The organism is Photobacterium japonica (assembly GCF_050337005.1).
In the GTDB taxonomy this organism is placed as follows: Bacteria; Pseudomonadota; Gammaproteobacteria; order Enterobacterales; family Vibrionaceae; genus Photobacterium; species Photobacterium japonica.
Genome location: NZ_JAKJSN010000034.1, coordinates 1 through 57,671, shown reverse-complemented (window position 1 = coordinate 57,671; position 57,671 = coordinate 1). Strand labels below are relative to the sequence as shown.

General features: G+C 51.1%; 38 protein-coding genes (1 of these 38 running past the window's edge). 24 read left to right on the top strand and 14 right to left on the bottom strand.

What is annotated here, in order from left to right:
- The 6 genes from L4C36_RS14330 to L4C36_RS14305 form a co-directional block, all read left to right on the top strand.
- On the top strand, positions 1-2,028 hold the 3' portion of the coding sequence (locus L4C36_RS14330) for an FUSC family protein (RefSeq protein ID WP_428478479.1). The gene continues 210 nt to the left of window position 1, outside the view; the window shows 2,028 of its 2,238 coding nt (coding positions 211-2,238); its start codon lies off the left edge, out of view; it ends in the stop codon at positions 2,026-2,028.
- Between the two features lie 176 nt (positions 2,029-2,204).
- Positions 2,205-3,029 (top strand): sugar-phosphatase, encoded by an 825-nt coding sequence (gene yidA / locus L4C36_RS14325; RefSeq protein ID WP_428478478.1) that lies wholly within the window; start codon positions 2,205-2,207, stop codon positions 3,027-3,029.
- 194 nt (positions 3,030-3,223) lie between these two features.
- Positions 3,224-3,421 carry a hypothetical protein gene (locus tag L4C36_RS14320; protein WP_428478477.1) on the top strand — a complete coding sequence of 66 codons (198 nt, stop codon included), beginning with the start codon at positions 3,224-3,226 and terminating at the stop codon, positions 3,419-3,421.
- 304 nt (positions 3,422-3,725) lie between these two features.
- On the top strand, positions 3,726-5,600 hold the full coding sequence (locus L4C36_RS14315; RefSeq protein WP_428478476.1) for a hypothetical protein: 1,875 nt from the start codon (positions 3,726-3,728) through the stop codon (positions 5,598-5,600).
- 341 nt (positions 5,601-5,941) lie between these two features.
- Positions 5,942-7,174: an anaerobic sulfatase maturase gene (locus L4C36_RS14310; RefSeq protein WP_428478475.1), complete on the top strand. Its 1,233-nt coding sequence runs from the start codon at positions 5,942-5,944 to the stop codon at positions 7,172-7,174.
- A 34-nt stretch (positions 7,175-7,208) separates the two neighbouring features.
- Positions 7,209-8,816 (top strand): sulfatase family protein, encoded by a 1,608-nt coding sequence (locus L4C36_RS14305; protein WP_428478474.1) that lies wholly within the window; start codon positions 7,209-7,211, stop codon positions 8,814-8,816.
- Between the two features lie 47 nt (positions 8,817-8,863).
- Here the strand turns inward: L4C36_RS14305 and sigZ are convergent, their stop codons facing one another.
- Positions 8,864-9,406 (bottom strand): RNA polymerase sigma factor SigZ, encoded by a 543-nt coding sequence (gene sigZ, locus L4C36_RS14300; RefSeq protein WP_428478486.1) that lies wholly within the window; start codon positions 9,404-9,406, stop codon positions 8,864-8,866.
- 53 nt (positions 9,407-9,459) lie between these two features.
- Complete coding sequence (locus L4C36_RS14295; protein ID WP_428478473.1) at positions 9,460-10,434, bottom strand: LysR family transcriptional regulator; 975 nt, start codon at positions 10,432-10,434, stop codon at positions 9,460-9,462.
- A gap of 291 nt (positions 10,435-10,725) precedes the next feature.
- Between L4C36_RS14295 and iadA the strand changes: the two genes are divergently transcribed.
- Positions 10,726-11,862 (top strand): beta-aspartyl-peptidase, encoded by a 1,137-nt coding sequence (iadA, locus tag L4C36_RS14290; protein WP_428478472.1) that lies wholly within the window; start codon positions 10,726-10,728, stop codon positions 11,860-11,862.
- Between the two features lie 181 nt (positions 11,863-12,043).
- Here the strand turns inward: iadA and L4C36_RS14285 are convergent, their stop codons facing one another.
- From L4C36_RS14285 to L4C36_RS14265, 5 genes are all read right to left on the bottom strand, one after another.
- Entirely contained in the window at positions 12,044-13,546 is a 1,503-nt protein-coding gene (locus L4C36_RS14285; protein ID WP_428478485.1) for a glutathione synthase, read from the bottom strand.
- Between the two features lie 37 nt (positions 13,547-13,583).
- Complete coding sequence (locus L4C36_RS14280; RefSeq protein WP_428478484.1) at positions 13,584-15,419, bottom strand: ABC transporter ATP-binding protein; 1,836 nt, start codon at positions 15,417-15,419, stop codon at positions 13,584-13,586.
- Positions 15,420-15,504: 85 nt separating this feature from the next.
- Positions 15,505-17,310, bottom strand: a complete 1,806-nt coding sequence (locus tag L4C36_RS14275) for an ABC transporter ATP-binding protein (RefSeq protein WP_428478471.1) — start codon at positions 17,308-17,310, stop codon at positions 15,505-15,507.
- 8 nt (positions 17,311-17,318) lie between these two features.
- Entirely contained in the window at positions 17,319-18,941 is a 1,623-nt protein-coding gene (gshA, locus tag L4C36_RS14270) for a glutamate--cysteine ligase (protein ID WP_428478470.1), read from the bottom strand.
- A 523-nt stretch (positions 18,942-19,464) separates the two neighbouring features.
- Positions 19,465-19,971 carry a GNAT family N-acetyltransferase gene (locus tag L4C36_RS14265; RefSeq protein ID WP_428478469.1) on the bottom strand — a complete coding sequence of 169 codons (507 nt, stop codon included), beginning with the start codon at positions 19,969-19,971 and terminating at the stop codon, positions 19,465-19,467.
- Positions 19,972-20,283: 312 nt separating this feature from the next.
- On the opposite strand from L4C36_RS14265, the gene L4C36_RS14260 reads away from it, so the two are divergent.
- The gene (locus tag L4C36_RS14260) at positions 20,284-20,850 is read left to right on the top strand and encodes a TetR/AcrR family transcriptional regulator (protein WP_428478468.1); all 567 of its coding nucleotides are present in this window, start codon (positions 20,284-20,286) and stop codon (positions 20,848-20,850) included.
- A 379-nt stretch (positions 20,851-21,229) separates the two neighbouring features.
- Complete coding sequence (locus L4C36_RS14255; RefSeq protein ID WP_428478467.1) at positions 21,230-21,568, top strand: cytosolic protein; 339 nt, start codon at positions 21,230-21,232, stop codon at positions 21,566-21,568.
- Positions 21,569-21,693: 125 nt separating this feature from the next.
- Here the strand turns inward: L4C36_RS14255 and L4C36_RS14250 are convergent, their stop codons facing one another.
- On the bottom strand, positions 21,694-22,635 hold the full coding sequence (locus L4C36_RS14250) for a sugar-binding transcriptional regulator (RefSeq protein ID WP_428478466.1): 942 nt from the start codon (positions 22,633-22,635) through the stop codon (positions 21,694-21,696).
- 275 nt (positions 22,636-22,910) lie between these two features.
- On the opposite strand from L4C36_RS14250, the gene dalD reads away from it, so the two are divergent.
- The 3 genes from dalD to L4C36_RS14235 all read left to right on the top strand — a co-directional run bounded on the left by dalD (position 22,911) and on the right by L4C36_RS14235 (position 27,110).
- On the top strand, positions 22,911-24,278 hold the full coding sequence (gene dalD / locus L4C36_RS14245; protein ID WP_428478465.1) for a D-arabinitol 4-dehydrogenase: 1,368 nt from the start codon (positions 22,911-22,913) through the stop codon (positions 24,276-24,278).
- A gap of 9 nt (positions 24,279-24,287) precedes the next feature.
- The gene (gene xylB / locus L4C36_RS14240; RefSeq protein ID WP_428478464.1) at positions 24,288-25,751 is read left to right on the top strand and encodes a xylulokinase; all 1,464 of its coding nucleotides are present in this window, start codon (positions 24,288-24,290) and stop codon (positions 25,749-25,751) included.
- Positions 25,752-25,835: 84 nt separating this feature from the next.
- Positions 25,836-27,110 carry an MFS transporter gene (locus tag L4C36_RS14235; protein ID WP_428478463.1) on the top strand — a complete coding sequence of 425 codons (1,275 nt, stop codon included), beginning with the start codon at positions 25,836-25,838 and terminating at the stop codon, positions 27,108-27,110.
- 89 nt (positions 27,111-27,199) lie between these two features.
- On the opposite strand, the gene L4C36_RS14230 is transcribed toward L4C36_RS14235, so the two are convergent.
- Positions 27,200-27,718 carry a lipocalin family protein gene (locus L4C36_RS14230; RefSeq protein ID WP_428478462.1) on the bottom strand — a complete coding sequence of 173 codons (519 nt, stop codon included), beginning with the start codon at positions 27,716-27,718 and terminating at the stop codon, positions 27,200-27,202.
- A 203-nt stretch (positions 27,719-27,921) separates the two neighbouring features.
- Here L4C36_RS14230 and L4C36_RS14225 point away from each other — a divergent pair, with 203 nt between their 5' ends.
- Positions 27,922-28,302: a hypothetical protein gene (locus L4C36_RS14225; RefSeq protein ID WP_428478461.1), complete on the top strand. Its 381-nt coding sequence runs from the start codon at positions 27,922-27,924 to the stop codon at positions 28,300-28,302.
- A gap of 25 nt (positions 28,303-28,327) precedes the next feature.
- Here L4C36_RS14225 and L4C36_RS14220 read toward each other — a convergent pair whose 3' ends face one another.
- Positions 28,328-29,284, bottom strand: coding sequence for a SphA family protein (locus L4C36_RS14220; RefSeq protein ID WP_428478460.1), 957 nt, complete (start codon positions 29,282-29,284; stop codon positions 28,328-28,330).
- Between the two features lie 65 nt (positions 29,285-29,349).
- Complete coding sequence (locus L4C36_RS14215; protein ID WP_428478459.1) at positions 29,350-41,397, bottom strand: retention module-containing protein; 12,048 nt, start codon at positions 41,395-41,397, stop codon at positions 29,350-29,352.
- A 233-nt stretch (positions 41,398-41,630) separates the two neighbouring features.
- Here L4C36_RS14215 and L4C36_RS14210 point away from each other — a divergent pair, with 233 nt between their 5' ends.
- The 7 genes from L4C36_RS14210 to L4C36_RS14180 all read left to right on the top strand — a co-directional run bounded on the left by L4C36_RS14210 (position 41,631) and on the right by L4C36_RS14180 (position 51,594).
- Complete coding sequence (locus L4C36_RS14210) at positions 41,631-43,109, top strand: HlyD family type I secretion periplasmic adaptor subunit (RefSeq protein ID WP_428478458.1); 1,479 nt, start codon at positions 41,631-41,633, stop codon at positions 43,107-43,109.
- 5 nt (positions 43,110-43,114) lie between these two features.
- Positions 43,115-44,476: a TolC family outer membrane protein gene (locus L4C36_RS14205; RefSeq protein ID WP_428478457.1), complete on the top strand. Its 1,362-nt coding sequence runs from the start codon at positions 43,115-43,117 to the stop codon at positions 44,474-44,476.
- A 10-nt stretch (positions 44,477-44,486) separates the two neighbouring features.
- Positions 44,487-45,137, top strand: a complete 651-nt coding sequence (locus tag L4C36_RS14200) for an OmpA family protein (protein ID WP_428478456.1) — start codon at positions 44,487-44,489, stop codon at positions 45,135-45,137.
- A 2-nt stretch (positions 45,138-45,139) separates the two neighbouring features.
- The gene (locus tag L4C36_RS14195; protein WP_428478455.1) at positions 45,140-45,904 is read left to right on the top strand and encodes a transglutaminase-like cysteine peptidase; all 765 of its coding nucleotides are present in this window, start codon (positions 45,140-45,142) and stop codon (positions 45,902-45,904) included.
- Positions 45,901-47,928, top strand: a complete 2,028-nt coding sequence (locus tag L4C36_RS14190; RefSeq protein WP_428478454.1) for a bifunctional diguanylate cyclase/phosphodiesterase — start codon at positions 45,901-45,903, stop codon at positions 47,926-47,928. The genes L4C36_RS14195 and L4C36_RS14190 overlap by 4 nt, the downstream gene beginning before the upstream one ends.
- A complete protein-coding gene (locus L4C36_RS14185) occupies positions 47,921-50,134 on the top strand; it encodes a type I secretion system permease/ATPase (RefSeq protein ID WP_428478453.1) in 2,214 nt (737 codons plus the stop codon). The genes L4C36_RS14190 and L4C36_RS14185 overlap by 8 nt, the downstream gene beginning before the upstream one ends.
- A gap of 236 nt (positions 50,135-50,370) precedes the next feature.
- Positions 50,371-51,594, top strand: coding sequence for a GGDEF domain-containing protein (locus tag L4C36_RS14180; RefSeq protein WP_428478452.1), 1,224 nt, complete (start codon positions 50,371-50,373; stop codon positions 51,592-51,594).
- 51 nt (positions 51,595-51,645) lie between these two features.
- Here L4C36_RS14180 and L4C36_RS14175 read toward each other — a convergent pair whose 3' ends face one another.
- Positions 51,646-52,287: a YdcF family protein gene (locus tag L4C36_RS14175; protein ID WP_428478451.1), complete on the bottom strand. Its 642-nt coding sequence runs from the start codon at positions 52,285-52,287 to the stop codon at positions 51,646-51,648.
- A gap of 11 nt (positions 52,288-52,298) precedes the next feature.
- Positions 52,299-52,820: a M23 family metallopeptidase gene (locus L4C36_RS14170; RefSeq protein WP_428478450.1), complete on the bottom strand. Its 522-nt coding sequence runs from the start codon at positions 52,818-52,820 to the stop codon at positions 52,299-52,301.
- Positions 52,821-53,034: 214 nt separating this feature from the next.
- Here L4C36_RS14170 and L4C36_RS14165 point away from each other — a divergent pair, with 214 nt between their 5' ends.
- Together L4C36_RS14165 and L4C36_RS14160 are read left to right on the top strand one after the other, a co-directional pair.
- Positions 53,035-53,292, top strand: a complete 258-nt coding sequence (locus tag L4C36_RS14165; protein WP_428478449.1) for a hypothetical protein — start codon at positions 53,035-53,037, stop codon at positions 53,290-53,292.
- 167 nt (positions 53,293-53,459) lie between these two features.
- On the top strand, positions 53,460-54,254 hold the full coding sequence (locus L4C36_RS14160; protein WP_428478448.1) for a hypothetical protein: 795 nt from the start codon (positions 53,460-53,462) through the stop codon (positions 54,252-54,254).
- 277 nt (positions 54,255-54,531) lie between these two features.
- Here L4C36_RS14160 and L4C36_RS14155 read toward each other — a convergent pair whose 3' ends face one another.
- Positions 54,532-55,215 carry a DUF6933 domain-containing protein gene (locus L4C36_RS14155; protein ID WP_428478447.1) on the bottom strand — a complete coding sequence of 228 codons (684 nt, stop codon included), beginning with the start codon at positions 55,213-55,215 and terminating at the stop codon, positions 54,532-54,534.
- Positions 55,216-55,435: 220 nt separating this feature from the next.
- On the opposite strand from L4C36_RS14155, the gene L4C36_RS14150 reads away from it, so the two are divergent.
- Positions 55,436-56,194, top strand: coding sequence for an RluA family pseudouridine synthase (locus L4C36_RS14150; protein WP_428478446.1), 759 nt, complete (start codon positions 55,436-55,438; stop codon positions 56,192-56,194).
- Between the two features lie 95 nt (positions 56,195-56,289).
- A complete protein-coding gene (locus tag L4C36_RS14145) occupies positions 56,290-57,216 on the top strand; it encodes an IS5 family transposase (protein ID WP_428478445.1) in 927 nt (308 codons plus the stop codon).
- Positions 57,217-57,671 lie beyond the last annotated feature (455 nt).

The following is a 57,671-nucleotide window of genomic DNA, read 5'->3' as shown; positions in this document are numbered from 1 at the left end:
TTAGCCGGGTTGTTTCCGCAACAGCCTCTCTTACTGCTGCTCAGTTACACTGTGTTTGCGGCATTTTGTGTGTATCACCAAACCCACCCTCACCATGGTTATGTGTGGAGCATCAGCCTGATGGTGTGTTCTTTGATTTTGGTGATGGGGAAACTGCAACCGGATCTGACCTTTTCGGTAGCAGTGCTACGCATGCAGGAAACCGTACTGGGCGTATTGAGTTTTACACTGGTATTCAGCGTGTTGTGGCCAGCCTCCAGCCGCCGTGTTCTGTATCCGACATTGACTCAGTATTTTACCGAACAGCACCAATTGTTAGGGCGAGCCATCACCACACTGGCCGAACAAGGGACACTGCTGTCACCGTCAGCACTGAGTGAGAGCATGAAACGCCTGACCCGTCTGGATGACTTGCTGCAAGCGGCCGATGCCGACAGCTACCTTATCCATGCCAAACGCGCAGACTGGCAGGCCTTACTGACACACCTCAATGAGTGGGCCATGTTATGCGGACATCTGGCCGATACCCTGCCTCTGCTGCCGACACTCGAACCACACACCGGCACTTATCAACTGTCAGCGCAGTTTCTGATGCGCAGCCAGCAACGTGCCGCCTGGGCACAAGCCCTGCTGGCACACGCATCCGATCCAACGCATACATACGTTGGTGAGTCGCCACTTAACACTCTGGCAGCGCTGGATTCGACCGAGCAGGATTCCACCCCCTATCCGTCGGCATGCGATACAAAAACACACTCACTCCAGCATCATGCGGCCTTGATGCAGTTAGCGCGCCTGCTGGCCAAGATGGATGTGTTACATGGCAAAATTGTCGCGACCTTGCAGCAAGCGCTGGATGATACGGCATTAACGCCGCGCCAGCGCCATGTGTCTTCCACTTCCTCTGCATCTCATGCATTCGTACAGAAAAAAACACGCTGGAACCTGAACCCGGAAAATGCCATTCACGCGCTGAAGATCAGTGTGATCATCGGTATTTGTACCGCACTGTGGATCGCGGTGCCGATGCCGGGTGGCCCTATGGTACTGCTGCTCGGTGCCATCTTGGGCAGTGTGATTTTATCGCTGCCTTTTGCCAACGCCCGTTCCCTGCTGATCACCATGGTGGGCTGGTCCGTCATCATGCTGGCGCAATACGTCTTCATCATGCCGCTGTTTTTCGAAATCTGGCAGCTTGCGGCCTTTTACTTCGTAAATACCTTTGCCATCTGGTATATCTTTGCGCAACCGCAACAACTGTTAATGCGTTTACTCGGCGCACAACATTTAGTCCTGATGACCAATGGCGCGATGCAGCTCACCCCGCGTTTTGACATTCAGCAAGCCCTTCTGCAATTACTGCTGATTGGGGTGTCGATGTTTGTCATTTTTCTGGTCAACCACGGGCTGTTTTCCGGTCAGGCAGAGCATGTGTTTATCCGTCAGTTGCGCTATTTCCGTACCGGCCTCAATGCAAGGCTGCAACGTTTAGCAAAAGGGAAAGCACAGCCGCTGTGTTTCAGGACACCGGTACCGTTGCGCAGTGTGGCTCAGGCGGAAATGGCCTTTTCACGCATCAATCTGGCGACCTATCCAGACGTCGATGCGGCACCGATACACACCATGCTGGCGCAAGCCTACCGGGTTTGCCTGCATTACCGGGCATTTGAAGACAGCTACCGGGCATGGTTGGCGCAACCAGAACAGCATAATGCCGCCTCACAGGCTATCAACGGCATCATTCAGGACACCTTACAGATGCTGGCAACTGGCTTGTCATCACCGGCAGCACCAACGCATCATTTGCTGCCTGATAGCACGCAGCAACGCCTGAAGGCACTGACGCGCCGGTTAAGTCGCTGCACACCTGACGATATGCTGTTGCTGTCACTGACCCCGGAACAGGCCGAGGCAGATTTCCTCCTGCTGATTGCCCTACAGCAGTGGATTGATGCCTGTCAGTCACTCTATGACCAACAAAATGCCTGCCGTCTTACCGTGCTAAAACAGACCCCGTTTGCGCTGTAATCCCAGCGGGAACGCGGCATGATCGCCTCGTCAAATCCCCCGATGGGGAGGGGTCCTCCTTCCTCCCCATGGCCTGAAAAAGTCAGATGTCGGATGCGTTCTGTCTGGAAACTAGCATCTTGTAGTGGCTTGGGTATAAGATGCCACCTTCACACAGTATCACCATGGATTTTCACATGTATAAATTGGTTGCCCTTGATATGGACGGCACCCTGCTTAACTCGCAGAAGGCTATTTCCCCACGCACTAAGCAAGCGATTCAGACTGCACGCGAACAAGGTGTCCACGTCGTGCTGGCCTCTGGCCGACCACTGGAAGGGATGACAGCATATCTTGATGAATTAGATATGCGCGGCGAAAACGACTACGTGCTGAGCTACAACGCCTCACTGGTACAGCGTATTGCCAGCAAAACAGTGATCCGCAAGCAAATCATGACAGGCCGCGATGCCAAGAACATTGCCAGCCTCGCCAACGATTTTGGCACCTTCGTGCATGCCTTCAGCCCAGAGCGTGGCCTGATCACCCCACAAAATAACCCGTACACTCAGCACGAATCCGACATCAATGGCGTGGCCATTACCGAAGTCGACTTCAACACACTCAGTGATGACGAAGAAATCATTAAAGTGATGATGATTGCCGATCCCGAGGTATTAAGTGCCGCCATTGCACAGCTACCCGCGTCTTTATACGAGCAGTACACCGTGGTACAAAGCGCCCCGTTCTTCTTAGAACTGATGAACGCCAACAGCAACAAGGGTACCGGTGTGGCTATGCTGGCTGAACACCTTGGCCTAAGCGCAGAAAACGTGATTTGTATGGGGGATGCCGGTAACGATCACCATATGATTGCTTACGCCGGTTTAGGCGTGGCCATGGGTAATGCGACCGATGACATTAAAGCGATCGCTAATCACATCACCGACACCAACGATAACGACGGTGTGGCCAAAGTGATTGAAGAGTTTGTTTTGGCTCCGTTGTCAGCGACACCATAACCCCGCCAGCCTCATTGACAAGTCGCCTTTTACTTATTGTCACAGCCCGCGATAAAAGTATTCGAGCGACTTGGTCACTTATCACACTTACATACATGTATTGCATGATTAATTGAGACATTGATCACTCATAAATACCCAAATACTGTGAAACAATACGCTTAGCGTATTGTTTGATATCTTAAGGTATACCCATGCAGTTCTATGAAGAATGTCCGTCTTGCCATCAAAAGGCCGTATTGATCCAAATCCACCGCAGTTTGTTAGATAAAATCTTAAAGAAAGACTATCTCAAATTCCGTTGTGCAGAATGTGCCGCTGAACTCTTTTGTCACCGCACTCATAAAGACATACGCGTTCACAAAGAAGGGGCGGATACCGCCGATGTTTAACTTAACTTCGGCGTATCATTTTCCATCCCCCAAACGAAAAAAGGGCATCGTCTAGACGATGCCTTTTTTATGTGACCTCACTCGATGAACAGAAATATCTCTATCACTTTGATATTTAGTGCAAATTATAGCCATTGATATCATGGTAATTTCGCCTCCTGCCATACCATCGTTCCCATGATGACTGCGCTCATTCATGGCTACTTATCCCTAATACTGTTTTCACCTCTGCCTCTGGGTCGTTTACCCGTTCATCACTGGATGGGTTACCGCTGTAGGCCGGGTTTACAAGGAGGTTCACACTATGACAGTGATAAAATCACTGCTGGCCGTATCAGCAGCAAGTTTGTTATTAACAGCCTGTGGTTCAGGGTCATCGGACGGTGATAAAAACGATGAAACTCACCCCTCTTCGGTGCAAATTAAACTGATCCATCAATCAACGGATCCGGTACAGAAAGCCGCGCTACAAGCACGCAATCTGGTGCAGCAAACCGATGCCAATGGCTACCAACACCTTTTAAGCACTGACCCCTATCTTATTGAGGTAGATGAAGGCACTGACGGCGGCGAAAACTACACACTGACTTCGCAATCCTTTTCCGATAATGGGGAAACACTGGTCACGTTAGACATTGTCGGGCAAGCCACCGTGACGGTAACCAGCCCCACGTTTGCCGTGGGCGAAAGCTATTACACCGTCACCTCTGTCGAGCGCGCGCAATGTGACGCTGGCGATGCGCATTGCCATACGCTTCATGCCGTACCGATAAAGCGCAGCAATGCACCGATCCCTGTCTATCTGGCCAACACCGAATGGCATTATGTCACCTTGCCGGATTCCCCTATTTTGTATGACCAAGGTAAGCTCATCACCACACCCACCGTCGGCGGTAACCCCATGACAAAATCCTCAGTGCCCGTGAACGGAAAACACCATTGGTATGGTTATGTGTCTGATCATACAGAAATGCAGGTCGCGACAACCGAAGGGTTTTATTCGGTTCCGATTGCTGAAGACCCAAGGCAGCCACAACATAAAACCGTTACCTTCACCGAACAAGCTGATGGCACGATTGTATTAACGCCGCCGAGCTTAGAAGATTCAACCGGTATCGCCCCTATTCCCCCTATGCAGCGTTATGTCGCCAGTGAGCCTCGTCTACTGGGTGAACATCAATGCCGTGAATTAGGTGGTACCTACTACAGCCTGAAAGCCTTCAGTAACAGTGACGAATCATGCTTGATCCCATCGATTGCCAGTGATGCGTTCACACTACGCACATGGTGGGAAGTGTCCGGGTATATCTATTCACCTCTCCCGACCACCACTACGGCTCATTACTATCTGGGTGACAGTCACAATGCTCACCCCGCCTTCCCGTGGAGTGACAGCAAACAAGCCTGTTACAACGATGTATTAAACCGCAGTGCAGATTTTAATCATGATTATCAACGCGCCGCCTTTATCAATGAAGCCCATACCCCCACTCATAACATGAGTTGTCTGGCTGAAATCCACGACATCCAAGATATCAGTGCGTATGGCGACAACCCTGCTATTTTTTCCATTGAATTTTTATCTTCCCAATTCAATGAGATACAAACCTTTGATCTAGATAGAGACATACCCTTTATCGACACGCTCAGTGGCATAAACTGTCACGACTTTACTGCCGCACACATTGCGGATTGCCTTTTAGAACAACGTCCTACCTTCCAAGAGCTCACCTTCACTGTCTTAGATGACCATATTGTGCTGCCACTGAAAGCCTTCACGGGCAATGAAACCCTCGCTGAGCAAAGTCACAGTGGGAACGTCACCACATTTTTCCCTTCCGACAGAAACGCTCACACCACGGATGCGGCTGACAATGGCGTTTTTTATCGCTTTGCCATTCGCGCATCAGAAAGTGATCAACCACTCACGGTTAAGGTAAAGCTACGCAACCGATTTACTTCAGCGTCTGTGTTTGTGTATGACGACAACCACCAACTCATTGACCATTTTACCCCCAATAATGGTCTGGAATACTTCCGTCAAAAATATCAGGACTACTTACTGGTAAGAAATACGGCAAACCCAGATCACAGTTTAGAACTGCTCATCGAGAATGAAAAAGGCAAAACATTCAATGCCAGAGGCTTTGATTTCAGTGCCTACAATAGCTTGCAATAGCCCTTTCGTTTCGGCGAGATAGCAAAAAGGGCATCATGACTGATGCCCTTTTTTAATGATGCTGGTTTCGCAATAGCCATCTCGGTTAATTGACTAGAGAACCATTCCCTCTACCCCATCAACAAAGTGATTTTTTGCATCTAACTCATAACACCCACGACCAACAGCCTGCGCTAGCTATCACTCCTCATTTTATGACGATCATAAGACAGAGATCTAGATCAAAATAAAAACATAATTCCTTTATTTTTAAAATGACATTTTATTTTTGTGATCTTTATCTGCGAGTTTTTCCCATAGTTAATTATTATTCATCCTACGATTTTTTTGAGTGAACATAGATGATCACGGATTATCAGCCATTTCATATGATGGCAAAACCTGTCAGTTACTCATGCAATATGGCATGTGAATATTGTTTTTACCTCGAGAAGGAACATACCGTCTTCCATGACAGCAATCCATCTTATAGAAAAACAACAACAACGAGAATGGATCGCAATACGTTAGAAAAATACATAAGAGAGTACATTGAGTCTCAACCTAATGAGACTATCGATTTTTCATGGCAAGGTGGTGAGCCCACTATGGCTGGATTAGATTACTATCGAAATGTCGTGCAACTACAGGCAAAGTATTCTAATGGCAAAAAAATCACTAACAGCTTTCAAACCAATGGCTACTCAATAAATAATTCTTGGTGTGATTTTTTCTCAAAGCATAATTTTTTACTCGGTGTTTCTATTGATGGCATACCAAAAAATCATGATAAATATAGAATCGACTGCAATGGAAATCCCACATCAGAACGGATAAAGAAAACTCTACAACTTCTTCAAAAATATAACGTTGAATTTAACACACTAACAACCATAAATGACCAAAATTGGTCAAATGGTAAAGAAACATATCATTATCTTAAATCATTAGGTGCCCGTCACTTACAGTTTATTCCCGTAATCGAGCAACAAACAGAACTCATAAATAAAAAACGCTTTAATTCGGATCATAACACTCTATCTATTACTTCGTTCTCCGCTCCGCCAGAAGGTTATGGCCGATTCATGATAGAAGTCTTTGATGAATGGTTACGAGATGATGTTGGAATCGTATTTATCCGACTATTTGATTCCATTCTTGCTCGCTGGCTCGGCCAATCCGCTTCAATGTGTGTGTTATCTGAAAATTGTGGTCAATCATTAGTCGTTGAATCTAATGGTGATATTTATTCCTGTGACCACTTTGTTTACGCTGAAAACTGCCTCGGGAACATTCATAATAAAACACTCCGTTCTTTAGCGTTAAGCCATAAACAAAAAGAGTTCGGCTTAAATAAATCAAAAAACCTTACCGATCAATGCCTATCTTGTGAAGTTCGTGAACTTTGTTTTGGTGGGTGCCCTAAGCATCGAATTGTTACTCTTTCCAATCAAAAACATAAGCAAAACTATTTTTGCCATTCGTATCGTACGATCTTCAGACATACAGCACCAGCCATGTATATGTTAAGCAATGCGATTAAACAAGGATCTAATGCTCGCGATGCCGCATATGAAATATCAGCTATGCGGTGACATTTAATACCCTACACAACCATAAGGAAATAATATGCAACAAGCATCAAAAAAAACATTGGTAGCCAGTTTGGTGGCCGCTGCTTTATTTAGCGTATCTACGGGTGCTATTGCTAAGCAATCACTCGAAAAACCGAATGTTCTTGTCATTATCATGGACGATCTTGGTACAGGACAGTTAGACTTCACGTTGGACACCCTAAATAAACAAGCAATGGAGAAGCGACCTGTTCCACCTCGTTATCATGGTGAATACGATAAAATGGTTGCTGCCGCAGAAAAAGCCATGCCAAACGTTACGGAAATGGCGAGGCACGGGATCAAAATGACCCAAGCCTATGTTGCTCACCCAGTATGTGGCCCTTCGCGTGCAGGTATTTTCACCGGACGCCATCCAACAAGCTTTGGTACATATAGTAACGATGATGCTGTCAGTGGCATCCCTCTAGATATAAAACTACTGCCTGAACTATTCCAAGAAAATGGCTACCGAACCGCAAACATTGGTAAATGGCATAATGCAAAAATTGTTCATAAAGACCGCTTAGACCCATCAGACAGGACGCGTGATTATCATGATAACCAAACCCCCTTTCCGGGTGAAGGATACCGCCCAGACCAAAGAGGATTTGATTACTCCTATAGTTACTACAGCTCAGGTGCTGCACTGTACGACACGCGTTCGATTTTCCGTAATGAAGAAAGAATTGCCGCACCAGGATACATTACACATAACTTAACCAAAGAAACTGTGAATTTCATCAATAATAAAAATACTCAACCGTTCTTTATTAGCCTTGCATACAGTGTTCCTCATATACCTCTTGAACAGGCATCACCTGCACAATATATGAATCGTTTTGATACCGGTAATTTGGAAGCCGACAAATATTTTGCCTCGGTAAACGCTGCTGATGAGGGCATTGGTCAAATTATCAACACACTAAAAGAACAAGGTACGCTGGAGAATACATTAATATTTTTCCTTTCCGATAATGGTGCTGTACATGAATCCCCAATGCCCATGAACGGTATGGACAAAGGTTTTAAAGGACAAATGTACAGCGGGGGACTGAGAGTCCCATTTATCGTTCATTGGCCAAAACATATCTCTGCAGGCGGGAAGAGTGATTCACTAATTTCTGCTCTTGATATCTTACCCACAGCACTCAATGCAGCAGGTATTCACATTCCAGATAATATGCAGGTTGATGGGAAAAACATTTTACCGATCCTGAAAGGAGAAACGGAAAAATCTCCGCATGAGTATTTATTTTGGGCAGGCCCTGGCGCTAAGCACTACAGTGAAGAAAATGAGTCATTTTGGTATGACTACTGGCGATGGATTACATATCAATCAGATAAACCAGCTAAAAACGCTCATTTAGAAAAATTATCCAAAGGGGCATGGGCTGTTAGAGATCAAGAGTGGTCATTACATTTTTATGATGATGGTTCAAATCGTGTCAAGTTGTATAACATAGCCAACGACCCATCTGAGTCTCAGAATATCGCCGTCAAAAACCCACAAAAAGTCGCAGAGTTACGTGGTGCATTCTATGAATGGATAAAAACTAAACCCAAACCTATCGCATGGGGGCAAGATCGATACCAAGTATTGACGGAATCAGCGTCAATGTAAACGAGCTAAATAAAAAGGGCATTGCTAGTGCGGTGCCCTCTTTTTAGCTAACACTCTTTACAATTTTTATCGCGCTTATCAAAATCAATAATATTGCCACGGGTATCTAGCGACAATTCACAGCACTCCTGAAATAAGCCACTCATTTTTTCTCGGCTCTTTTGTACGCGGGATTTCAGGGTGGAATAGCTGATCCCTTTCTCTTGCGCGTACTCTTTTTGTGATTGGCCGTGCAAATCAATGGCTGTCAGCATTTCCGCTTCGTCTTCTGGCAATGCCTGCATGAAGGGCATTAAGCAGGTGGCGAGTTCCTCATGGACACTGGGATTATCTTGTTCAAACCACAACTCTTCCGCCGACAAGGTTTTCGCGCGGCCTTTAGTTCGGTAAAAATCAATGATCGCATTGTTCGCCACCTGAAAAATCCATGCTTTCACTTTGCTGCTATCGCGGATCTCCTCCAATCGCTGATAGGTTTTGATCAGAATGTCTTGCAGCAAATCGTCCACATCATCTGGATCGGCCACTTTGGTATGCAAAAAGGCTTTCAGGCTGGCGCGGTATTTCGGCCAAATCGCTTCAATGGTCAGGATGTCGCTCATATCGTTATCAATGCTGGCTGTACAGAAGGAGAATCCACCTATTATACCAAAACACCGACGTTGGGTGCAGCGTCCGACATGAGACAGGCTGATGCCGCCGCTTTTTGCTTCGCCGCTTCTTGCGCCACCACCCGTTGCAACGCCAGCCAGAACTGATCCACAGAGGCACGGCTGGTCGCCTTGGCGCGGTAGCACACAATCTCTAACGGCACGGTCAACGCCGCTTGCTCCGGGAACGCCGGCACTAAGAGTCCCTCGTCTAATTCTCGACGCATGGCATAACGCGGCGCCCAAGCGACACCTAACCCTTGCACCGCCATCTGGATCACGGCTTCGGTTAGCGTGCTTTCATACACCTGATTGAGCATCTGCTTACGCTCTTTCACCAACGGGAAAACCACATTGTGCAAGAACGTCTGTTCAGAATAGGCAAGATAAGGGAAAGGCTGATTGTGAGAGTGAGTGGCCAACAACTGTGGTGATGCGACCGGAATAATGTCTTCTTTTAAGACCAAGAGCTTATCGAATTTGTCTTCAATCAATAGCGAAGGACGCATGGCCTGCATGTTATAGGCCAACAGAATGTCGCTGGTATTTTCTAAAATCGCCTGAAAATGATTATCCACCCCTTGTATGGAGGTGTTCATGACGATATTCAGGCCGTCAAAATCCGCCTTCCCCTGCTGAAAGAAGGACGGCATTAAATTCACCGCAAAGGAATGCAAACTGACAATGCGTACGGTGTTGTCTTTTTGCAGCGACACATCGGCAAAGTCGGCTTTAGTGACCGACACTTGCGACAATAAGGTGTCCACATACGGGGCAAACTTCTTGCCCGGTTCGGTCAGGGTGATGGGGTATGACGTGCGATCAAACAATGGCACCCCAACCCATAACTCAAGGGCTTGAATGCGTCGACTGAAAGCCGATTGGGTCACGTGCCGCGCTTTCGCCGCCGCCCCAAAGTTGCCTAAATCCATCAAACACACGAAATCTTCTAACCACTTAAAATCCATCTCTTGTTTCCATTTGTCGGCACACGCTGTGCCCAATCACACTATTCACTATGCAGTCGATAATCATCATGCAATGAGCTCGATGCCATCGAGCTTTTTGCGATGATTTTTATCCCATGATCTCTATGCCATGATCTTTATGCATAGTTTCATTCAAAATCAGCACCAGAAAGGAAAATACTCAGCACTTCTGTCGGGGTATGCTCGATCTCAAGAAAGAGACAGACAGAATGCCAACGGACAGCAGTTCATCCCTGCTTGGCTTACACAACAGAAAATGGAAGCGCCCTTATGTTTACCCTACTTAAAAATGCTGATCTTTATTCCCCACAGCCACTCGGCAAGTCGGATATCCTTCTTTGCCAGAATAATATTCTGGCAATAGCCCCTTCATTGCAAGTAAGCGGCTTAAAAGATGTGAATACTATCGACTGTACCGGCAAAATTGTCGCACCGGGACTGATTGACCAGCACGTTCACCTTATCGGTGGTGGCGGTGAAGCCGGTTTTGCCAGCCGCGTGCCGCAAGTGACCCTGCGTAAATTGATTGAAGCGGGCACGACAACCGCCATTGGCGTGATGGGTACAGACGGGATCTCCCGCTCACCGCGCGATTTATACGCCAAAGCCGCCGGATTGCGGGTCGAAGGCATCAACACCTTCATGCACACGGGATCGTACGAAGTGCCGACTCGTACCCTGACAGGCTGCATTCGTGATGACATCACCTTCTTACCGTGTGTATTGGGCGTGAAAATTGCCCTCGCTGACCACCGCTGTTCGTTCCCGACCACTGAAGAGCTGTCGCGCATTGTGTCTGACATTCGTATCGCCGGTATGCTGTCTGGCAAACGTGGCGTACTGCATATTCACATGGGTGACTTGGCTGACCCGTTTGCACAGATCAACGAACTGCTCAGCATGGGTCTGCCTATCCACCATTTCTCTCCGACCCATGTGGCGCGTAACGAGCACCTGTTTAAAGATACCCTCGCTTTCGCCCGCAAAGGCGGCTACATGGATATCACCTCTGGTGGCAGTTGCTTTGAAACCGCTGAGCAAGCGGTACGTTATGCACTGGAAGCGGATATCGATCCAAGCCGCATTACCATCAGCTCTGACGGCAATGGCAGCCTGCCAAAATTCAATGACACCGGCAAACTGGTTGGCATGGCGGCGGCCGATGTGAACAGTAACCTGATGATGCTACCGAAGATGATTGATTTGGGAATCCAGCCAGACATCGCGATTGCAATGATGAGCGCCAACGTGGCGGATTCACTGGGCATCAAGAAAGGCCGCTTGCACGAGGGCGCGGATGCTGATCTGTGTATCTTCAATGATGACTTCACCCTCGACAGCGTGATAGTGAACGGTCGCACCATGATGCTACACGGCGAAGTGTTGGTGCAGGGGAATTACGAGTAAGGAGCGAGATCCTAGATCCTCGAAACGAGAACCTAGACACGCGACACGCGACACTCGACACTCGACACTCGACACTAATTTCAGCCAACAAATACAACAAAACCACCATGACGGTGGTTTTGTTGTTTAAGCGAACACAATGAAAGGCCTCAATTCATCAGCAAGCTAATCCGCTAACGAATTAGTCCACCAGCGTAATAGAATCCAAGATCCCTTTGCCGCTGTGAATGCCGCCTTCGTGCTCTTTGGCGGGTTTGCTGCGCACTAAATACCCGACATAGCCTTGCTGTTCTGTCATGGGCTGGGCGGTCATAGGCTGGCCGTTGAAATGGGCGGTGAACAAACCAATCTCACTGACTAAGTCCGCTACCACCGTCATTTGACCATTGCGTACACCCAATGCCGGACGATCACGCTCATGCGGATACAAACGTTGCATCAGCGCCCAGGCGGCGTATTCGTCAGGCTGCAAGGCGGTCAGGATCTTAGCAATGTCCTCACCGAACACACAGTGACCGCCGCCTTCTCCTTGGTTTTTCAACACCCACGCCGCAGGGTCAGCTTGGGTCATGAACCATTCCACGGTATCAGCAGAGATCGGATGCATCGCAGCTAAAACGCTTTTCACCTGCTCAGCTTGAGGTAAATCCAAGCCCCAATGGGTCAAGTCGCTGGCTGGCATACGCGTTAACAACATCTGCATCGCTTTGCTGGTCGCCAGTTGCTGGCTCACCGTCGCGTTCACCGCCACGCGGTGCTGTTCGATAAACACGCGGGTCTGGCTGAGCGCCGTCATCGACATCGCCGATTCGCTATCTCGGTCAACGGAAGCCTCTGACACCAGATAATCTTCCGGCTGATACCCTGCGCGCAGGTACACCACATCCACTGCGCCCAAGCGCGCCAAAAGCAGACGCTGGCCGTCACCGGTCGATAAATCTGTCGCTAACTGAGCAAAGGTGCGGCGCACGGTACGCACACCCAAATCCTGCAAGGCCACTTCCAGCAAATGCTGATCGTAGACATTGTCTTCATCTGGCTGCACCACCATCACAAACAGCGGATCACCGCTTTCATCAAACGAGGCTTTGATCTGCTCGGCAGCTTGGGCAATCGCCCCCGCCAAGTGGGACAAACAGGCATTTGGCGCAGGCACCGCAGCAGGGTTTTCTACCCATTCTTGATAGAGCGACGGCCACTGCTGCTGCACATACGCATGCAACTGGGTCGCACGCTGACCAAACGGGCCCATGCCAGCGGCAATGCCGTTGAACTCTATGACTTTCGCCCCTTGCTGACGATCGTCCATGTAATCGGTACGCATCAATAACAAAGGCTGACGCGGCGGCGACAACGGGGCATCAGCGGTACCGTGCAACTGCTTGTGCAACGCCATCAAACGGCCAAAAAACGGATCCGCCTGCGCCATATCATGCAGGGCCGATTGCACAAACGCCGCGTCTTCCGACACGGCACTGATCAACTGGCTGATCAACGGCGTTACCGTCAACAAATGGTCAAACGCCGCACGCTGCAAGGTGATGGGCGCCAAGCTAAACGGGCAATGACGCGCCGTGCCATCCGGATTTTTGATCGCCACACCGTGCATCATGGCCCATTCACTGGCTTCAGCAATCACACTTGCCGATGGCGGGATCGGCGCAGGCAATACTGGTGCAGACAACACTGGTGCCGACAATGCCGAGGCCGAAAAAGGCAACTCAGGCGACGGCCAAGCCAAGGTGGCTGTTTTCATGTTCAATTTCTTCTTTTGCTTTTTGTGCGAAGTAAAGCGCGCGGTATTCGCCGTCTTGCCTTACCAATTCATCGTGTGTGCCTTGCTGGATAATGCGTCCTTTATCCATCACAACAATGCGATCCGCATGTTGGATGGTGGACAAACGGTGTGCCACCGCAATCACGGTACGGCCTTGTTGCATGTTCGACATCGCCGCTTTCACCGCTTCTTCCGACTCACTGTCGATATTCGCGGTGGCTTCATCCAACAACATAATCGGCGGATCGTACGTCAGTGCACGGGCCAATGCCAGCAACTGACGTTCCCCCACCGACAATTGCGCCCCCCCGAAACCCGGTTGGTGGTGATAGCCTTGCGGAAAACGTTCGATGAAGGTCGACGCTTTTACCTGACGCGCCGCTTCCATCGCCGCCGCTTCATTCGGCGCACCGTGTGATAAGTCGATATTATCGAGCAAGGTGCCGTTAAACAGGTACGGGTCTTGCGATACCAAACCAATGCGCTGACGCAGCTGCGCATTCGGCAGCGATTCAATCGGCTGGCCGCCAATCAAAATATCGCCACTTTGGTGCTGGTAAAAACGCATCAATATATTGATCAGCGAACTCTTGCCGCTGCCGCTGTGACCAACAATCGCGGTGAACTTGCCACCTTGTGCAGTAAAGCTAATGTTGTTCAGTGCATTACGCCCCGGTTCATACCCAAAGCTGACATCACGGAATTCAATGTCATTGTGATGACTCGCGGCACTGAACATCGTGTCAGCAGCTGTCGATGACTTCTCAGTGAATGACACATTGGCTGGCACATTTGCAATTGCAGGCTCATCGCGGTGCAGCGCATCGGTTTCATCATCCAACAACTCAAAGATGCGTTTGGCCGACACGGTCGCCACTTGCAACTTACGCAGTTCCATCGACAACATGCGGAACGGTTCAAAGAAACGCTCGATGTAGTTCAGGAAGGCATACAAGGTACCGATTTCCAGCACACTGGTGATCGACGCCTGACCAAACCAGCCGACAATCACGATGGTCGCCAAGCCACCGACTAAGCGGGTAAACGGCGCCAGCATCAAGCAGTCAATGCCAATCGAACGGGTACGGAAGGTAAACCAACGCTGGTTACTGTCTTCAAACTTGTCTTTAAACGTCGCTTCCTGACGAAACGCCTGAATCAACGCCATGCCTTGCAGCGACTCGTTGATCTGGTTGTTGATGTTACTCACCTGCTGACGAATGCCGTCGAAAATCGGCATCGAAATGGTGCGATAACCGTGCATGGTCAACAGCAATACCGGGATCAGCACCAGGCTCAGCATCATCAAACGCCAGTCCAGCAGCGCAATGGCAATGAAGATACCGATCAAACGCAATGTACCCTGCAAAATCGTCGGTACGGTCGAGACGTACATATCACGCAGTGATTCCGTGTCATTGGTCAGGTATGACACCAACTTGCCCGATGGCAGGTTATCAAAGGTGCGGATCGGAAAGCGCAGCACATGGTTAAACAGCGCACGACGAATATCATTCACCACCAGCAAGGCACCTTGACGGAACGAAAATGCCTGTAAAAACTGGAAGGTGGCCGAGAACAAGTACAGCGCAAGCACGGCACCGGTCAACATCATCAGCTGCGGCCATTCAAACTGCTGCGGTACAATCACCTCATCAATGATCACCTTGGCTAACCACGGAATGGCCATCTCTGCGGTCACCGCCACCGCCAGCATGGCAAACGCGGCGATAAAGCGCATTTTGTGCGGCAAGGAGTAAGCGAACAGGCGGGCAAACATTCCCTTGTTTTTCGATGTGTTTCTCGATGTATTTGTCGATTTGTTTGTAGATGCTGTCGCTGCCTGTGCAGTGTTTTGTTTAGCATTAGGCATGACATTCTCCTGCTTCCGCCAAATCCGTATCCGATGCCGTTGATGCAGGGGCTGATGACGGATGACTCAATTGGTTCTGACGCTGATACACCGTGGCATACCAGCCTTGATTTGCCATTAAGGCTTTGTGGCTGCCCTGCTCCGCAATGCGGCCTTCTTCCAATACCAGAATATGACCCGCCCCATACAGGTTTGGCAGACGCTGGGTGATCAGCAGGACAGTTTTATCGCCATAATGGGTGCTCAGGTTATGACGCACACGGGCTTCGGTTTTCATGTCTAACGCACTGAACGGATCGTCCAGCAACAAAATGTCAGCATCCACTAACAAGGCTCGGGCCAAAGTGATGCGCTGCTTCTGACCGCCAGACAGGTTACCGCCGTTTTCACTCAGCGCGGTCTGGAAGCCGTCTTTCATCGCCTCAATTTCTTCTTTGATACCGGCCATGTCAGCGGCATGCATGATGGACTCCATCGATGCATCCGGTTTGCCCATCGCAATATTTTCCGCAATGGTGCCCGTAAACAACAACGGCTTTTGCGGTACCCACGCCATGGTGCCGCGCAGTGACGAGAACGTCAGGCTGTCGGTCGAGATCCTGCCGAGCGTGATGTGTGACGTGTCATCCGTCAGGCCATATTGGCGCAACAGCAAACTGAAAAGCGTACTCTTGCCGCCACCGGTCGGGCCGGTAATGCCCACCAAGCCACCCGCTGGCACGGAAAACGCCACATTGTCCAATGCCGCGTGTGCATTGTCTGGATAGGCAAAACGGTTGATCTGCATCTCGATCGCCATCGGCGTATTGGCTGGCAAGGTGTGCTCGCCTTCCGTTACTGCTGGTTGTTCGGCAAACAGTTTCTCCAGACGATCCCACGAGGTATTGCCGCGCTGGAAAATACTGAACTGCCAACCAAACTGCATGAATGGCCCCAGCAATTGCGCCAAATACAGGGTAAAGCTGGTGAACAAGCCCACAGTGATCTGCCCTTGGCTGATCAACCACGCACCGTAACCTAAGGTGATCACAAACGAGGTGCCGTAAATCATCTGAATGGTCGGGCCAAACAGGGAATCCACTTTCGACACCGCCACGTTCGCTTCTAGCGTGTCATCCAACGCTTTTTCAAAACGCTGCTGCTGACGGGCTTCCAACGCGTGCGAGCGCACCGTCACAATGCCCGACACCGTGTCACGCGCTTCTTCATTCAGGTGGGAAAACGCGGCCTGCGCACGGCCAAACGACTGCTGCACACGCACGCCGTATTTACGGGTCACCCACACCAACAGCGGGAACGGCAACAAGGCCACCGCCGTTAACTGGCCGCTGACCACGAAGATCATGCCGAAAATCACCGTCAGACCGGCGATCAGCGAATCGACCATGGTCATCACACCGCCGCCTGCTGCCTGCTCGACCGCATTCAGATCGTTGGTGGCATGGGCCATGACATCACCCGGACTGTGCTTGCCATAAAACGCCGGTGACAACAGGCTTAGATGGGCAAACAACTGGCTGCGGATCACCCGCGTTAATCCCACCGATGCACCATACAACTGGTTCTGCCATACATAGCGCAGGCCATACATCGCCAGTACCGCGACAAAAATGCCCAGCAACTGCGTCAGCAAGAACTCACGGGTTAAGGTATCGTTGCTAATGGCATCGACAATGCGGCCAATCAACCACGGTGGCATCAGGTTCAGCAGGGCGACGGCCTGCAGCCCGACAAAGGCAATAAAATAACGTCGGGCAAACATTTTCATGTAGCCGCGTATTTTCCACAGAAATTCCATAAAGGAGGTTACTCACAGGTGCTAGATAGGGTGTTTTTCTCTCGCAAGAAATCGTCAAAGCTCAAGGTGTCTTGCGCTTCTTTTTGTTGCTGCGCCGCAATGGATGAGATGGCCAAAGCCTGTAATTGCACAACATCGTCCGTTTCTACGGCAATATGCTGCAAAAAGGTGTGATGCTGCTGAGCCAACTGCAACACAAAAGTGCGATAGCTTACACCATGACGCTGAAGATCTGCCAACAGTTGTGCCGACGGGGTCAGCGTACTGTCTGCAAACTTATCTTGCTGACGTTGCAGGCTGCTTTGATAACCGGCTTCTGGCATGCCGTAAGCACGAATACCGAAAGCACTGTCGAGTGCGGCAGCCAATGGCTGCATGGCCGCAAGCAGTGACTCACCCATTGCCACCAAGGGTTGCGCGCCGTCTAATGTTGGCAACATCAATCCCGGCTTGCGCCCTTCTGTCGCGACTAACTCCTGACGCAACTGGATGATCGCCATTTCTTCTGGCAACAATTCCGGACTCGGTGCCAGCGCACAATAGGTTAAGAACACATCGAGGAAGTGACTTTGCGTTTCATCCAGTCCCAGCGGCAGGTACGGGTTGTTGTCCACACTGCGCAGCTCAACGTATTCCACCCCTTTGCGGCACATAGCGTACAACGGACGTAAGTCTTCACTCACGATTTTCGGACGAATCGCGCCGTACAGCTCATTTTCCATTTGCAGGACAGACGTATTCACCTGCTCGCCCGCATCAATACCCGCATAGCCGTCACTTTGTAGGGTCAGCAGACGGTACAAATCGTTCAGATATGCTTCTTTGTTGTTGTAGCTGATCGCATGCTGCGACTGCTCGCTGCTGCCGTAGCCCAGATTGCTCAAACGCAATGAGGTTGCCCACGGCAAATAAAACGTCTCGTCATCTAACGTCTGCAACGGGTGTTCACGCCCAGCCAAGTAGCTGCTGTCCAATGCTGGTGATGCACCAAACAAATACGGCACCACCCAGCCATGACGCAGTACGTTACGGATAAGGTGGAAATATCGGCTGGAAATAAACGCCGATAACGGCAGTTCACTGCCCGTTTGCTGATGCAGCTGCTGCCAGAACGCCTCTGGCAACGAGAAGTTATAGTGAATGCCCGACACGGTCTGCATGCGGCGGCCATAACGGTTCGCCAGGCCCTGACGGTACAGCTTTTTCAACCGCCCTGCGTTGGACTGGCCATAATCGGCAATGGTGATCGCCGACTCTTCCGGCAAGCGCGGCGGGAAACTCGCGCCCCATAACACCTCCCCTTCTGGCAATTGTTTCGCCACGGTGTGATGCAAGGCAGCCAGAAACGCGAACGTTTTCTTCTTGTCGGTTTCTGCCGGGGTGATTAACTCCAACTGCGCTTCGGCAAAATCGGTGGTGATATACGGGTGCGTTAACGCCGCCCCCAGCGCCTGTGGGTGTGGCTGGGCAGACAATGTTGCCGCAGCCGTGGCGCGGATCCCTTCTTTTTCAATCCCACGACGAATACCTGTCAGGGTGGCGGCCAAATCCGCTGTAAGAGTAACGGGTGCTGACGCTGTTAGAGACACAGTCGCCGCGACCGGCGCATCAGGAATGATTGCTTGTTGCATGTTCTTTTTCTTCGCTCTTCACGCAAACAGCGATGAGAACCAAGCCCGATTGCTGGCCCCATCGCTGTTTGTGGTGGTGTTCAATGTCTGTAAGACGTATGGGGACGGAAAAAGACGAAAGAAAAGATGAAAAAGTTATAGAAGCAGGGACGAGGAGGAGCGGAAGAGCAAGAACGGTGCTGTGGAACGCTATTTTTCCAGAGAACGTGAGTCCACGACTTTTTCATGGATTTGATCGGGAGTGTCGGTGATAAGCACCGTTTGGGGTAACGCTGGCATGTGATCATTGCCGTGTGATGACGTTCTACTGTACCTATTGAATAGCAGGATGAAGATAACGGTAATATCGTAACTCGCTATTGGACAAAAGTGTGTCAGTGGCTTTGCTAATTTACTTTCCGGAAATGGTTGACCACAACAAAATGAGTGACCAATTTTTGTAGGCGACTACAAATGTCCTACTTAAAGTGACTCAAGTAGGACATAAGAACGCTAATCTGTATCAGCTAAGAGTTGTAGCCGCTTAAGCTTGTTCGCTAGGGTGCGCCCAGATATGAGGGGCAGTATAAGGACCAGTCATACTTGACGTTGACTCACCAACGCCGTCAAGTGCGCCTTTAGTTAACTCTAATGCAAACCAATTCTCTAATGGTGCTAATGTCTCAACAGGCAAACCAACTTTATGTGGTGTGTTGTAACGTCGAGCATAGTGGTGAACCTCGCCCATGATAAATACCACGTCTGGTTTAAGCTCTTGTTCCGCTTTTTCCATCAGACGAGTGGCGTAGCCTTGGCGCTGATATTCTGGAAGTACCGCTAAAGGCGCAACCACGTAACACTTCAAATGTGGCGCTGCATCGATGGTAATTGGGGTATAACATGCGTGTGCTATACCTTCGTAAACGATGGAGTAACTACCATCAGCAATAAGATCGTCTGCAAACTTTGCGTATAATTTAGCGTGCCCTTCATTATAGAGACCGCCTGCTACTGCGAATGTTTCATATTGAATTTCGTAAGGTGTTTTCATTTTTATTCTCCTCTTTTATTTCGTAAAGTGATTTTTGCCTTATTTCTATTCCCTTTTCGGACAAGGGAATAAGCATTTTCACCTTATTGACTGACCGGTCGGTCAGCTTGGTGGAGCGGATAATATTGAGCGGTGAAAGAGATGTCAAACTTTTTCGATGAGATTACCCTAACGAACAAGAGATCAATCCTTACGAGAACAGAACTATTTAAATGAGAGTTGAATTCAAATAATGTCCCCGATATAGTGCGCCTACATAGCTGACCAATCAGTCAGTTTTAAGAAGATCATATACTTCTATGGGTAAGAAATATGGATAAGAAAAAACAAATCATTGAGTCTGCAATCGAGTTATTTGGCACCATAGGGTATGAAAAAACCTCAGTGTCCACGATTTGTGAGCATTCTGAGGTTTCAAAAGGTTTGGTTTTCCACCACTTTAAAAATAAAGAGGGCCTACTCAAAGAAGTCTTTATGCGTATGGCAGAGATCGTGAATGAAGTGAGTGACGGGAGTCTTGCTAACAGTAAGGTATTAAGCCCTAAAGAAAAATTGGTCAACTACCTTGAAGCGATTTTCACCTCAATGGTCTCTCCAGAGCATAAGTTGTATTATCTGTTAGATTTTCAAATTTTATGTCAGCCAGCGACAAGAGAGCTGTTGAAAGATCTGTTTGAAGAGCGTTATCAGCTAATGATGGATTCGTTTGTCGATATTTTGGTTGAAATCCCAGCGTCGGAACCTCAAGTTGATAGTCATTCGATTATTGCAGAGATTGACGGTATTGCTCTGAACTATTTATTTGCTAAAGACGATTATCCGCTAACGGAAATCAAAGACCGATTTATTCAAAAACAGCTGTTATTGTTTGATCTTTGAGTCAAAATCGATAGAGTGATATCCCATTTTTTTGATGATGTAGAGAAAGCAAACACCCTCAATTTTTCTAACTAAAAAATGGGGCCTGTACGTTATCTAGCCAAATCACCACGCTTCTAACCAGTGATTGAAAAAGTGTTATAAGAAAAATAATTCATATAATACATCATTGCATTAATGAATTATTTCGATGAAACACAGAATGGAGCAAAGGTGAATCGAGCAGATCACCCTAACTCGTCACCGGACAAAAACGTGTTTCAAGCTAGCCTCGTAAGCATCTGAAACTGGCGCAGAATCACCGCCTTTAGCCGCTAAATCTCTACGACTCTCCCTGATAGTGATACACTTTCCGCATCAGAATTATCGAGAAACACCTATGTTTATCCATCACGTTAACGGCATCGACTGGCTAGTCATTACTGCTTTTGAAGAACTAAAAACACTATTTATCGAAGACGCTGGTGCAATCCCCGCTTGCTTCTCTACCACCAGCGAGTTGAGCCTGATAGATCAAGCCAAGCGCACGTATGGATATTTGCCTTCACTCAGCGGCGTCATCACCGATACCGGCACATTTCAAAGCAAAGATATCGAAGAAGATTTGAACCCACAGCTTGCCTGCATTGTTGAGGGGCGTGGTCGAGTGTTTATCTATCACGGCGGCTTTGTGGCATTTGTGGATGACGAGCAAACCTTTATTACCCGAATGGACTGAAAATTATTTAGTTCGTTGAAGTCGGTGAATTGAATGGAGTCAGTTCTTCGATCAAAATGAGATGGCGACTATCACTGTGCAGTGATGGCCGCCGATACTGGACAGAAAGCGAGTGAGTAAGAAAGCTACTGCGTAAGTAGCCACTTAGCATTATCTTCATCAATGACGAGGCCATTGACCCACCCGCCACGCAAGGCACTCAACGTTGGCACCTGCTTTTCACGCCCTCCTGCTACCAAAATTCTGGCATTAGAACAGCGGCGAATATCATAGCTCGTAATACGATCGTTAATTTCATGGTTAACGACTTGCCCTTGTGTGTCAATAAATCGCCCTAAAATCTCCCCTGCGGCTCCTGCTTGTAACAACGCATCGCCTTGTTCGCGAGAGATAAAGCCATCCTTGATGATAGGGCTGTCCTCACCGAGAGCACCGACCCCCACAAAAATCACATCCGACGCATCCGCTTTCGCTGTAACGTTATGGTACAACGCGTTGTCACACCACAAAGCGTGATCTTCAAGGCTGCGGGAATAGCGCGGAGCGGGCCATTGATAGTATTTGGCTTTCACTCGACGGGCTAAGATTAACGGCACATCATCATAATAGTTACACTGTCCATCCATCGCCATCGCGCTGATCAGTGCCACGCACTGCATCGCCGTGTCAGCGGTGGGTTGAAAATGTTCCACGGCTTTTTTCAGGGTCATCCCCGAACCAATCCCGATACTGTGGACAGCATTGATCCCAACACATTGCGCCATCATTTGTGCGCCGCCAAACGCGACATTACGGACCATGTCCTCTTCTCGACTGGCTGGTACAACAAGGCAATGTGTAAGCTGGTATTTGGCTTTTATTAACTCAGCGTAATCAAGACATGTCGCAATCGGGTGATGGATACCTACCGTGATCACCCCTTCATCCTTAGCGGCAGCAATGAGTCGTTGTACTACTGGTCGAGAGACCCCTAATTCAGCGGCGATTTCATTCTGATTTTGACCCCCAATGTAATACATCCAAGCCGCACGGATCATAAATTCAGACTTTGCGTAACTTTCGCTCACTCACTACCTCTTGCTGTCATGACTTAAATACCCACCCTCGCTAGACAGCAAGAGCATCAACAATTGTCGCTTTAATTCGTCAGGCTCGCAATCACTATGCATGGCCATTTCTGGCGCCATTTTCCCTTTCGAGGCCACACAATAACAAGAATGTGAACAACAAGGAACAAATGACCAAATTAATATCATTTACTCTTTTGTGATCAAATACTCTTTTATTGGTCAAATGATCTATTAGTATGAGCCGCAACAACGACAATGAATGAGGACTTCACATGAACACTCCCTACACTTGGCTCCATATTGGTCTTGGCTCTTTCCACCGTGCACATCAGGCTTGGTACTTAGATCAGTTAATAAAAACTGGCGATACGGCTTGGACAATCGCGGCGGGTAATATTCGTAATGATGCTGAAGAGGTCGCGCAGACACTGGCGCAGCAAGGTGGGCAATATGTGCTGGAAACCATCAGCCCTAAAGGCGAATGCACCTATGAGACGATCAATGCCATTTCAAAAATTTTGCCTTGGCAGCCAGATCTCTCCCCTCTGATCCATGAAGGGGCCAAAGCAACGACCAAAGTGATCGCATTTACTGTCACTGAAGGCGGCTACTACCTCGATACCCAATACCGTTTGGATACGCAGCACACCGCCATTCAAGCGGATCTGGCTGGCGATCACCAAACGATCTACGGCACGATTGCTAAGATCCTTCACTTACGTATGCAGCAACAATCCGGTGCTGTGACGCTGTTGAACTGCGATAACCTTCGCCATAACGGCGAGCGTTTTTACGCGGGATTAGTGGAGTTTCTGACACGACAAGGAAACAACGAACTCTTAACGTGGGTGAGCCAGCACGTTGCTAGCCCTAACACGATGGTTGATCGTATTACCCCGCGCCCTACTGCCGATCTGCCGGCGCGCATCAAAGAAAAAACCGGCATCACTGATAACGCACCGGTAATGGGTGAAACCTTTATTCAATGGGTGGTTGAAGATGCATTCGCAGACGTACGCCCTCCGTTGGAAAACGTCGGCGTTGAAATGGTCGACTCTGTAATTCCTTACGAAGAAGCCAAAATTCGCCTGTTAAATGCCCCACATGCTTGCATTGCGTGGTTGGGTACCTTGTTGGGCTACCAATTTATTCATGAAAGTACCCTCGACGAAGTCATCTACCGTATTGCCCATGATTATGCGACCCAAGATGTGCTGCCTTGTTTGGGGGAAAACGGTATTGATTTGCCAACTTACAGGGACGTTGTGCTTGAACGCTTTACCAACCCTTATATCGAAGACACCAATCAGCGTGTTGCCGCCGATGGTTTTTCGAAGATCCCTGCGATGATCACACCGACCCTCATTGAGTGTTATCAGCGCGGCGCGACCCCGCATGCGACAGCCATGTTCCCTGCGGTCTTCTATGTGTATATGGAACGCTGGCATTTTGGTGAACTGCCTTACACCTACCAAGATGGCATTCTGGATGCGCAAGCTGTGCATGACATGTTCAATGCTGCTGACCCTATTCATGAATATGCATCCAATGCGGCACTCTTTGGCGAACTGGCGAGCAATCCTGATTTTGAATCATTGCTGCGTAACAAAATTCACGCCGCTTACAACCTCGTCAAATAAGGGATCATCATGTATTTAGGGATTGATTTAGGGACATCAGAAATAAAAGCCTTGGTCATTGATGAGCAAGGACACACCGTCACTAGCCACAGTGTGCCGTTGACGATTCAACGACCGCATCCTCATTGGTCAGAACAAGCACCGGAAGCATGGTGGGACGCGACAAATACACTCATCAATACCTTACGTGCACAATGTGGGGAACACTGGTCAACCATCAAAAGTATTGGGCTATCCGGGCAAATGCACGGCGCTGTCTTGCTGGGAGACAATGACCATGTCTTACGTCCTGCAATTTTATGGAATGACACGCGTAGCCATGCCGAATGCCATGTTTTAGAGCAGATGGCCCCCATGTTGCCTGCCATCACTGGCAACTTGGCGATGCCCGGTTTTACGGCGCCAAAACTGCTTTGGGTCAAAGAACATGAACCGGCGATTTTTGCCCAAACAAGCACGGTATTACTCCCGAAAGATTACCTACGCTTCAAAATGACGGGACAAAAAATCTCTGACATGTCGGATTCTGCTGGCACCTTATGGCTGGATGTCGAACGACGCGATTGGTCAGACGATGTGCTTGATAAATGCGGCTTGAACCGATCACACATGCCAACCCTTGTGGAAGGCAGTGACGCCTCTGCAACCTTGTCGGCAGATATCGCGGCGGCTTGGGGACTGAACACATCGGTTATCGTTGCCGGTGGTGGCGGTGATAATGCCGTTAGTGCCATTGGTGTGGGGGCAATTCATCCGGGCGATGCCTTTATTTCATTAGGCACATCAGGCGTGCTCTTTGTAGTGAATGAGTGCTATCAACCTGCACCTGAGTCCGCTGTACATACGTTTTGTCATGCGTTACCCAACCGCTGGCACCAGATGAGTGTCATGCTCAGTGCCGCCAGTTGTTTGCAATGGTACTGCCGCATTATTGGCGTTTCGGAAGCTGATTTGCTCACGGAAATTGAGCAATTAACACCAGAACAGAAAGCCTCGGCACCCTTGTTTCTGCCTTATTTATCGGGGGAGCGGACACCGCATAATGATCCCAATGCAACAGGCGCTTTCCATGGCTTAACTCACCATGCCAATCGGGCGATATTGGGGTATGCCGTCATAGAAGGCGTGGGATTTGGCATTGCCGATGGGCTCCATGCCTTGAAGGCCAGCGGGACTGAAATCACACAATGTTCATTGGTCGGTGGCGGGGCACGCAGTGCATTCTGGGCGCAGCTTTTAGCTGACATCCTTCAGGTACACATCGTCACCCATAAAGGCGGTGAAACCGGCGGCGCATTAGGGGCGGCACGTTTGGCCTGCCTCGCCACAGGAAAAAGTGAAGCTGACGTCTGCCATAAGCCTGACATCCATAACATTCATGAAAGCAGCCTAAGTGCACAAGACACACTGCAATCGCGATATCACACATTCCAAACTCTTTACCGAACCGATCTCGCACGACGAAACGGCTAAACAACCGACATCAATCGGGTATCTGGATAGAAATAAAGAGAGACAGGTACCCGTACTTTCTCACCCTACACATCGAGAAATACAATGGAAAAGACCAATAAACAATGGCTCGGATTGCCACTCAATCTCATCTGGGGCTATATTGCTATTGCCATCTTTATGACTGGTGATGGCTTTGAACTCGCCTTTCTGTCTCGCTATATCACCGAATTGGGATTCACCCCTGCACAAGCCTCCATGGCATTCACACTCTATGGTTTGGCGGCGGCATTAGCGGCGTGGGTCTCTGGCGTTGTGGCAGAAATCATTACCCCACAGAAAACCATGAAAATAGGTGTTGCACTGTGGTGCCTATTCCATGTGCTTTTTTTAATCTTCGGCCTTGGCGGGGCTGATTACGCCATGATCCTGCTTTTTTATGGGCTACGCGGCTTAGCCTACCCTCTATTTTTATACTCGTTCATTGTGGTCATCATTCACAATGTACCCAGCGACAAAGTCAGCTCTGCACTGGGCTGGTTCTGGACCGTTTACTCCATCGGAATTGGCGTCGCGGGCAGCTACATTCCGAGCTTCACGATTCCTATGTTGGGGGAAATGGGCACCCTATGGTTATCACTGGCATTCTGTGCGGCAGGTGGCCTGATTGCGATGATCGCACTGCGCAATGTTAAAACACCGACCCACATGCAATCATTAACCACCAAAGAAAAATTCACGGAATTAAGTCGTGCCGTGACACTCCTCTATACCAACCGCAATATTTTGATGTCGAGCTTCATCCGCATCATCAATACCCTTTCGCTGTTTGGCTTTGCCGTGATCATGCCCATGATGTTTGTCGATGAACTGGGTTTCACCACTTCCGAATGGTTGCAAATCTGGGCGGTATTCTTCTTTGCGACGATTTTTTCCAATGTGTTCTGGGGAATTGTGGGCGAGAAGATGGGCTGGATAAAAGTGGTGCGCTGGTTTGGTTGTATCGGTATGGCGCTATCAAGCTTGGCGTTCTATTACATCCCACAGCACTTTGGCGATAACTTCGCCATGGCATTGATACCGGCTATTGCGCTGGGTATCTTTGTGGCGGCCTTTGTGCCTATGGCAGCGGTCTTTCCTGCCCTCGAGCCAAACCATAAAGGCGCCGCGATTTCGGTCTATAACTTGTCGGCTGGCCTGTCTAATTTCTTGGCTCCTGCCATTGCCGTCGTCTTGCTACCGCATTTCAGCACCATCGGGGTCGTTATTGCTTATACCGTGCTTTACCTCGTTGCTTTTGTCTTAACCTTTTTCATTCAAGTTAAACAACCAGGGTTTGACACCACAGAAGCAGAACCACAAGTTGCGCTGTCGTCCTAATCGCGTTTCAACGATCAATGATCATAAAAAAACCGCCAGCATTGGCGGTTTTTCTTAACTATCTCTCACGCATTAGCATCATCGCATACTCACTCCCCTTGCTTCACCACGATCAATGCATCGGTATCAAAGCCGCGTGCTTTTGCCATCGAGACAAATTTTTCCATCACAGTTGGATCAACCGTTGGGGTGCGCGCGAGTAGCCACAGGTACTCGGTAGAAGGGCCTGAAACAAAGGCGTATTGGTAGCCTTCGTGGTCAAGTTCAAACACCACATACGCGCCATAGAAAGGGCCAAAGAACGAGACTTTTAGGTAGCCTTCATCGGCACCATTAACGAAATAGGCTTTGCCTTCAGCTTGCTGCCAGGCATTTTCTTCTGCCGAGAAGCCTCGGTTAATGACCCGAACACCACCGTCATCACGCAGGCTGTATTCTGCGGTGACTTGGGTTAACCCACGCTCAAAAGAGTGATCTAAACGGGCAATTTCATACCACTTGCCCAAGTAGCGGTTGAGCTCAAAATTGGACACGGGCGTGACGGTGTCCGGCATACCGGTACACCCCGTGAGCCACAGCAGACTGAACAAGAAGAAAAGCTTTTTCATACGACATCCTTGTGTTGAAAGCCCAAACAATCAGGCATTTACATCATGGCAACATCACACCATAACCTATCAGATAAGTATAGTTTTATCAGTTAGATAAAAGCTCGCTCATCTGCGAGATCTACCTTTATTTATCAATCATAAATGCGACACACAATAGATAAGCCATATCAGGCAATACTGTCGCACCATCGGATATGATAGTGATCGTGACACTCAACTTATCGAAGTACGAAAAAACCATGATCCCCCCTGTCTGCTGTCTTTGCCACACGGGCTACCATGATGAACCGCCGGGATGCGCGGGAGAGTTCGTCAAATTCAAAGACTATCAAGCCGTTAATGAGGTTGATGCTGATACTGGTGCATTCAGACTGAATGAGCCGAGTGGCTATCGGTATTATTGTTCTCGCCACCTTCCCCATGCTATCTCGCTCTCGCACAAAACGGCGGAAGAAGCGTTTGATGAACTGCAAAGCCTGTTTGCTGACGAGATAGCGCAAGATAGGCACATCGAGAAAGTCAGGCAAGCTAATCAGCCGCTGTCTTTATGGCAACGCATGAAGGGGGTCATAGGACGTTAACGTATTCGCTCACGTACGGTCTAACTCAATGTTCAAGCTGAAAGCGCACCGCGACATTTTCGCCTTCTGTCGTATTGGCACTGCGGAACTCATGCCGCCACGAAAACTCTACGAGCAACAGGCGGTTGTCCAGCTGTGTTTGATAGCTCAACACCGGCCCAATCGCAAGGCTGCGCGCTTTGTCTGTGTCTGCGGTTGCGCCTCGGCCACTGTCATCCGTGATTTGCTGGAACGCCTCACCCGTTAGACCAATACCGGTAAGCCCCCCCAGCAACAAGGCATGCTGCACAAACGTAGCGCTCAGGCGGGCAACATCGCCGCTGTCATAATCGGTGGCGGAATTGGGGGCGTTAAACCCCAAACTGGCATGTATGTTAAACGCCTGGCCAGTGACAGGTTGATGGTAACTCAGTGCCAACAAGGGTTCGACACTCCAATAATTTGTGCCCGTATTAGCGAGCCTATCGGCGTCATAATGGCCGGTCGGGGCATACACCGACAACTGTAAGTTTGTTTGCCAATGGTCAGACACAGCATACGCAAACATCGCGGGGGTCAGCACCATATCGCCCACGCCATCCGCGCGATCTTTTGCACTGCCTTTTGCTTTGTCCATCGCAGCAGCGCCCTGCACTTCTCTGCTCATCACCACATAGGGTAACCGCACTGCCATGGCATACGACCAACGCTCGGGTAATGTCCAATCTGGCCGCCATGTTGCGCCCAGTGCAAACACATCCGCCTGCGTCGTGATAGAATGACCGTCGGCATGCATCATTTCGCCTTGATAATCAATGGCCTCCAACCGTACTTGCCATGCCGGCGTCTTCGGCACCGTAATCTCGCTTGATAATCGCCATCGCAGCAGATCGCTCACGCCCTCGGCGGCCTTCACTGGCATGAGACTCAACAAACACATTCCCAGTGTCACCCCTGACAAACGGTAGCGCCATGCTCGCCCTTTATGATCTTGCTCTGTCATTCCCGCTCCCTCACGCTTCACCGTTGCACCGCTATTAACTGATTACAAAATAGACACTGTGTAGGTTAGTCGACAATGAACACATTGCTCGTAAAGAGTTGATTGATAATATCGGCCGAGGACGAGCCCGCCTCCAAGCCCAAACCGGCAACATCCACGTTTTCTAACACAATACCCTGTGTACCCGATGGGTTGCCGCCGCTGACGGTGGTGAGATCCAACCGTAAGCTGTCTGTGCTCTCGACGCTGGCGGTGATGTTATCGAGCAGGCGATCTAAATCGCTGCTGCCGTCATCCGGTAAAATTTCGGCGATATTGAGCTGATCCAGCCCCACTTCCATGTCTTTGACGGTGTCGGTCACGCTGGTGCCTGCGCCGCCCACATCGCCCGCCTGCCACACAAAGGTATCGGCCACGCCGTCTCCGGTGCCATTGCGGGTACCGCCCCACAAGGTATCGTTACCCGCCCCACCAAACAGTTGATCGCTGCCTGCGCCGCCCACCAGAATGTCATCGCCCAAGCCACCAAACAGCCGTTCGTTGCCGTCTGCACCAATCACCAAATTGTCGCCGTCGGAATCCCCCTCGCCCACCGCGTTGCCCGTCTCGGCCAGGTTATCCATCCGCACATTGATAATTAACGCGGTCGATTCGGCCTGACTGCCGTCACTTTCCTGCGAAATCGCCACCACGGTGAGCGGATTGCTGCCTTGGGGCAAATTGGCAATGAACAGATCATCCAACTGCGCAACAGGCACTTGCCAACTGCCGCCGCCCAAGTCTGTGCCCACCTCATTGCCGCTGGCATTGACCAAACGGCCTGCGCCCAAGTCCCGCACTTCCACCAGCAAGGTTTCATCCGCATCGGCTGCCGTGACGGCCAAGCCCAACAGCGGCACCAATACCCCCAGCGCCGCGCGGGTATCGGCCATTTGTAGCACCGTCAGCTCCAGTGTCGGCGGTTCCGGTTTGGGCGTCACGGTCACATTGATGGTGGTGGTTGCTTGCTGCGGCCCGCCGGAACCCACGTTGCCGTTATCATTGGCGACCACGGTGATCACGTCGTCCCCTTTGAAATCCGGCGCGCCCTGATACGTCACTCCGCTGGCGAGCAAAGTGTTAATCGCAGCCAAATCGCCACTCAGTGTCACGTTGCCGCTGCCGTTATCGGTAATGGTCACGCCCGTGGTATCGCTGACGGTTAACGTGCCGTTGTTGGCACTCAAGGTCACGGTCATCACGCCGGTGCTGCCCGCTTCGTTAAAGTCCACGTCACTCACGCTCAAACCAGTGATCACCAAGGCGGTGTCTTCTTCCACGGTTTGATCGCCAATGGTCGGCAGCACCGGTGCGTCATTAACCGGGTTGACGGTGATCGGCACGCTATCGCTGTCTTCTAAGGGGCCACCGATGCCGGTATTGCCTTGGTCATTGGTGGTCATTTGCAGGGTGTCGCTGCCATTAAAATTGGCGTTGGGTTGATAATTTACCCCCGCCGTCAGCAAGGTAGTGAGGTTCGCCAGTGATCCTTCCAGTACCAAGGTGCCTGTGCCGTCTCCTGTGACGGTGATACCTGTCGTCGGAGCACCCGAAGGCACCGACAGCACACCGTTGTTGACCACCAGCGTGACCGTCATGGTACCGACCGACACCTCGTCCACATCCACATCGCTGATGCGCAGGGTGTTAATCAGCAATACCGCATCTTCGTCCGTGGTTAATGAGGCTGGCACCGTATTCACCGGCGCATCATTCACCGCTTCAATGTCTAGCGTGATGGTCTGAAACACCGCTAATGCATCGGTCGCCACATTGCCGTTGTCCACCGCCCGAATCGCCAAGTTCAGTTCCCCGTTCCAGTTATTGCTGTTGGCGTTGCCCGGAATAAAGGTCAGTGAAGCCAGTTGCGAGGCCTCGACCGTCACCAGCCACACGCCGCCCCCTTGGTTCACGGCCGTCCCCGTCACGCCAGCAGGCAAGGCAATTTGGCTGGAATCCGGCACGTTGCTGATTTCTACCTGCAAAGTCTCTGGCGGGTTCTCTGTCACATTGCCCGCTGTGCCGGTGTAGCTGTTGGCATCATCCAGCGCTTCAATATTGAGCACCAGTTCAATGGCCTGATCTTCGGTGCCCGAGGCCGTCGGCGTAATGTCGGTATCCACCCCGTCGGCGATCGGATTCACTTGCACCGTAAACGTCGCGCTGTTTTCTTCCGGCAACTCCAAACTGTCTTCTTTGGAAAACACCACAATGCCCAGCTCTACCGAACCACTGAAATCTTTAGGTGAAATCAGCCCTAGTCCCGCCAAATCAAACGAACTGCTGCCCGCAGGCACCGACACACTCCACTCGCCGCCGCCGTTATTAGCCGCACCATCTATGATGAAACCTTCCGGCACATTGACGATTTTCAGCGACAGTATCGACTCGGAGCCATCCACATCTACCACTTCACCGCGAATGCCGCTAAAGCTGATCGGCCCGCTGTCTTCGTCGCCTACGATGGGCGTGTCGATACCCACAAAACTGACCTCATCATTGACCGCAATCACCTCAAAGCTGATGCTGCCGTCAAAGGTCGCGGTATCGGTTTGCGTGACCGCGCCCGGGGTTTGATCGTACTCGGCGGTATCAACAATGGTCAGTGCGACCCCCAGTTCAATATCGCCACTGAAATCTTCCGGTGGCCGATATCGAATATCTGCCAACTGGCTGGGATCGGTGATGGTCAAGGTGGTCACAGGGGTACCATCGACGGTGAGGAAAGTGCCGCCCTGACTGCCCACCGTCAACACCGCTTGCGAAATGGTTTCCAGCCCCGCTAAGGTTGTGGTGCTAATGTCGGCCACGCTGGCGGTGACATCCAAAATGATGATGCCGTCTTCATAAGCAATATCGGGGTAAATCACCTGTGGGGTATCGCCTTCAATCGGTTGGCGATCCGCATCCAAGCCTTGGGTTTCCACCACGGTCAGGCCGATTTCCGGTGCCCGGTTGGGATCGCCCGTGCGACTCGGCACATCCACCACCGGATCAATGCGCACCTCAATGGTGTCGGTCACTTCTTTTACATCCCCGCTGGAAATATCGGTATTGACGTATTTCACATCCAGCAGAAAATCACCGGCAAAATCTTGCGGCAGGTTGAGCGTGATACCGGAAAAATCAATCGCACCGTCTGTGGGCACGGCCAGTTTCAGGACGTATTCATTGGTGACGAAATTGAAATCCATACCGGAAATCGACGCGCCAGATGGCAAACTGGCTGCGCTGATCACCAGTGAGAATTCATCATTAAGCTGATCGTTACCAGACGTATCCAGCGACACAATGCCATTCAAATAATTGGCTAAATTGACGGCGTTATCTTCTGTACCCGTAAGGATCACATCCTGCTGCACCACAATCGACGCCGCCACATCCAGATTCAGTGCATCCCCCTGAAAATCAATCGTCAAGGTACTGTTGACCACCACCACGACACTCGGCTCGGTATCGTCACTGCGATCTTGCACTTCAGCGGCTAACGCCACGTCAACGGTGCCTTCAAAGCCTTGCGGCGCTAAGATCTGAATCGTATCGAGACTGCCTTGCGGCACCGTCCAGCTGCCGTCACCATTGTTAATACCGCCGATGACGACAAAATCGATAGACGGATCCGGAAAGGTAATGACAATCGACTGAATGACTTCATCACTGCTCGGGTCGAGATCTTCAAACACAATCTGACCGTCAGAGCCTGCCGCACCGGTCAAATCCAGGTTACCATCGGTCGAGACAATGCTCTCAACAAACTCCGGCTGACCTTGGTCATTGATGATTTGCACGCCCAGTTCGGCATCCGGCTCTACCACCGCGCGGATGATGACGCTCAACGTCCCGTTTACCACCTTAGTATCTGACGCAGGCGAGTCCACATCGTTCTCTTCTACTGTCACCTGCGTGGTGATCGCCGTCGGCCCCGTAAGGTTGAGATCCGAATCTTCCGGCGCCAGCAATTGCAGTTGCGCGCCCGCCAACAATTGGGCCAACTGCGCCGCATCAATCACCACTGAGCCGCTGCCGTCCACCACCAGCGGGGTAATTGTGCCGCCATCATTGATCCGCAGCTGATAACCCGGCTGAATATTACCCACCGTCAGGCCAGTAATGACTTCTTTGCTGTCGGTAAGGGTCGGCTGCCAATTGAGGGTAATGAATTGATCTTCCAGCCCGTTACTCTGGCGCGAATAGTCTTCCACATCCACCACTGGCTCAATCTTGATGATCAACTGCAATTCAAATTCACCCTGATCGCCATCGTTCTCGGTCACGATCACATTGGCATCCAACACGATATCTTGCGTGCTGTTTTCCGGTGGACGAATGGTAATGGCGACCGGTTGTCCCGGGCTGCCAATGTCTTCACCGCTGAGTTTGACTTCATAGCGCGGCAAGCCGGTGGCCGGATCAAAGCCGACAAACACCAAGGTTTGCTCATTGCCTTCCGCATCGAAAATACGGGTGCCTTCCGGAATATTGGAAATCACAAACGTCAGGGTTTCGGATTCATCCAACGGCGCATTGACCTTTTCGCCCGAGACCAAAGTGAAATCCAGCACCGCATCGCCATCTTCTTTGATGGTGGTTTCCAACGCAGGCGGTGACGCCCCGCTTACCACCGCCCAATTGGTGCCATCGACTTCAAAATCCGGCTCGTCGACTACCCCGGTTAAAGCGATTTCGATGAACTGTGCTGCCGTCACAAACTCATCTTCCACGGTTTGGGTACTGCCGTCTTCCAGCGTGATATCAACCACGTCTTTCACCACGCCTTCGACCTTGATGCGAAAATCCACATTGCTTTCAGGCACCGGAATGAGCTGCACCTGATCGAGGTCTTCAAACAGAATTTCGTACACCCCGTTACTGTCCGGTGTCAGTACCGTGCCGTTTTGCACCAAGGTGGCGCCAGCGGGTAATTCCGACAGGCGCACATACAGGGTTTCGACGCCGAAATCGTCACCGGTGTCGTCCAATTCAGTCAGGGTAATCAGCGGCGCCAAGGCGATAGGTTCGTCTTCTAAGCCACTGTCTCGACGTACTTTAAGCTGGGCTTCATCGGCCACGGGCAGCACGTTCACCAGCAGGTTTTCGATCGTTTGCGCGGTTTCATTGCCGGGCACAAAATGGCCTTGCTCGCGGCTTTGTGCAGTGAGTGTCAGGCGAATATCGCCACTGAAATTGTCTATCGGATCCAACGCCACACTGCTGGCGGCTGACACGGGCACTTCAAACACCCCGGGCGAGACTTCGGTGATCCCCTCACCGACAATCTGACCTTCCCCTTGAGTGATGGTGATGAAATAGGTCAGCACTTCAGAGCCGTCGGTATCTTTCAGCGCGGCTTGGAAGGACTCGGCAAGGCTGATATTGGGGCCGTCTTCTTCCCCGTTGCCGTAATACACCACGGTTTCAGGTGCAAAAATCGGCGGATCGGCAATGCCCAGAATGTCCACGGTCAAGGTGCCAGACTGCAACGGGTGATCCACCCCATCGGCGGTGATTATCTGCGCGGTGACCGTAAAATCGATCTTATTACCCGGTTCGGCAAAGGTGGAATAGTCTTCATCCCCGACAAAAGTGACGCCTTGCAACTGGAACACACCGTCGCCATCCGGATCGGTAAAGGCGGTCGCGGGGATCAAGACTTGCGCGGGCGAAGAACCCGCCACCGGGGTGAGCAGCGTGCCGTTGAGATAAAAGTCACCGTGCGGCTCAGCAGGTAAAATAATGAACACCTCGCCGATTTGCTCGTTTCGATCCCCGTCACCGATATCTATCGACATAGTAATCGGCAAGCCTTGGGTGGGATCGGCAATCGTGCCATCCGCGTCCCGCCCCTGATCTTCTTCGCCATTGGCTGGCAGCACCACCAGCTCGGGCTCTTCATCGGTAATAGTGATGGTCAGCGTGCTTTGGCTGGTGTCGTTATCGCCGTCCGTCACCTCAAAATCCACGTTCACCACAATGGGGGCGCCGCCGTGATCCACATTCGGCAACGAGGTAAAAAACACATTCCCTTCCGGCGAAATAAACAACTGCCCTAACAGTTGTCCGTCCTGATTCACATCGAACGGGAAAAAGCCCTGCGGGTTGGGTGTGCCGGTTAAGGTTTGTCGCTCACCATTGATGATCACAGCGGTCACGGCGGCATCGTCCGCTCCTTCCTCACGCTCAGTCAGCACATCAAGCGTTGGTGTAGTGTTGCCTTCTTCCACCGCCGGAAACGCTGTGTCTTCAGTTTGTGGCACATCGTCATCTACCGTGATCAGCAAATTCACCGGCGCACTCAAATCCCCATCCTGATCTTGCGCTTGTACCGCAAAATCCATCGTCAATTGGGTATCGTTCTGGGGCTGCACATGATCCAACGCGCCCAACAAGGTGAAGGTGTAACTGCCATCGGCCCGCAACACTAACGTGAAAATCGGCACGCCATTGACCTGCCCGTCATAACGCTGTGAGGTAGCGGTACTGGCGGCGCTGTTGAACACCAACAACACCTGCGTGCCCCCCGCCGTCAGCGTGCCTGCATTGGCGGTGTTAAAGGCAGCGACATCCACCTGATAGGCAATGATGGCGTCCGATCCGGTATTGAATGACAACTGGCCAGACGCGGTTTGTTCTGTGCCGGACGGGTTGGATCCGGGATGGAAATTGCCGCCGGTATCAATGTCGCTTTCTTTGACCAGTAACGGGGGAATACCGTTGATCACCGGATCCACCCCATCGGTAATGGTGGTGGTGATCAACGCCGGTGTGGTCAGGCTGTCGCCATCGGTATCCTGCACTTGCACCGGCAAATCAAACACAATGGTGTCATTGAGCTGGCGTACTAAGCCGGTATCGTTGGTGCCATTATGATCCAACGGCGAAAACTGCGTCACGACGGTGGTGATATCCACCTGCTGACCGTCGCTGTTTTGGGTGGCCGTCAGTACCGCCGTCAAGACTACTTCGCCGCCTCCCTCTCCCGTGGCCGTGAGCGTTAATGTGCCGACGCCGCTGTTGCCATTGGGTGAAGTTGCCCACGTAGCGACAACCGCATTGCCGCCAGCGGTCACTTCGGCAGCAAATTCATTGAGTAAGTTGGCGATCTGTACAGGATCGAGCGCGATCGTGACAGGGTTAAGACGATCCACGCCCGCCGCAATCGTGATCTGGCTACTGCCGGAGACCGGATAGCCCACGGTCGGCGGTGACGGTGACAAATCCCCTTCGGTAAAGGCAATCGCTGCCGTGTTGCCGCCCGCCGGATCAGTACCATCGGTAATGGTGACGGTGATCACGCCTTGCGCGGTGTCGCCGTCACGATCGTCCACCGTGACATTGAGTGCCAGCGTATTGAGATTATCGATGGGTTGGTCCAACGGTTGCGACTGCGTGACGCTGTAACTGCCATCAATGCCGATCGTGATGGTCAGCACCACAATGTTCGGTTGATCCGCCCGCACCACGGTAATTTGCCCACCGCTTCCCACACTGGATACCGTTACAGAGGTGGCAAAGCCGTTGCTGGTCAGGCCGGTTAAGCTGGGCTGCGAGGGCGAGAAGAACACCGCCACCACATCATCACTGCCGCCCACCACTGCAATGGTGCCATTGCCTGTCGCGTTCCCGTCATCCCCCTCATTCAGCGCCACACCGGAATCGTCACCGAAAGCGGGATCATCACCATCGGTGATCGTCAAAGTGATTTGGCCTGTATTGGTGTCGCCGTCATCGTCCGTCACCACCACGTCCAGCGGTAACGTAATGGTGTCGCCGTTGAGATGATCCAAGTTGTTAAGCAATGTCAGGGTGTACGATCCCTCAGGCGTGATCACCACGGTCAGCACCGGCACACGCGTGCCGTTCTGTTCAATAAAGCCATTCAGGGTGTTGCCCCCGACAACCTCGGTTTGGACTGGTAGCCCATCACTGAACAGATCCTCAAACGCCGATTGTTCGACCACAAACGTAATGGCCGCCACGGCATCGCTACCGACATTCACTTCAATCTGGCCGTTCAAGGTGACATTCAAATCCGCCGTTTCGTTGGCGCTAATGCCGGTGTCAGTCAGTAATTGCGGGATCGGCCCATCGACACTGGTGGCCGTCACCGAAACAGGCGTCGTCAATACATCGCCATCCGTATCCTGCGCTTGTACGGGCAGGCGCAACACGATTTGATCACCATTTACCGTGACAAAGCCGGTGTTGTTACCATTGATATTGTGGTCGAGTGGTGCACGTTGCTCCCACGTGAGCGTCAAGTCAACATCCTGCCCATTACTGGCTTGTGTCGCCGTCAGTGTCAGGGAAACCACTTCTGTGCCATTGGCTAACGCACCGGATAACAAGCCACTAGCCGGATCATAGCTGAACGTCAGTGCCGCACCGCCAGCGGTAATTTCCGCATTCAGCTCTGCGAGGATCGCCGCGACTTCCGTTGGGGTGATTTGCACGCTCTCAGGCAGTAAGCGATCCGAGCCAGCGGTGAGCACATCGCTTTGCGTGGCAGTAGCGGGATAATCACTGTTGCCTGCCTCATTGACCAAATCCGGCTCCACCAAGGCTACCGCGACGGTATTGCCCCCCGCTGGATCATCCCCATCGGTAACAGTGACAGTAATTTCACCAGCAGCCTGATCGCCATCGTTGTCGGTGATCACCACGTTCACAGGCAGCGGAATACTGTTTGAGTCGGGATCGGTGCCGGTGTGATCCAAGGTGCCGAGCAACACCACATCAAACTGGCCGCTGGCATTGATGCTCACCGTCAGCACCGCATTGCCCGCACCGTCTTCCAAGCGCAGTGCTGAATCGGCCGGATCCCCCGCCGACACCCAGCTCAAGGCATTGCCGTCACTGGTGGCAGACACCGCAGGCTGATCGGCTGCAAACAACAAAGACGCGATCGCATCACTGCCCACGTCAATGCCAATGGTGCCACTGACCGTTTGGTTGGCATCTTGCGTTTCATTAACGGTAACGCCCGCCCCTTCGCCCAAGGCAGGTAAGGCCCCATCATTGATGGTGACGGCCACGGTTGAAGCCGACAGCAAGTTATCGCCGTCGCTGTCGGTGGCCATGACGGGCACAGTAAAGGTCATCGCATCGGTATTGCTGGTGAAATACGGCGAGGTGGCGATATCAAGGTGATCCAGCGGCAAGAATTGCGTGGTCACGAACGTGACTTGCACATCATTGATGGACGTGGTTGTGCTATCTGCCGCCTGTGCAGGAAGAGCTTGTGTCGCAGAGAGTGTCATGGTCAGCACCGGCGTACCATTTTGCAGTTCCACACTCAGCATGCCGGTCGCGGCATCAAAGGTGACGGTCACAGGTTGACCACCGGAAGTGATGTTGTTTTGCCAATCGGCTATCAAGGCATTGAGTTGGGCAGGATCGAGCGTGACGGATTCGGGCAACAAGCGATCGGCACCCGCTGTGATCACCCATTGGGTAGAGACGGTACTGGGATACCCGCTGGCATTGCTGTTTCCGTCGGGATCAGGGGCCGGATCCGGCTCCACATTGAGCGCTGTCGCGGTTTCTCCGCCGCTCGGATCCGCCCCGTCAATCAAGGTCAGGGTGATTTGGCTTTCGCTGCTGTCACCATCGTTATCGGTCACTCGCACGGTCACAGGTAACAACACCTGATTGGTATCGACCGGTTGATCAAACGCATCAGTCATCACCACGGTATAGGTGCCGTTTTCGGCTATCGTCACCGTAAGAATGGCCTGTGCAGGAGTGCCTGGATTGGGAGAGCCGGATTCCTGTGAGAACAGCGTCAGTGTGTTGTCATCGACCTGATACGTGACGGGCCGGCCGTTGCTGGTCAGGCTCGCGACCACCGCCGCCAAGGCATCATTATCAACAAACACCACGCTGTCGATGGCATCACTGCCAATGTCGACCGGTATCGTGCCAGTGGCCGAACTGATCGGCGGACTCTCGCCACCACTACCGCTGCCTGACACATTATCCGGGTCGGTAATGCTTGCGCCGGAATCATCCCCAAACGCAGGGATCACGCCATCATTGATGGTCAGGGTAACAACCACCGGATCATCAAGGAAATCCCCATCGGTATCATTGGCTTGTATCGGTACGGTGATAACAATTTGCTCGCCATTCACCTGTACAAAGCCGCTGCTGTTGCCGGACCCGCCACTTGAACCACCGGAAAGATGATCAAGGGGTAATAACTGCGTCAATGTGGTGGTCACCACCAAATCTTGCCCATTCGTTCCTTGTACGGCTTCCACGGTGATCTGCACGGCGACATCACCGTTTGCCAAGCGGCCAATTAATACCCCTGTGGCCGAGTCATAGGTAAAGGTAAGCGGCTGCTGACCGGAACCCACTTCACGAGTCAGCTCGGCCAATAATGTCGCCAACTGTTGCGTATCAATGGTGACCGTATCGGGATCGAGGCGGTCAATACCGGCGGTGACATCAATGACAACCGTGCCAATGGCAGGATAGGCATTGGGGACTAAATCCGGCTCGATGATGGTGATTTCGCCGGTTTCGCCTCCCGGTGGGCTATTGCCATCAATGGTGATCACCACTAACTGGCCCTCGGCACTGTCGCCGTCAAAATCGGTGGCGATGACACCCAATTCCAGCACTAAATTGGCGCGCACGAGCTGGTCAATGGGCTGAAACAAGGTGGCGACATAACTGCCATCCGTCGCGATCGTGACAGTGAGTACCTGCTCACCACGGCTGTCCACCAGCAACAACTGGTTGCCAGTGACCAGCACCGTGGTCGTAAAGCCATTACTGGTCAGCCCGTCTAAATCCGGTTGTGCGGGACGAAACACAAACGTATCAATCGCGTCACTGCCGAGATCGAGCGGAATACTTCCCGATACGGGGACCCCCAAGAAATCCGCCTCATCAATCACGGTACCGGTGTCTGTCCCCAATTGCGGATCAAAACCATCCAAGATATTCACCGCCACCGACACTGGGGTATCAAACGGGTTACCGGCTAAATCGGTGCCTTGCAGCGGCAATTCCACGGTTAGGGTATCGTTGCCAATGTGATCAATCGGTTGAGAGAGCACGGTGGTCACGGTAATGGTGACATCCCGCCCTGCCCCTTCAGCTTGCACGGAAAACGTCACGACAGGGCTGCCTGCATTACCCACCTCCGAGTCAGACGCCAACACGCCGACAATGGCATTGCTGGCCGCATCAAAGGTGAACGTGACCGCCTGCCCGCTGGAGGTAATGGTCTGATTCAGTGTGGCGAGCAATGCCGGTAATGCACTGGCCGCAAAGGTGATGGAACTGGGATCGAGCGGTAATGAGCCAGCACTGACTATGACGCTGGTACTGGCCTCGGACGGATAGGTGTTAGGGTCCAAATCCCCTTCGGTGAGCTGCATGGCCCCGCTTTCACCGCCAGCAGGCGCAAACAAGGGCGGAATGTCATCATCACTGACACGGGCAGCAGGCGTATATTGGGTATCAAAGCCGGCCTCGGCTAACGTAGCATCCCCGTCATAGGCTATCACCACAAAGCCACCGTTGGCGGTTTCGCCGCCGGCTGCTCCGCCAGCACCACCGCCCGGTAGACCCGCCGCCGGTGCAGCTAACAGCTCAGTCGGGTCACCGCCAGCCAACAGTAAGGCTTCCAATGCGTCCAGATCCACCTCAGCCAGCGCACCACTTTGCAGATCATAGGGGATGGAATCCAACTCACTGACCAGCAAGGCTTCCGCATCAAATGCCGCTTGTTCGCGGGCAGAGGGCGCCACCAATACACAGGTCGGGCACGGCCAATCCATCAGCATCGGCTCCCCATTCACCATCAAGACATACTTGGCTTGTGCGTCTGTAATGATAATGCGATCGCTGGACAGGGTAATAAACGGCGACGCTTGGACTGCTTCAGGGTCAGGACGGTCAGAGGCAACCGACCTCGTGTTCGGCGCCGTGACCGCCAACACGCGACCATCGGGTTGCGGCAGGTAAACCACTCCGCTCTCCACCTGCAGAGTGAGTGATGATGAAGACGCATCCTTGTTGTCGACAACGGTATGTGTGAGCGATGAAAGCAAATCAGCCATAGCGCGTCTCGTGACCAGATGAATGACACACGTGTGAAGACGTGAATCCCCTTAGTGTAGTCTCACCAGCAACTCCCCTTTCAAAACCGATAATCCGTTCTCAGCTTTTAGAATTCCCATTCTCGGCACGCTGTCTTTTTCTTGCCTTACCTAAGATCAGGCGAGCAGAAAACCAAACACACAGACCCACACTGACCATGAAGACACAGGCCAAGGCCTATCGAGAAGGCGGTATGAACCAGCCCACAGATTCTAATCAATCAGGCGACACCCAAGATCAAGCGCAAGCCGATGAACAGGCACAGCAGGCCATTAACAAAGCCGGACACATCGACCCAGCACTGCTGGCGTATGCCGATGACACTCAAGCGGCCTTTTTGCTGAAGGCGCCCCGTCGCGCACGAGTACTGTTGTGGGTGGTGGTGATTTTCATGGTAACGGCGGGGGGGTGGGCATGGCAGGCACCGTTAGAACAAGTGACACGGGGACACGGCAAAGTGATCCCCTCTTCCCAGCGACAAGTGGTGCAAAACCTTGAGGGAGGCATTGTGAAAGCGATTTTAATCCGCGAAGGTGACACGGTGCAGGCCAATCAGCCTCTGATGCAGATTGATGACACCCGCTTTCGTTCTGATGCACAGGAGCGCGGTCAGGATCTGGCCGGTTTAACCGCCGATGCCCTTCGCCTGCAAGCCTTATTGCAAAGTGTGACCACCCAAAAGATGTCACCACAAACACTGGCCCGCGCATGGCAGACATCCGTCACCGTGCGCCCAGCCGCGTTGGTCTTTCCTGATACATTCCCTGACCAGCACTCCGCATTGGTACAGCGCCAGCAAGACGAATTTCGCGACAGCCTCGCCAGTTTGGACAATCAACTCTCCGTCATCGGTCAGCAAATCCAACAAAAAGCCCGCGAGTTAGACCAAACCAAAGCCCGCTTGTCGAATCAACGCCACAGCTACGCGCTCGCCAACGAGGAATACACCATCACCAAGCCGTTAGCCGATGAAGGCGTGGTGCCAAGGGTGGAATTGCTCAAACTCAAGCGCCAGGTCAATGATGCCCGTCGGGATGTCACGGCCAGCAAAATGCAGATCCCCGCCTTGCAAGCGGCCATTCAAGAAGCCATTTACAAGCGGCTGGACATTGCCCTGAATTTTCGCGCAGAGACCCAAGCCGAATTAAATGAAACGGCCGACAAACTGGATGCCCTGCGCCAAACCCACATCGGTCTGCAAGACAAAGTATCGCGCACCGTGGTCACCTCGCCCGTCAATGGCACGGTGCAAAAACTGCATATCAACACCATTGGCGGGGTGATCCAGCCAGGGATGGACTTGATCGACATCGTGCCGAGTGAAGATGCCCTGATTGTGGAAGCCAAAATCGCCCCCAAAGACATCGGCTTTCTGCGGCCGGGGCTGAAAGCCATCGTCAAATTTACCGCGTACGACTTCACCCAATACGGCGGCCTGCCGGGCACGCTGGAACACATCAGCGCGGATACCTCGGTCGATGAAGAAGGCAACAGTTTCTACCATGTGCGCATTCGTACTGACCAACCGCATTTCACTGATGCTAATGGCAATCCGCTGCCCATTATTCCCGGCATGACCGCGTCTGCCGATGTGATCACCGGTCATCAAACCGTGTTGCAATATTTACTCAATCCGGTGCTCAGAGTGCGCCAGACTGCACTCAGGGAGTAACGCTTATGCCTGTCATCACGTCTTGGCTTCTGCCTTTTTCACCCCGTGCCACGGTGATTGGTCGGTTTATCACCGCCGCCTTGGCGATCAGCCTCGCCCCAGCCCTGACCTCTGCCGTCGTGCACGCCCAATCGCTCGAACAAGCGGTGGCAGAGACGCTGGCCACCAACCCTGAAATCAAACGGGCATACAACACCTTCATGAGCCGCAATGAAGCGGCCCGCGCCGCCGTGGGCGATTACTTACCCAGTGTGGATGTCTCTGCCGGAGCGGGATATGAAGATTACGATAACAGCACCAACAGCACCGGTGATTACGACCCCTTGGATGCGACCATCAGTTTACGTCAGCTGATTTGGGACGGCTCCATCACCTACCACGACATTCAACGCAACAAGGCCGAAGCGGAAGCCCAACGCTTTCAACTGCTGGCCGATGCACAAAACAAAGCCCTGCGGGTGACCGAGCTGTACCTTGATATTCTGGAAGCCCAAGAGGTGCTGATCTTGTCGCAGAATAACTACGCGGTGCACCAGCGGATCTTCAGCGACATCAAAAAACGCACCGATTCCGGCATTGGCTCCACCGCGGATTTAGCGCAAATAGAAGGCCGGCTGGCGCGATCCCACGCCAATATGATCGCCGCGGGGAATAACCTGCAAGACAAAGAAAGTGAATTCTTCCGCGCCGTCGGCAGCCCGCCCGTGCAACTGGAAAAACCCGAAGTGGATCAGAACTATTTGCCCGCCACTTTATCGGACGCCATCGCTCGTGCGACCGACAACAACCCAGTGCTGTTTGTGGCCAAAAACGACATTGACGCCGCGCACTATCAATACAAACAGGCCAAAGGCAATTTCTATCCCACCTTCGAGCTAGAAGCCTCACAAGAATGGGGAGAGGATTTGGACGGTACCCCCGGCCACACCGACGAATTCAAAGCCGGCATTCGTGTGCGTTACAACCTGTACAGCGGCGGCTCTGATTTGGCTGAAAGCCGAGAAGCCGCCTATGAGTTAAGCCAATCCAAAGATGTACGCGATCGCGCCTATCGCCAGCTTGAAGAGAGCACCAAACTGGCGTGGAGCAGCATGGAACTCGCCCTGAATCAGACCTTGTACCTGCAACAACACGTGGATGCCTCTGCCCGTACAGTGATTGCCTATGAAAAACAATTTCGCATCGGCAAGCGCACTCTGCTTGATGTATTGAACACCGAGAACGAACTGTTTGAAGCGCGCAAATCCTATTTGGATGCGCACTATGCGGGCATTCTTGCGCAGTATCGCGTGCTGAATGCCACCGGCCAACTGCTGGATGAAATGCGGGTGGATGTGCCTTCCCCGTGGTCCACCTCGGTACGCTAGGAGGAGACAAATGAAGCAGCACGTAATCACACACTATCGTTACACCCGACGGCCTTTCAGACTCCTGCTGCTGGGGATGTTATGGCTTGGAAACCTTGCCGGATGCAGCCTTGAAGCCGATCCACCGCCTGTGGCCGAACAGTCCCGCGACTTGCTGGATGATGACGGCGATGGCGTGATCAACGCCCGCGACCGCTGTCCCGATACGCCACACGCAGCCATTGTCGATAACAATGGCTGTCCGACTATCGTAGAGCACACCGACACCACCGAACTGCACATTCTGTTTGCGAACGATTCCACGGTGATCCCCACCGACTTTCTGCCGCAAATCGAAAAAATGGCCGCGTTTTTGGCCGCTTACCCGGACACCCACATCGAACTGAAAGGCTATGCCAGCCAAGTGGGTGCCCACGATTACAATTTTACGCTGTCCCAACGCCGCGCCGAGGTGGTGCGACAACACTTAACCACCTTGGGTGTCACGCCAGCACGGATCCGTACCGTCGGTTTTGGTGACACCCAACCCGTTTCAGCCGCCAGTGAAGAAGAAGCCCACACCCTTAGTCGCCGTGTAACAGCCCGTGTTCGGGGAGAGCGCGGCAGCGTGCTCAATGAGTGGACGATTTTCTCGCTGCGCACCGAGCCAACGGAGCCCTAATCATGACAAATTTCCTTTCCACCTTAATCACTTGGCTGATTCTGTTAGTGCTGTGGCTCTCGGCCAATACCGCACGGGCGCTCAGCCCGGATGAACAACACAGCGTGATGCGGGTGAAACTCGCCTACGGTGAGCCCGCCAGCCAACGCGTCGTACAATGGCGACAGTTGTTGAGCACCATCAAAACGGTGCAAGCCCAACAACACGACCAGCACCTGCTACAATCGGTCAATCAGTTCTATAACGCGTTGGCCTTTTTAGATGATCCCATCGTTTGGGGAAAAACCGATTACTGGGCCACCCCGCTGGAATTTCTGGGGGTGGGCGCGGGGGACTGTGAAGAATTTAGCATTGCCAAATACTTTTCCCTGCGAGAATTGGGGATTGAAGACAACAAGTTACGGCTGATTTACGTCAAAGCCCTGCGCTTAAATCAATTCCACATGGTGCTGGCCTACTACCCGACCCCAGCGGCCATTCCGCTGCTGTTGGATAACCTCACCTCACAAATTTTACGTGCCAATGAGCGGCACGATTTGCAACCGATCTACAGCTTTAACGGCAGCCAATTGTGGCTGATGAAACAACGCGGCGAAGGGAAAGCGGTCGGCCAAGCCCGCCAAATCAAAAAATGGGAACAACTGCGCGCGCGTTTTCGTCGCCAAGAACTGGCACAACCGATCATCCCCCCTTATACCCATCGCTTCTCCGTGCCCTCACCGCATTATCAGCAGCACATCGTGGGCAGTGAGGTCATTCTCTCATGACCCTGTATAACCGCTTATTCCTCTGGTTACTGGTCTTGTTCGTCTTGCTGTTGGCGGGGATTTTCTACAGCCAACTGAACACCACCCGCAGCTTTCTGATTGAGCAGCAAAGTGCAGAACTCGACAATGCCATTCAGGCCATCGGCCTGCCGTTGTCGCACTATGTAAAAAGCGGCGACACCGTGGCAATGGAAGCGGCAATCAATGTGGTGTTTGATGGCAGTTACTACCAACAAATTACCTTGGATATTTTCGACCCCGCCTATCAAATTACCCGTCGGTATCCTGCTACTACCGATCGCGTGCCGGCTTTCTTTGAACAGTGGGTCGACATCCCCACCCAAACCCGCACCACCACCTTAACCAGCGGCTGGTTACAGTTGGGCACGTTATCGGTCACCACCCAACCAGCAATGGCTTACGACAAACTGTGGCAAAGCAGCCTGACTCTGCTATCCACCTTTGTTGGATGTTTACTGATCGGGCTGATCTTACTGAACATATTGCTCAACCGCTTGGTCAAACGCCCGCTGGCCCAACTGGAACGCAACGCCCAAGGGATCGCCAATAACCATTTTGGCGCCCCGTTAACACCGCCGGCCACCCGCGAACTGCATGCCGTAGTAACCGCGTTCAATCACATGGCCCAGCAATTGGAAGCACACCAAACCCAACAAGCACAAGAAGCCGATGTGCTCCGCAAACGGGCCTATCAAGATCCAGAATCCGGCTTGGGGAACCGTCGTTGGCTATTGCTGCAATTAGAAGCCTGGTTAGAACCCGATACGCAAGGTGGCCTTATTCTGCTCAAAGCCAGCGCCATCCAGCATCTGCGCCAAGCCAATCAATATGAACTCGCCGCTCAACTGACGGGCGCCTTCGGCCAAGCCCTGACGCAAGCCGTCAGCCCCCATTCCACACAACACGCCACCGCGAATTCCGTGGGGCGACTCAGCCACTATGAGTTTTTATTGATCATCACCGAGGCCGAACCGCAGGCACTGTCAGCACGCGCTCGTACGCTGGTGGCCGATCTGACGGCAGTGCAGCTGGCCCATGCCCCTGACGCGGAAGGCCATGTCACCGCTGGCGTGGTGGTAAAAAATGCACAAACGCCCGCCGCATCCGACAGCTTAACCGTCGATCCTTTAACAGCTGGCTCCTCGACAACCCGCTTCTCTACAACAAACACCTTACCGCCGAGCAGCGTACCGCAACTGTTAGCCCAGTGTGACAATGCCCTCGCCCTGGCGCAGCAACACAGTGATCATGTCGCCGTGATCGGCAATGACGTGCACCTTGAACAGCACCAATGGGGGAAACAACAATGGCTGGAGTTGTGCCAACACGCGATTGACAATCACACCATGGATGTTCACTACCAAACCGCCTATACCCCCAGCGGCCAGCCGTTGCACCAAGAGTTGTTCACCCGCCTGCACCGGCAAGGGAAAACCTATCACGCCAGCCAATTTTTACCGGCGCTGGAAGCCTTAGGAGAAACCACCTTTTTTGACTGCTATGTGATCGCCCTTGCGGGCGGTGCTTTGTCGAACTTGTCGGCTTTTGTCGCGGTGAATATCGCCAACCACACCCTGCAAGCAGGGGGATTCTTGCAATGGCTGGATGTTTACCTGAGCCAACATCCGACGCTCAGCCAACAACTTATTTTTGAACTGCCCGAAAGTGCCTTTATCCATGCCCCAAAGGCGGTGCAGGCCCTTTGCCAGTTGATTGATAAACACCAGTTCACTTACGGCATCGACCATTACGGCGCACATTTTAATTCCGTCAGCTACTTACGCCATTATCACCCTCGCTACGTCAAACTCGATTTTGCTTACACGCGCCGCTTGGACGATGACGCTCAAAAAGATGCCTTGCTTGCCCTCATCCGCAATGCCAAGCACTTGGGGATCATGACCATCGCCACCCGCGTCGAAACGCACGTGCAACGCCAAACCCTGTCCGCGCTCGGTGTTGAGGGCATGCAAGGGTTTGCCATGGAGACAACCCATGACTGACGATCCCTTTTTACAGGCGCTGATCACCGTCTGCCGTCATTATCAGCGCCCTGCCGCGCCGGACAGTTTGCTGGCAGGGTTACCGCTGAAACACGGTACATTACCGCCACATTTGTTCACCCAAGCCGCCCACACCGCCGGACTGGATGCCAAAGACACCGCGCTCACCGTCAGCCAAATCACCCCCATGCTGTTACCGCTGGTGGCGCAACTGTCGGCACAACAAGCCTGTGTCATTCTGGCGATAGACGTTGAACAACAACGGCTGCAGATCACGCCTTGCACCGTGTTACCCGCTACCGAGCCCACTAGGCCTTCGTTTTCAGATGCTTCTTCTGCTTCTGAGCCACTGACATCGTCATCGGCTCCCTATTGGGTCGATATCGCGGCATTTGATGCGGTATTTTTGCATCGCGTATTTCTGCTCAAACCTCAGTTTCAATTTGATGCCCGCAGCCCCGAAAAAAGCAACGACAAACACTGGTTTTGGCACACGCTGTGGCAATCCAAAGGCATTTACCATGATGTATTGATCGCCTCAATATTGATTAATCTGTTTGCGGTGGCGACCCCGCTGTTTACCCGCTTGGTGTACGACAACGTGGTGCCCAATCAAGCCTTTGATTCGCTGTGGGTGCTAGTGAGTGGCATGGCGATCATCTTTGGGTTTGATTTACTGCTCAAAGGACTGCGCAGCCACTTTCTTGATATTGCGGGCAAGAAAGCGGATTTACTGATGTCCTCCGCCATTTATCGCAAAGTGATGGCCATCAAACTGGCCGCCAAACCGCCGTCTGTCGGGGCCTTTGCCCGTCATTTGCAGGAGTTCGAGTCCATTCGTGACCTGTTCACCTCAGCCACCGTCGCGGCCTTGATTGACTTGCCCTTTGCCCTGCTGTTTTTGGCCGTCATCGGCGCCATTGCGGGGCCGTTAATTTGGGTGCCGATTGTCGCCATGGCCTTACTGATCGTGTTTAGCGTGCTGATACAACGGCCACTGCGCACCAGCATCGAACAAGGATCGAAACTGGCCAGCCAGAAACACGCTAACCTGATTGAAAGCCTCGCGGGATTAGAAACCGTGCGCCAACAAGGGGCGCAACACCACTTTCAATACCAATGGGAACAAGCTATCGCGCACATGGCCAACTGGGGCGTGAAATCCCGCCGCCTCACCGATGCGCTCACGCACCTATCAGGCTTTACCCAGCAAAGCGTCACCGTAGCGGTGATTGTGGTGGGCGTGTATTTGATTACGGCCGGACAACTGACCGTGGGGGGACTGATTGCGGTGTCGATGCTCACCAGCCGTGCTCTTGCGCCCTTGGTGCAACTGGCGCAACTCTCGACCCGTTATCAGCAGGCCAAATCGGCCTTAGGGATTTTGAATGACATCATGGCGATGCCGGAAGAAGTCACGCCGCAACGGCATTACCTCGACAAACCGGCCCTCACTGGCGCCATGGCCTGCGAAGACGTGCACTTTGCCTATCCAGCGGCAGCCTCAATGTCCTTATCAAGTGGCACCGCGCCCCCTCGCCCCGTGCTCAACGGGATCACTCTGTCGATTGCTGCCGGCGAGAAAGTCGCCATCATCGGAAAAATCGGCGCGGGGAAATCCACCTTACAGCGGCTGTTGTGTGGCTTGTATTCCCCGTCCAGTGGTGCCGTACGATTTGATCACACCGACATTCAGCAGTTACACCCACTGGCATTACGCCGCCAGATAGGCTGCGTACCGCAAGACATCACTCTGTTTTACGGCAGTATTCGTGACAACATCACCTTGGGGCATCCCCAAGCCACCGATGCCGAGATTGCACTGGCATGCGAGCAAGCGGGCGTTACCCGATTTACCCAGCACGCACCAGAAGGATTGGATCGCCAAGTCGGCGAAGGCGGACTGCAACTCTCCGGCGGACAGCGACAAGCTATTGGCCTTGCGCGAGCGCTATTGCGTCAGCCACACCTATTGATTTGGGACGAACCCACCAGCCAAATGGATAACGCTGCTGAACATCATGTAAAACGCTATTTGATGGGATTGGATAACACCCACACCGTCGTATTGTTTACGCACAAAACCAGCCTGTTAGACGCGGTTGAACGGGTGATCGTGATAGATAACGGCAATGTGGTGTTAGATGGTGAAAAAAGCGCCGTGTTGGCGAAACTTAAACAGGGGGTAAGCCAGGGCAGTCCGTAGCCCTAGGGGCTTCTGACTCAAATCCTTTGATAATGACGGCCATATACGGAATAGTGGACTTTCCCTATCCCTTCAAAGAGGATAAAATTAGAACAAAAGCTCAACAATAAAAACAACAAAAAATGACAGTAAAACAGAATCATAAATATTGTGGCATTGCGTTCACTTTAACGCTAGTCACCACCCTTATTTTTGGCTACTTATATTTCACGCATTATAGCGACCGATATAAACATGTGATCCATACTTTTGAATCGAATAAAGCGCAAGTTTACTTATATTCAAAATTTATTTCTCAAGTCGCAGATAATAAACCCACGCATGATGTCGTCTTTGATGGTAACATCTACAGCAGTGATATTGAAAAAGCCAAAAATAGTGCGCTCATTCAGTCGATATACTCAGAATCTCAGTCTATCTATAAAAATAAGCCGTCATGGATATCCCTGTTTGATTTAATTTATATCAAAATTCATCCGTACAATACGGTGATTTCTTCACGTCCAATGTTGTTCTTGGAAAATGGCCAGTTTGATGTTAAATATCTTTTTTCAAAAGAATATTGTGATAAATTCCGAGCTTGTACCCATTATATCAAAACGAAGGATTTAGACGATGACATCGTCTTCAGTGAACCGCATATTGATAAAGACACCAATATATTAACTATCACATTGATTGCGCCAATCCACCTGCACAATAAAAATATTGGTGACGTGCAAACGGATATTCATTTTTCGGACATTCCGATGACCACCATGTCCCATTTTTCCCACCACATGGAAAAGGGCATCTTGTACCTGAATATGCACAACTTCACCGAATCAACATCGTTCTCTTACAAAATGGCCTTTTCGTTAGACAACAAGGTCATCATGGTGATCTATATCTCCTATCTGCCGATTGTCTTAATTTTCTTGTCTGGCGCCGTCATCTTTGGTTCATTTTTCTATGTGGTCGAACTGTATAACAGAAAGGCAGCGGCGCAATCAAAGTTAGAGCATGACAGTATGATTGATGAATTAACGGGGTGCTACAACCGAAAAGTACTTCAGTCTAAAAGACTGAAGAAAAAACTCACGGCCTCCAAAAAGCATGTGCTCATTGCCATTGACGGGAACAAACTCAAACAGATCAATGATACCTATGGGCATCACATGGGCGATCTGGCCATCGCCCATATTGCGAAAACCCTTCAAAATACCTTTACGGATGAAGACATTGTGATCCGCCACGGTGGCGATGAATTTATCATCATCGCGATCAACAAAAACGCCTTCAGCATCGAAAGAAAATTAGAAAAGGTGAATAACATACTCGCCTCAACCCCCGTTCAGGACGACATTTTTGTCAGTCTTTCAGCAGGTATGGCTGAGTTTGACGCTTATGACACGTTAAACAGCGCCATGCATGATGCCGACATGGATTTATACCGCCACAAAAAGCGCCAGCAAAGCTAAGTTGACTGAGTAATGCGGGATTCACCGGTAGCGTGGATCCCGCATTGAACATCAACCAAACCATACATACCCCAAGTAATACTTGGTTTCAGACCACAACATCTTCGCTTTGGCTTTTACACTCTGATAACGGGTCGTGGGTGTCGGAGAGGGTTTGGCCTGCAACCCAAAATCTGTCGCCATCCGCATGGCGCGTTTCATGTGCAGTGGATCGCTGACAATCAGCACGGTATTCAAGTTCGCTTTTACTGTCATTTCACTGGCAAATTGCAAATTCTCACGGGTATATTTTGAACGTCCTTCCAGCAAAATAGCCGATGCAGGCACACCGTGCGCAATAGCGTACCCTTTTGCCACCTGCGCTTCCGTTTGGGTATCCCCCGCGCCAACGCCACCAGTGAAAATCAAGGTATTAACCCGTTGGTGCTGATACAACCAGATCCCGTGTTTAATCCGTTCTTCAAACACAGGTGAAGGTTGACCATCCCATACTGCAGCGCCCAACACAATCGCCGCATCGGCCAAGGGCACAGTATTGGTTTTGTTATGGGTATTGATACCGGCATCACGCACTAAATGGGTGGAGGCGGTTAAGGTGCGCTCGGCATACCATGCAATACTGCCTGCCACGCAGCCAACATAACTCAGCAGCAAGATCCCCAGTACGATGACTACTCGTGTTATACATTTCATTCCCTGCCCCATTACCCCTGACAGCGTTCAAACGCCTTAACCGGATCAAGATAGAACATCTTCTTCCACCCTTGGGTTTCGGTGGTGACTAACCACGGATACAGCACCACAGTGAGCACCGAATAGTGCAGATGCGCCGGTTTGCCTTTGGCATTGCCCGTTTGGCCCACCGTCCCCATGACCTCGCCAGCCGATACCCAATCACCCACTGACACGGCACCGGATGCCATGTGCGCGTAATAATGCACGCGCCATTTCGGCCCCAGCACCGCCGCCACATTGCCGCCTTTCGGTAGCTGGCCAGCATACAGTACCACCCCGCTGCTGGCTGCGATCACGGGTGTGTCTTGCTTGGCAAAAATATCGATACCTTTGTGCGTACCCGACGAGCCCCACGGTTCATACCAAAAGGTTTTGTGGTTCCAATCATTACACTGCGCATTTTGCACGGGGATCACCGTGGTGGCAGGGAACAGTAATCCCACGCCCAACACCATCCCCAATCCACAAGCTATCCGTTTTGCCCATGCCATGCTTATTTTTCCTTTGTCATCTATCACCTGCGCATCCGACCATTATGCGTACGGTGGTTATGTGATGAAAAGCAAAGCATTAAGTTTCTCGCCACAAGATGACACCACTCGCACTTGTACAAAAATCAACCACACATCAACCACGCACCCATCATCCATACTCGATTGCGATATATATTGACGGGAACATAGGCTTCGATTTGATGGAGACAACATGGACGTTGTTAATAATATCGTATACGTAATTTTTACCGCTAAATTTATGATGTATTGGCCAGCAATGCGGTTTGACCCACAACCGAAATTCACCCGCACCATGGCGACACTGATGATTGGGAGTGTGCTGTGTCGCCTTTACACCGACTTCCTCTTTCTTGCCTTGCTGCTTAGCGTGTATGGTTTGGCGCTGTATTGCATTCAATGCCATGTGTGGATGCAATACGCTATCGCGAAGTCGGAGCGTCAGGGCTGAATAGCCGTATCTGGGTACGGATAATTTATCCCCCACAATGCAGCATAAAGACATCAAACAACTTCAAATTATTGAAAATTCGCATATAATCCGCCAGATTCCCTATTGATGCATTCATAGATAGAAATGGAATTATTGTTTTTGATACGTTTTGGAGTGGTAAGTTTATGAAGTATGTATTCCCTTTGATGCTCGCTACGGGCCTACTGGCGGGTTGTGGTGGCAGTGATAGTGATGACAGCCCTGTACCAGATTCAAACATTGCTGAAATTGTAAAATGCACCAATACCGCCGCAGGGGGCCTATGTACTCAAAATATTCATGGCGCTTGGGGGCAAATAGATCCTACATGGGCGACATGTTACAGCGTGTATTGTTTTGAGGACGGTAGCGCGCCTGATGAGGCTCCCAACTTAACACGTTGGCCTCAGGGGAAACTTATCCCTGTCTATTTCCTGAATGCTGAAGATCCACGTTTTACCCGCGCAATGGACAAAGCAGAAAGCTTAATCGGCTACCCGCTATTTGATAGAAAAGGCGTGATCACGCTGGATATCAGCGACATAAGTAATATTGATTACTCAAATATTCCTACGGAGTGGGGTTTCATTTGGAGTCAAGGTACCGCACTCTCTCCTTGTAGTTCGGGGACAGTATCAACCGGACCAATGACGACTAACATTGTTGCACACAGTGTTAAACTGGATTACAGCATCATCCAACCTGTCGGCGATACATTCAGCTGGATCAATATCGATAGCGCAAACCCAGATCCTAGCTGCACAACGGTTGCTTCTGATGAAGTGACCCTGCATGAGTTAGGCCACGCCCTTGGCATGAGCAATCACTTTGATGGCTTTGGTAATGGCGGTGCGTTTAATCACAATGCAGAGCGCGTATTACGCACGATGTATAGCAATCCTCCTGGGCAGCCTTTTGATGCGCTAAGTATCGCCCAGTAGCACAGTATTAAGGTTTAGGGTCCTCGCCCTAAACCTTTTATTCATCAATTCCAACCGATGAAGCCACGCCGGCTTTTGCTGAGGCGAAACTGCCACATCGGTTAGATTTAGGCACAGACGGTGAAAAAGCGTTACGTCGCCATGCTTGACCCTGCATTGATCATGACAACCATGATGAAAAGATAGAAAAAGACATTTCACGAGAGCGTACTGTTCGGTGAGCGCTTGCGGAAAACTGACATGGCATGGTTATCAGTGCCTTATGCGTCCTTACTCCCTACTTTTTATAATCACTGAGAAGGAATACATTACTTGTCTCTATTGGCTTAGACGCCATTGCCCATTGTTGCCATCGCGTCACCAGCTCCTCATTGGGGAAAAAGTACGCGTTTCTATCTTTACTTTTGCGAGGGAACTGGCCTGAAAACAGATTAAAGCCCAGTAAGTCCACATCTTCCAGCAACATCCCATCCTCATAACAATGACGCTCAAGATGCCAGTGTACATCGTTGATATGAGCTTGAACGCTTCGGTCACTGCGTGGATGAAAAGCGCAACCGTTTATCTCTCTATCGTAATGATTGATGAGGCTGAGAATCTCAGTGTTATTGATACCGCCTTCATCGGCAAGACTGTGCAAACAGGCCTTTAACATCGGTTCAAACGTATTTAAAAACGCGTTGATATCCCCCTTTTTTCCCGCTAGTAGCGTGACGCAAAAACGGCTGTGATAATCCATCACCATCAGATACTTTTTGCGTTTAATCGAGACACAATGAATCACCCATTGCCACTGAAACCCGCCACTTTCTGTCGTATCAACATCATCAGGAAATATGGGATTTTGTACCGACTCTGCGATGGTTTTATGCGGCGCGGGTTCAAGTGCCGAAACCTTTTCCCCTTTGCGTGTTACTGTGAAAAAGTCTGCCGCTGCTTTCGTGCAGTTAAAAACGAGCATTTACGGTAATCCTTGTTATTGATTCTGTGCTAAACGCCGGGCTGAACGACGTTTATATACTTACAGCACTTCCTACCATACTCCCCAACGGAGAGTAAAGGGAAAACACACACGGCATATACCCATCGGAATGAAACCCGTTTAGCGACAAAATAGTGGCCAGCGCCCCTGACAACACTATAATCAGGGCCTTTCTTTGTTATTACACTAGGCCCCTTACATGTCGACATCTGACACGTCTACGACGAGTGAAATCATTGATCATTTTGTGGCACCAACATGCCAGGATCGCGTCGAGATCCTGTATCAAGATGATGATATTTTATTGATTAATAAGCCCAGTGGCTTACTCAGTTTGTCCGGCAAAAATCCGCTGAATTGGGATTCCGTACATTACCGTTTAGTGAACGGTCAAAGCGCGACACCGACTGAAGAAGCAACGCCAGCGTTTACAGAAGCAAAATTGCCACATCGGCTAGATCTCGGCACATCAGGCATGATGGTGGTGGGACTTAACCCTGTGGCTTCAAAAAGTCTGAATCAGCAGTTTCAAGCACGAACAGTGAAAAAGCGTTACCTTGCGATGTTAGCAGGCTGGGTGGATACGGACTGTGGCCAAATCTCTGCGCCCATAGCCAAAGATGCCGCACTGTTTCCTCGCGTGAAAATTTGCCACGAGACAGGCAAAAGTGCCATCAGTGAGTATCAGGTAATCGAGCGTTTGGATAACCCACCAAGAACGTTAGTGCAATACAGCCCGGTGACTGGCCGTACTCATCAACTGCGGATCCACAGCCTTGAGTTTGGCCATCCTATTTTGGGCTGCGATCTTTATAACACCCCAGAATCGCGTACCTACATGGACGCGGATAACACACTTATCCATACCACGCGGTTAATGCTGCATGCCAGTGAGATTGACTTTATTCATCCAGCCACCGGCGAGCCGATTCATGGGCATTGTCCGAGTCCGTTTTGAATGATCGGCAATGCGATTTAACCCACAACCAACATGCACCCACGCATTTCAACCTTAATGATTTGCTGGGTGGGATGTTGTACTGGACGAAATAGATGAAGAAGAACAAAGCCACTTACCGAACGCATAACTGGAAAGAATACAACCAGGCTCTTATCAACCGAGGTTCGCTTACTTTTTGGGTCGATGAAGAGGCGATTAAAGCTTGGAATTGCTCAATTCATCATGGTCGGCGAGGTCGAGGTTTCCAGTATTCTGATACGGCAATAACAACGGCACTGATGGTGAAGAGCATCTTCCGCTTATCACTTCGTTCACTGCAAGGTTTCATGGACTCGGTTTTTACCTTAATGAATGTTCCTTTAAAGTGCCCTAATTACAGCAGTATTAGTAAAAGGGCAAAGACTGTCGATATCAGCATCAAAATGCCAGTCAGGGGCGAAATTCGTCACCTAGCCATTGATTCAACGGGCCTCAAAGTATTCGGTGAAGGTGAATGGCATATGAAAAAACACGGTAAGGACAAACGACGAGTATGGCGAAAATTACACATTGCCGTTGATGCTGTTACCCATCAAATTGTCGCGGCCGAACTCTCCCTCTCTAATGTCACTGATAGTGAAGTATTGCCAGAGTTACTTAAACAAACTCACCGAAAAATTAAGGCTATATCGGGTGACGGAGCCTATGATTCCCGTCGGTGCTATCAAGCAATCATGAGTAAAAAAGCCAATGCACTGATACCGCCAAGAACAGGTGCAGCATATTGGGAGGATGGGCATCCAAGAAATCATGCGGTGGCGAACCAACGAATTCATGGCTGTAATCAACATTGGAAATCCATATCAGGCTATCATTCTCGTTCAATCTCCGAGACTGGTATGTCTCGTTATAAGAAACTGATCAATCCCTCGTTGTCGATGAGAGATTATGATGCACAAGTAGCAGAGTCTTACGCTGGTGTTAGAGCGTTAAATAAGCTCACAAGGCTAGGTATGCCTGAAACACGGCAAGCAGATTAACCGCTCGTAAAAATGGGAGTTCTCTGCTCAGAATCTGAATTGATCAACAAAGCCCCTTAGAATCGTAGTAATGCCATCCGTAAGCAATTAAAGTAATTGTCACTATTAAAACTAATACATCCATTCCTAAGCCAAAAATTAATTATAGTAAGCCTTGAAGTATATTAATAGAAATATCAAGGTCAAATCGAATCATTAATCGTAAACATAGATGAAATTAACACACCCAAATCACACCTAAATGATTATGGGCGCATTATCTTGCGGGTAGTTCAATAGTTTGATTTATGTAAGCACCCCAGTGAGCATTAACCTCATCACTTAGTATTAGGGGGTGTTCTTTTATATTTATTGGTTCGTCAGGGGTGAATATAGGCATTGCATTTACCAATTAGTAATCTCGCCCCAGCATCCGAAGGATGCACAATTTGTAATTTAAATACAATGCCGTATAC

Coding starts and splice junctions, on each gene's coding strand:
- L4C36_RS14210 (WP_428478458.1), top strand. CDS start 41,631: ATGAACCAGCCCACAGATTCTAATCAATCAGGCGACACCCAAGATCAA.
- L4C36_RS14265 (WP_428478469.1), bottom strand. CDS start 19,971: ATGAAAACACCTTACGAAATTCAATATGAAACATTCGCAGTAGCAGGC.
- yidA (WP_428478478.1), top strand. CDS start 2,205: ATGTATAAATTGGTTGCCCTTGATATGGACGGCACCCTGCTTAACTCG.
- L4C36_RS14215 (WP_428478459.1), bottom strand. CDS start 41,397: ATGGCTGATTTGCTTTCATCGCTCACACATACCGTTGTCGACAACAAG.
- L4C36_RS14235 (WP_428478463.1), top strand. CDS start 25,836: ATGGAAAAGACCAATAAACAATGGCTCGGATTGCCACTCAATCTCATC.
- L4C36_RS14275 (WP_428478471.1), bottom strand. CDS start 17,310: ATGGAATTTCTGTGGAAAATACGCGGCTACATGAAAATGTTTGCCCGA.
- L4C36_RS14320 (WP_428478477.1), top strand. CDS start 3,224: ATGCAGTTCTATGAAGAATGTCCGTCTTGCCATCAAAAGGCCGTATTG.
- L4C36_RS14145 (WP_428478445.1), top strand. CDS start 56,290: ATGAAGAAGAACAAAGCCACTTACCGAACGCATAACTGGAAAGAATAC.
- L4C36_RS14160 (WP_428478448.1), top strand. CDS start 53,460: ATGAAGTATGTATTCCCTTTGATGCTCGCTACGGGCCTACTGGCGGGT.
- L4C36_RS14280 (WP_428478484.1), bottom strand. CDS start 15,419: ATGTTTGCCCGCCTGTTCGCTTACTCCTTGCCGCACAAAATGCGCTTT.
- xylB (WP_428478464.1), top strand. CDS start 24,288: ATGTATTTAGGGATTGATTTAGGGACATCAGAAATAAAAGCCTTGGTC.
- L4C36_RS14205 (WP_428478457.1), top strand. CDS start 43,115: ATGCCTGTCATCACGTCTTGGCTTCTGCCTTTTTCACCCCGTGCCACG.
- L4C36_RS14190 (WP_428478454.1), top strand. CDS start 45,901: ATGACCCTGTATAACCGCTTATTCCTCTGGTTACTGGTCTTGTTCGTC.
- gshA (WP_428478470.1), bottom strand. CDS start 18,941: ATGCAACAAGCAATCATTCCTGATGCGCCGGTCGCGGCGACTGTGTCT.
- L4C36_RS14230 (WP_428478462.1), bottom strand. CDS start 27,718: ATGAAAAAGCTTTTCTTCTTGTTCAGTCTGCTGTGGCTCACGGGGTGT.
- L4C36_RS14165 (WP_428478449.1), top strand. CDS start 53,035: ATGGACGTTGTTAATAATATCGTATACGTAATTTTTACCGCTAAATTT.
- iadA (WP_428478472.1), top strand. CDS start 10,726: ATGTTTACCCTACTTAAAAATGCTGATCTTTATTCCCCACAGCCACTC.
- L4C36_RS14295 (WP_428478473.1), bottom strand. CDS start 10,434: ATGGATTTTAAGTGGTTAGAAGATTTCGTGTGTTTGATGGATTTAGGC.
- L4C36_RS14185 (WP_428478453.1), top strand. CDS start 47,921: ATGACTGACGATCCCTTTTTACAGGCGCTGATCACCGTCTGCCGTCAT.
- L4C36_RS14170 (WP_428478450.1), bottom strand. CDS start 52,820: ATGGCATGGGCAAAACGGATAGCTTGTGGATTGGGGATGGTGTTGGGC.
- L4C36_RS14255 (WP_428478467.1), top strand. CDS start 21,230: ATGTTTATCCATCACGTTAACGGCATCGACTGGCTAGTCATTACTGCT.
- L4C36_RS14310 (WP_428478475.1), top strand. CDS start 5,942: ATGATCACGGATTATCAGCCATTTCATATGATGGCAAAACCTGTCAGT.
- L4C36_RS14175 (WP_428478451.1), bottom strand. CDS start 52,287: ATGAAATGTATAACACGAGTAGTCATCGTACTGGGGATCTTGCTGCTG.
- L4C36_RS14315 (WP_428478476.1), top strand. CDS start 3,726: ATGACAGTGATAAAATCACTGCTGGCCGTATCAGCAGCAAGTTTGTTA.
- L4C36_RS14150 (WP_428478446.1), top strand. CDS start 55,436: ATGTCGACATCTGACACGTCTACGACGAGTGAAATCATTGATCATTTT.
- L4C36_RS14200 (WP_428478456.1), top strand. CDS start 44,487: ATGAAGCAGCACGTAATCACACACTATCGTTACACCCGACGGCCTTTC.
- L4C36_RS14220 (WP_428478460.1), bottom strand. CDS start 29,284: ATGACAGAGCAAGATCATAAAGGGCGAGCATGGCGCTACCGTTTGTCA.
- L4C36_RS14155 (WP_428478447.1), bottom strand. CDS start 55,215: ATGCTCGTTTTTAACTGCACGAAAGCAGCGGCAGACTTTTTCACAGTA.
- L4C36_RS14195 (WP_428478455.1), top strand. CDS start 45,140: ATGACAAATTTCCTTTCCACCTTAATCACTTGGCTGATTCTGTTAGTG.
- L4C36_RS14305 (WP_428478474.1), top strand. CDS start 7,209: ATGCAACAAGCATCAAAAAAAACATTGGTAGCCAGTTTGGTGGCCGCT.
- dalD (WP_428478465.1), top strand. CDS start 22,911: ATGAACACTCCCTACACTTGGCTCCATATTGGTCTTGGCTCTTTCCAC.
- L4C36_RS14260 (WP_428478468.1), top strand. CDS start 20,284: ATGGATAAGAAAAAACAAATCATTGAGTCTGCAATCGAGTTATTTGGC.